The organism is Streptomyces sp. NPDC052701, assembly GCF_040678355.1.
Taxonomy (GTDB): domain Bacteria; phylum Actinomycetota; class Actinomycetes; order Streptomycetales; family Streptomycetaceae; genus Streptomyces.
Genome location: NZ_JBFATO010000002.1, coordinates 344,550 through 402,220 on the forward strand (window position 1 = coordinate 344,550; position 57,671 = coordinate 402,220).

A 57,671-nucleotide genomic window follows, 5' to 3' on the forward strand; every position below is an offset into this window, starting at 1 on the left:
AGCGCATCGTGAGGGACCACCGATGTCCGTAGTCGAGCAGTACACGCGAGCCCACATCGTCACGGACGCGGACGTCCCCCTGCTAGGGGAGCGCGGGGCCGTACCCGTGCTGCTCAGGTACGACCCCGGGGACGACCCCGGCTCGGTGCGCGTGAGGCTGCCGGGCGCCGGCGCCCGGGAGTGGACCTTCGCGCGGGCCCTGCTGGAGGAGGGCCTGCGCGCCCCCGCGGGGAGCGGCGCGGTGCGGGTGTGGCCGTGCGGCCGGGTGCAGGCCGTGGTGGAGTTGCACTCCGCGCAGGGGGTGTCGGTGGTGGAGTTCGAGACGAAGACGCTGCTCAGGTTCCTGCGGCGCACCTACATGGCGGAGCCAGTGGCCCACTGAGCCCCGGCCCGGCCGCCCGTCTCGGCCGCCCGGCCCGGCCGCCCGTCTCGGCCGCCCGTCTCGGCCGCCCGTCTCGGCCGCCCGTCTCAGCCGCCCGCCTTCAGCAGCGCCGCCACGATCGGCCCGGCCGTCTCGCCGCCGTGCCCGCCCGCCTGGACCACGCCCGCGGCCGCCAGGTCGCCCCGGTAGGCGGTGAACCAGCCGTTGGGCTTCTTCTGGCCGTCGACCTCGGCGGACCCGGTCTTCGCGCCGACGTCACCGGAGACCCCGGCCATCGCCTCCGCCGCCGTGCCGTACGCCGCCGTGTACGCCATCAGCTCCCGCAGCTGCGCCAGCGTGCCCGCGGACAGGGTGCGCGAGGCCTTCGCCAGCCGCCGCCCGTCCACCCGCGGGGACACCAGGTACGGCTGGCGGAAGACGCCGGACTTGACCGTCGCCGCCACCGAGGCCATGTTCAGCGGGCTCATCCGGACCCCGCCCTGGCCGATCAGCGAGGCCGCCATCGGCGCCGCCGACTGCACCGGCACCGAGCCGTCGAAGGTCGGGACGCCGACGGACCAGTTGTTCATCGACAGCCCGAAGACCTGCTGGGCCTGCTTGGTCAGGTCGTCGTTCCTCAGCTTCGGGGCCCGGCTGATGAAGGCCGTGTTGCAGGAGCGGGCGAAACTCGCCTTGAACGTGCCGTTCCTTATCTCGAACTTGTCGTCGTTCTGGAACTTCCAGCCGCCGTAGGAGAAGTACTTCGGGCACGGGTGCTTCTTGTCCGCCGACGCCAGGCCCTTCTCGATGAGCAGCGACGACGTGATGACCTTCATCGTCGAGCCGGGCGCGAGCGAGCCCTGGAGGGCGGTGTCGAAGCCGCGCGAGGAGTTCGCCACCGCCAGGATCTCGCCGGTCGACGGGCGCAGCACCACCACCGACGCCCGGGCCTTCCTGGCCACCTGCCGCTCGGCGGCGGCCTGCAGGGCCGGGTCCAGCGTGGTCTTCACGGTGCCGGGCGTGCCGTCGCTCAGCTCCAGCAGGGTCTTGTCGGAGAGCTTGGCGGCCCTGGCGGCCTTGCCGCGCACCACCCGCAGCTCGATCCCGGCCCGGCCGCCGGCCTTCTTGCCGTACCTCTCGCGCAGCCCGTCCAGCACCGAGCCCAGCGACGGGTACGCGGCGGTGGTCAGCTCGCCGCCGTCCCGGTCGAGCGCCTTGACCGGGGGCGTGCCCGCCTCGCCGGTGACCAGCCGGTCGCCGTCCTTCAGCGCGGGGTGGACGACGGAGGCGTGCCAGTCGACCCGCGGCTCGCCGTCGCCGGCCCGGCGCACGACGGTCAGCGCGCTGCCGTACGCGAGCGGCTTGCCGGTGCCCCGGTGGACCACCGTGCCCTTCACCGTGAACGGGACCTTGTCGCCGGTGCGGGCGCCCGGGGCGAGGGTGACGTCCCTGACGCGGGCGTCCTTGGCGTAGCCGGTGAGCAGGGCGGCGGCGGCCGACGGGTCGTCGGTGGCGGCCGCGGCCTCGGCCACCCTGCCCCGCTGCCACGCCGTCAGGAAGCGCTCGGCGGTGGCGGTGACCTCGGCCGCCGACAGCGGACCGGTCTTGACCCTCGGCTTCTGCTCGGCGGCCGCGGACGCCGACCGCGCCCCGTCCTCGGCGGCGGCCCCGCCGGCGAGCAGTGCGTACCCCGCGACTCCCGCGCCGCCGACGACCGCGGCGATCACCCCGCCGATCACGGCGGGTCTCTTCTTCCGTCGCTCGGCGACGCGCCCTCTGCTGCCCACTGCTGTTCGTTCCTCCGGAAATCCCCAGGGTCCCCGTTGCCCCCGCTGTCCCAACGACGGCCACCACCCTAGAGTCCCCTCCCGCGCGGGTGAGCTCAGCCACCCGCTCGTAGCACTGCTGCGACAATCGGACCGGCCGCGTCGCCGCCGTGGCCGCCCTGCTCGGCCATGGCCGCGGCCGCGACGTCGTCGCGGAAACCGGTGAACCAGCTGTCCGAAGTGGCCTTCCCGTCGACCTCGGCGGAGCCGGTCTTCGCGCCGATGTCGCCGTCGAGCCCGGCCATGGCCTCCTGGGCGGTGCCCCGGGTGGCGGTCAGCCGCATCATCTGCTTCAGCTGGGCGGCGGTGGCCGCGGGCAGGCCCTTGGCGGTGGCCGGCTCACGGCCGTCGAGCCCCGGCGGCACGAGGTGGGGCTGGCGGAAGGCGCCGGTGATCGCGGTGGCCGTCACCGAGGCCATGGTCAGCGGGTTCATCTGGACCTGGCCCTGGCCGATGGCGCCCGCCGCGCGGTCCGGTCCGCCGACGGCGGGCACGCTGCCGTCGAAGGAGTCGATGCCGGTCCTCCAGTCGTCGCGGCCCAGCCCGAACCGCTCCTGGGCCTCCCGCGTCAGGGAGGCGTCCGTGAGCGGCTCCTCGTCGACCAGCTTGACGAAGGCCGTGTTGCACGAGCGCAGGAAGCTGTCGGCGAGCGTGGCTCCCTCGTCGGGCCGCATGCCCGTGAGGTTCCTGAAGGTCTGTCCCTGCCACACCGCGGTGTCCGGGCAGGGCGCCGCGCCGTTCATCGAGGTCACGCCGTTGTCGATGAGCATGGCCGCGGTGATGATCTTCATGGTGGAGCCGGGGGCGACGCGCCCCAGGAACGCCGCGTTGAAACCGTCCGCGCGCTGGTTGGCGACCGCCAGCACCTCACCGGTGCTGGGCTTGACGGCGACCACCGACGACTCGGCGAACCGCCCGACCGCCTTCTCGGCCGCCGCCTGCACCTTTGCGCCGAGCGTGGTGCGCAGCTTGCCGGGCCGGCCCTCGACGAGGGTCAGCAGCGGGGTGTCGGCGGTGGCCTCGTCGGCGTGCCGGACCACCAGCTCGACACCGGGGGTGCCGCCGGCCCGGTCGCCGTACCTGGCGCGCAGGGTGTCCAGGATCGGCCCGAGGGACGGGTACTTCTCCTTGGTCAGGACGGTGCCGTCGCGGTCCACCGCCTCGATCGGCGGGCTGGCCGACCCCTCGGTGACGAGCGTGTCGCCGTCCCGCAGCCGCGGATGGACCACGGACGGCCGCCAGTCCACCAGCGCCCGCCCGGTGGTGACCCCGCGCACGACGGTCAGCTTGCTGCGGTAGGTCAGGGGCCTGGACTTCCCGTCGTGGGCCACCGTCGCCTTCACCGTGTACGGCACGGTGGTGCCGCTCGCCGCGCCGGGCGTGATCCGCACATCGGTGATGTGCGCCTCCTCGGCGTACCCGCCGAGCAGCCTGCCCGCCTCATCGGCGTTGTTCGTGTACGACGCCGCCGTCGCCGCCTGCCCCTTCTCCCAGGCCGCGAAGAACCTCCCGGTCGTCTCCTCCACCTCGGCACTGCTGGGCGGCCCGGACTGCCGCTCCGAGCCCGGCCCGCTGCCGCCCGCGCCGTTCAGCGCGTTCACGATGTTGTAGCCGCCGTACCCGGCGCCGCCGACCATCACCGCGAACACGCCGCCTATGACGGCGGCCTTGACCCCCTTGCCCATCAGGCAGTCCCCTCACCGTTTCCGTCCTCGCACTGTAAGGGGCGTGAGGGACATGTGTGAGAGGAGTTTCCGCCTGGTGTCCGAAACCGGCGAGGTGCGCACCCCACGGGCCCAGCGCCTCACCGGCCGGGACCGGCGGCCGTGCCCTCGTCTCCGGACGCGGCGGCGCAGGCGCTTCCCCGCACGGTGTTTCAGCGGGTCACCCGGCTCGGTCGGGCCGCTCCCGGACCGTCCCAGGCCGCCGGCAGCGGCCGCTGACGACCGATGACGACCACGGCGGCGCGGCAGCCCGCTGGGCCGCCGTGGTGCGTCTGCCCGGCTAGACCCAGGTGTCCAGCCACATTCGCGTCCGCCAGTCGTCGATGGGGACGGCCTGGCCGGTGTAGAGGGGCCAGAAGTAGATGAAGTTCCAGGCGATCAGCAGGACCAGGACGCCCGCGCCGGTCGCGCCCGCCACGCGGCGGGTGTCGCCGGAGCGGGGCGGGCCGACGGCCGCGCCGAGGAGCATGGCCACCGCCAGGCACAGGAACGGCAGGAAGACGACGGCGTAGAAGTAGAAGATCGTGCGCTCCTGGAAGAAGAACCAGGGCAGGTAGCCGGCCACGACGCCGCAGGCGATGGCGCCCGCCCGCCAGTCGCGGCGGAAGAACCAGCGCCACAGGACGTACAGGAGCGCGAAGCAGGCCACCCACCACAGCAGCGGCGTGCCGAGCGCCAGCACCTCGCGGGCGCACTTGCCGCCCGCGTCGACGGGGCAGCCGTCCCTGCCGGGGGCGGGGTCCTCGTAGAAGTACGACACCGGGCGGCCGGCGACGATCCAGCTCCACGGGTTGGACTGGTAGGTGTGCGGCGAGGTGAGGTGGGTGTGGAAGTCCAGCACCTGCGCCTCGTAGTGCCACAGGCTGCGCCACCAGTCCGGGAAGAGCCAGGACCAGTCGCTGTTCCTGCCGTCGGTCGCGGCCCAGTTGCGGTAGTAGCCGCCGGAGCCGTCGCTCGGGGAGAGGATCCAGCCGATCCAGGACGCGACGTAGGTGAGGACGGCCACCGGCACCGTCGCCAGGAACGCCCAGCCCAGGTCGTGCCTGAGGACGGCCAGGTACGGGCGGCGGGCGCCGGCGACCCGGCGGGAGGCGACGTCCCACAGGACGGTCATGATGCCGAAGGCGGCCAGCACGTACAGGCCGTTCCACTTGGTGCCGATGGCCAGGCCCAGCATCAGGCCCGCCGCCCAGCGCCACGGGCGCGGGCCCAGGCGGGTCGTCTCGGCGACGTGCGCGTCGGGGCGGACGCGGCCGTCGGCGTCGGCCGGGAGCGCGGCGGCGAGTCTCGCGCGCGCCCTGTCCCGGTCGACGAGCAGGCAGCCGAAGGCGGCGAGGACGAAGAACATCAGCACGCCGTCGAGCAGCGCGGTGCGGCTCATCACGAAGTGCAGTCCGTCCACCGCCATCAGCGCGCCCGCCAGGCAGCCGAGGAACGTGGAGCGGAACAGGCGGCGGCCGATGCGGCACAGCAGCAGGACGGAGAGGGTGCCGAGCAGCGCCGTCATGAAGCGCCAGCCGAACGGGGTGAACCCGAACATCAGCTCGCCCAGCCCGATGACGTACTTGCCGACCGGCGGGTGCACGACGTACGCCGCGTCCACCGGGACGGGGACGTCGCCGTTGGCCGAGAGGATCAGCTTGTTGGCGTTCTTGTCCCAGTTGACCTCGAAGCCGCGGTGCACGAGCGCCCAGGCGTCCTTGGCGTAGTACGTCTCGTCGAATATCACCGCCTTCGGGCTGCCCAGGTGCCAGAACCGCAGGACGCCCGCCAGCAGCGTGACCAGCAGCGGACCGCCCCAGGCCGACCAGCGCGCGAGACGGTCCGCGAGCGTGTGCGGGACGCCGAGCACCGCCCACAGGCGCGGGCCGGGCGCGGTGTACGGCGGCACCAGGCGGTCCCGGACGTCGCTGGTCGGGCCCGCCGTGTAGCCGAAACGGCGCAGCCGCTGCTGCCAGGTGGGCAGCCGGTCGTGCGGCGCCTGGTCCTGCCGGGTGTCCGTGGAGTCCATGGACGACGCTGTACTGGTCACCGCGCCATCGTAGGGAACCCGCCTGTGGGAGTCCCGCGGATGCGCCCTGCGAGGATGGAAACGTGACAGGAACCCTTGTTTTGGCAGGCACTCCCATCGGCGACGTCGCGGACGCCCCGCCCCGGCTCGCCGCGGAGCTGGCCGGCGCGGACGTCGTCGCCGCCGAGGACACCCGGCGGCTGCGGCGGCTGACGCAGGCGCTGGGCGTCACCCCCCAGGGGCGCGTGGTGTCGTACTTCGAGGGCAACGAGTCCGCCCGTACGCCGGAGCTGGTCGAGGAGCTCGTGGGCGGGGCCCGGGTGCTGCTCGTCACGGACGCCGGGATGCCGTCGGTGTCGGACCCCGGGTACCGGCTGGTCGCGGCGGCCGTGGAGCGGGGGGTGCGCGTCACCGCCGTGCCCGGGCCGTCCGCCGTGCTCACCGCGCTCGCCCTGTCCGGGCTGCCCGTGGACCGGTTCTGCTTCGAGGGCTTCCTGCCGCGCAAGGCGGGGGAGCGGCTGGGGCGGCTGCGGGAGGTGGCCGGGGAGCGGCGCACCCTGGTCTACTTCGAGGCCCCGCACCGGCTCGACGACACGCTCGCCGCGATGGCCGAGGTGTTCGGCGCACAGCGGCGGGCCGCGGTGTGCCGGGAGCTGACCAAGACCTACGAGGAGGTCAGGCGCGGTCCGCTGGGCGAGCTGGCCGCGTGGGCGGCCGAGGGCGTGCGCGGCGAGATCACCGTCGTCGTCGAGGGGGCGCCGGACAGGGGCCCCGAGGAGGTCGGCGCGGCGGAGCTGGTGCGCCGGGTGCGGGTGCGCGAGGAGGCGGGGGAGCGGCGCAAGGAGGCGATCGCGGCGGTCGCCGCGGAGGCGGGGCTTCCCAAGCGGGAGGTGTTCGACGCGGTCGTGGCGGCGAAGAACGCCGGGGTGTGAGGCGTCACGAGGACGCGGGCCCCCTGCGCGCGGCCCGTTCGCCGGACGAGCGCGCGCCCGTGCGCGGGCGCAGCCCCCGGGGCCCCGGGAGGGGGAAGGCCCGGGCGGCTTCGGTGCTCGACCGGTCCGCCGCCGGCCCCCGTCCGGTCCGCCGCGCCGGTTCTCGCGCAGGGCGCGCCGGGCGGGCCGAGCGGCCCACCGGGACGGGCGTGCCCCTTTCGTAGGATCGGGGACATGCCTTCGAACGCCCCCGACAAGAACACCCCTCCGCCGCTGCCGGAGCCGCTGCGGGTGCCGGTCGCCGACTCGCACACCCATCTCGACATGCAGTCCGGCACGGTCGAGGAAGGGCTCGCCCGGGCCGCGTCGGTGGGGGTGACGACGGTCGTCCAGGTCGGTTGCGACCTGAACGGCTCCCGGTGGGCGGCCGAGACGGCGGCGGCGCACGACGGCGTCCACGCGACGGTGGCCCTGCACCCGAACGAGGCCCCGCGCATCGTGCACGGGGACCCCGACGGCTGGTCCCGGCAGGGCGCCCGCGAACCGGGCGGCGACGCCGCGCTGGACGAGGCGCTCGCCGAGATCGACCGGCTGGCCGCACTGGAGCAGGTCAAGGGCGTCGGCGAGACGGGCCTGGACTACTTCCGCACCGGCCCCGAGGGCAAGGCGGCGCAGGAGCGCTCCTTCCGCGCCCACATCGAGATCGCCAAGCGGCACGGCAAGACCCTGGTCATCCACGACCGCGACGCCCACGCGGACGTGCTGCGCGTCCTCAAGGAGGAGGGCGCCCCCGAGCGGACGGTGTTCCACTGCTACTCGGGGGACGCCGAGATGGCGCGGATCTGCGCGAGCGCGGGCTACTTCATGTCCTTCGCCGGCAACGTCACCTTCAAGAACGCGCAGAACCTGCGCGACGCCCTCGCCGTGGCCCCGCTGGAACTGGTCCTGGTGGAGACCGACGCCCCGTTCCTGACCCCGGCGCCGTACCGCGGGCGGCCCAACGCCCCCTACCTCGTCCCGGTCACGGTGCGGGCGATGGCCGCCGTGCGCGGCATCGACGAGGACGCGATGGCCACGGCCCTCGCCGCGAACACGGCCCGCGCCTTCGACTACTGAGATCCCCCGCGCGCCGGGGGCGAGTGCCTGGCCGCACTGCGGGGGTCGGCCGCGGGGACGAGCCGCGGCCGACCCGGCCGCACCGGGGCCGTCCGGCGGCCCCGTACCCTTGAGGCCGTGACCAGCCCCACCTCCGACGCCCTGCTGGGCCCCGCCGACGTCCGCGAACTGGCGACAGCCCTCGGCGTCCGCCCCACCAAGCAACGCGGCCAGAACTTCGTCATCGACGCCAACACGGTCCGCCGTATCGTGCGCACCGCGGACGTCCGCCCCGACGACGTGGTCGTCGAGGTCGGCCCGGGGCTCGGCTCGCTCACCCTCGCGCTGCTGGAGGCCGCCGACCGCGTCACCGCCGTGGAGATCGACGACACCCTCGCCGCCGCCCTCCCGGCCACCATTGCGGCCCGCATGCCCGAGCGCGCCGGCCGTTTCGCGCTGGTCCACTCCGACGCGCTGCACGTCGCCGAGCTGCCGGGGCCCGCCCCGACCGCGCTGGTCGCCAACCTCCCCTACAACGTCGCCGTACCGGTCCTGCTGCACATGCTCGACACCTTCCCGAGCATCGAGCGCACCCTCGTCATGGTCCAGTCGGAGGTCGCCGACCGCCTCGCCGCGGCCCCCGGCTCCAAGGTGTACGGCGTGCCCTCGGTCAAGGCCAACTGGTACGCCGAGGTCAAGCGGGCCGGTGCCATCGGCCGCAACGTGTTCTGGCCGGCGCCCAACGTCGACAGCGGACTGGTGTCCCTCACCCGCCGCGCCGAGCCGATCCGGACCACCGCCTCCAAGAAGGAGGTCTTCGCCGTCGTCGACGCGGCCTTCGCCCAGCGCCGCAAGACGCTGCGGGCCGCGCTCGCCGGGTGGGCCGGGTCCGCGGCCGCCGCCGAGGCGGCCCTGGTGGCCGCCGGTGTCTCCCCGCAGGCACGCGGCGAGTCCCTCACGGTCGAGGAGTTCGCCCGCATCGCCGAGCACAAGGAGTCCGAGTAAGTGAACGCGAGCGTCACCGTCCGCGTCCCCGCCAAGGTCAACGTCCAGCTCGCGGTCGGCGCCGCCCGCCCCGACGGCTTCCACGACCTGGCCAACGTCTTCCTGGCGGTCGGCCTGTACGACGAGGTCACCGTGGCCCCGGCCGACGAGCTCCGCGTCACCTGCCAGGGCCCGGACGCCGGCCAGGTCCCCCTGGACCGTACGAACCTGGCGGCCCGGGCGGCCGTGGCACTCGCCGAGCGCCACGGCCGCAGCCCCGCCGTGCACATCCACATCGCCAAGGACATCCCCGTCGCCGGCGGCATGGCGGGCGGCAGCGCGGACGGCGCGGGCGCGCTGCTGGCCTGCGACGCGCTGTGGCGGACGGGCGCCTCCCGCGAGGAACTGCTCGACATCTGCGCCGAACTGGGCAGCGACGTGCCGTTCAGCCTGGTCGGCGGGGCGGCCCTGGGCACCGGCCGCGGTGAGAGGCTCACGCCCCTGGAGGTCGGCGGCACCTTCCACTGGGTGTTCGCGATGGCCGGGCGCGGGCTGTCGACCCCGGCCGTCTTCCGCGAGTTCGACCGGCTCGGCCGGGGCCGGGACATCCCCGAGCCCGTCGCCTCCCGGGAACTCCTCGACGCCCTCGCCAAGGGCGACCCCCAGGCACTCGCCGCCGCCGTCTCCAACGACCTCCAGCCCGCCGCCCTCTCCCTCTTCCCGGAACTGGCCGGCACCCTCGCCGCCGGCCGCGCCGCCGGTGCCCTCGCCGCCCTGGTCTCGGGCTCGGGCCCGACCACGGCCTTCCTCGCCCGGGACGAGGACGCGGCGGCCGGGGTGGCCGAGGCACTGCGGGCGTCCGGCACCTGCCGGACGGTGCGCACGGCACCGGGTCCGGCGCCGGGCGCGACGATCGTCGGCTGACGGCCGCGCGGGGCCCGCACGCCCGCGCGGGCCCGCACCGTCGTCGCGCCGCACACGGCGCCGGGCGGGGGCGGGAGGGCCGCGCGGTCCGGGCGGACGGGACGGCACCCGGCCCGCGGAACGGGCCGCCGCGCCCGACTACCCTGGAGGGTCGATCCATCCCCCTTGGCAGGAGAGAAATGGCCGTCAACCTGGTCAATGTCGAGAACGTCAGCAAGGTGTACGGCACCCGTGCCCTCCTCGACGGCGTCTCCCTCGGCGTCTCCGAAGGGGACCGCATCGGAGTGGTCGGCCGCAACGGCGACGGCAAGACCACGCTGATCCGGATGCTGGCCAGGCTGGAGGAGGCCGACACCGGACGCGTCACGCACTCCGGCGGGCTGCGCCTGGGCGTGCTCACCCAGCACGACTCGCTCGACCCCGGGGCGACCGTCCGGCACGAGGTCATCGGCGACATGGCCGACCACGAGTGGGCCGGCAACGCCAAGATCAGGGACGTCCTGACCGGACTGTTCGGCGGGCTCGACCTGCCGGGGTTCCCCAAGGGGCTCGACACCGTCATCGGCCCGCTCTCCGGCGGCGAGCGGCGCCGCATTGCGCTGGCCAAGCTGCTCATCGAGGAGCAGGACCTGATCGTCCTGGACGAGCCCACCAACCACCTCGACGTCGAGGGCATCGCCTGGCTCGCCCGGCACCTGCAGGAACGCCGCTCCGCCCTGGTCTGCGTCACCCACGACCGGTGGTTCCTCGACCAGGTCTGCACCCGCATGTGGGACGTCCAGCGCGGCACGGTCCACGAGTACGAGGGCGGCTACTCCGACTACGTCTTCGCCCGCGCCGAACGCGAGCGCATCGCCGCCACCGAGGAGGCCAAGCGGCAGAACCTGGTCCGCAAGGAACTGGCCTGGCTGCGGCGCGGCGCGCCCGCCCGCACCTCCAAGCCGCGCTTCCGCGTCGAGGCCGCCAACGAGCTGATCGCCGACGTCCCGCCGCCCCGGGACAGCAGCGAGCTGATGAAGTTCGCCTCCTCCCGGCTGGGCAAGACCGTCTTCGACCTGGAGGACGTCAGCATCCAGGCCGGCCCCAAGGTGCTGCTCAAGCACGTCACCTGGCAGCTCGGGCCCGGCGACCGCATCGGCCTGGTCGGCGTCAACGGCGCCGGGAAGACCTCCCTGCTGCGGGCGCTCGCCGACGCCGCGTACAGCGGCGGCGAGCGGCAGCCCGCGGGCGGGCACATCCGGGTCGGCAGGACCGTCAAGCTCGCCTACCTCTCCCAGGAGGTCGCCGAACTCGACCCCGCCTGGCGGGTGCTGGAGGCCGTGCAGCGGGTGCGGGAGCGGGTCGACCTCGGCAAGGGGCGCGAGATGACCGCCGGGCAGCTGTGCGAGACGTTCGGCTTCGGCAAGGAGAAGCAGTGGACGCCGGTCGGGGACCTGTCCGGCGGCGAGCGGCGCCGGCTCCAGCTGCTGCGGCTGCTGATGGACGAGCCCAACGTCCTCTTCCTCGACGAGCCCACCAACGACCTCGACATCGAGACCCTCACCCAGCTGGAGGACCTGCTCGACGGCTGGCCCGGCTCGATGATCGTCATCTCCCACGACCGGTTCTTCGTCGAGCGCACCACCGACCGGGTCTTCGCCCTGCTCGGCGACGGCACGCTGCGGATGCTGCCGCGCGGCATCGACGAGTACCTGGAACGGCGCCGGCGCATGGAGGAGGCCGCGGCGGCCACGGCACCGGCCGCGGCGGCCCCGAAGCCCGCTGCGGAGCGGAGCGCCGCCGACCAGCGCGCCGCCAAGAAGGAGCTCCAGAGGATCGAGCGGCAGCTGGACAAGGTCTCCGAGAAGGAGGCCAGGCTGCACGCCGCCATCGCCGAGAACGCCACCGACTTCGCGAAGGTGGCCGAACTCGACGCCGAGCTGCGGGAGTTGGCGAGTCAGCGCGAGGAGCTGGAGCTGCGCTGGCTGGAACTCGCCGAGGACGCGTGAGCCCCGTGAACGGGGCGTGAAGGACCGTAACGACGGCATCACGGGCCGGTTCTCCCTTGGGAACAGGGGAGGACACGGCCCGGTGCGCTGTCGGCGCCGGGTGATAGAAAGAGCCGTCCGAGAACGGTCCGAGAAGCAGGGGTGTGGCGGAAACGCAGCGCTGTCGGGCGCGGTGCCACATCAGCCACGAGGGGGAACCACCGATGAGCCAGCCGCCCAACCAGCCGCCGCAGGGCGGCTTCGGCGCGCCGCAGGACCAGCCGCCGCACGGCGGCGGTTTCGGCGCTCCCCAGCCGCCCGCCCAGCCCCCGCAGACCCCGCCGCCCCCGCAGACCCCGCCCGCCGGGCCCCCGCAGCCCGGGTACGGCTATCCCCAGCAGCCGGGCCCCTACGGGCAGCCGGGCCCCTACGGCCCCCCGCAGCAGCCGGGACCCTACGGGCAGCCCGGCCCCTACGGCCAGCCGCAGCAGCCGGGCCCCTACGGTCAGCAGCCCGGCTACGGCTACCCGCCCCAGCCGCAGTACCCCGGCGCGCCCGGCACCCCGCCCGGCTCCCGCAACCCCTTCAAGGGCCGGCCGGCCGTCGTCATCGGCGCGGCGGTCGCGGCGCTGCTCGTCGTCGGCGGCACCGTGTGGGCGGTCGGCGGCGGTGACGACGAGGGCGGGAAGAAGCCCGCCGCCCAGCGGAGCGACGACGCCAAGCCCGGCTCCTCCGGCTCCCCGGTCAACCCCGGCGACGGCAGCGGCGACGGCGGCGAGGACCCGGAGAACCTCAACGAGGGCCGCCGGCCCGGCGAGGCGAGGGTGCTCTGGTACAAGTCGGCGCCCGACGCGCCCGCTTCCGGCGCCGACGCCTCCGGCATGTGGATCACCGACAGGACGGCGGTGAAGGCGGCGTACAAGCAGCTCTTCGCCTACGACGTCGGCAACGGCGACCCCGCCTGGGACCCGATCACCTTCCCGCAGAAGATCTGCGCGACCACCCCGCAGAAGACGGCCGACGACAAGATCGTCGTCGCGTACATGAGCGGCAGCAGCGACCGCGCCGAGTGCAACCGGCTCCAGGAGATCGACCTCGACACCGGCGAGAAGGGCTGGAAGGGCGAGGTCGCGGACGGCGAACTGTTCGACTCCACGCTCTCCGTGGAGATGTCCATAGCCGGCAAGACGCTGATGGTGGGCCGCTCGCAGTCCGGCACGGCCTACGACGTCACCAGCGGCAAGAAGCTGTTCGACAAGAAGAAGTACGGCGACGCCTGCTTCCCGGCCGCCTTCGCGGGCGGCGAGAAGCTGATCCAGGTCGCCTCCTGCGGCGCCGGCGGCACCAACGAGCACGACGAGGTGCAGGAACTCGACCCGCGGACCGGCAAGGTCAGGTGGACGCAGAAGTTCGACAAGGGCTGGCGGGTCGCGCGCACCTACTCCGTCGACCCGCTGGTCGTCTACAGCACCAACCAGGACAAGAAGGCCTGGAACATCTCCACCTTCACCTCCGGCGGCAAGTTCCGCTCCCAGGTCGGCTTCGACGAGGACTTCGCCCCCGAGTGCGGCTGGGCCATCCTGGAGCGCGACCTGCAGGGCTGCCAGGGCGTCGCCGTCGACGCGGACACCCTCTACCTGCCGACCGAGGCGACCACCGGGGCCAATGAGATCGTCGCGGTCAACCTCGCCGACGGCAAGGAGAAGTGGCGCGTGAAGTCCCCGGTGGCCGAGACGATGCAGCCCGTCAGGGCCGAGGGCGGCAAGCTCATCGCCTACGTGGAGCCGTCGTACGACGCGGGCGGCCAGATCGTGTCCATCGCGACCGCCGGCGGCAGCCACAAGCCGGTCAGGCTGCTGCAGAACCCGCAGGGCGCCGCGGACATCGAGGGCAGCTTCTTCTCCAAGGACCTCGACTGGGTGGACGGACGCTTCTACCTGTCGACGACCCGGCTGACCGGTAACGACGACACCAAGGAGAAGCTGATGCTCGCCTACGGCAAGTGACCTTCCCCTTCCCGCCGTCCACCCCCGCCCCCGAGGTACTCACGTCATGACCCAGCCGCCCCCGCCACCCCACCAGCCCCCGCAGGGCGAAGGCTTCGGCCCGCCGCAGGACCAGCCGCCGCAGCAGGGCGGGTCCGGCACGCCGCAGCCTCCGCAGGGGCCCCCGCCCGCGGGCGGCCCGGACCTCGGCAAGGCGCCGCAGCCGGGGTACGGCTACCCGCAGGCGCCGGGGACGCCTCCGGCACCCCAGGCGCCCGCGGCCGCTCCCCAGACCCCGCCCCCGCCGCCCCCCGGCTACGGCTACCCGCAGACCCCGCCGGGCTACGGCTACCCGCAGACCCCGCCCGGTTACGGCTACCCCGCGCAGCAGCCCGGCCCGTACGGCGGGCCGCAGCAGCCCTACGGCCCGCCCGGCTACGGCTACCCGCAGCCGGCCCCGCCGCTGCAGCCGCAGCCGGGACAGCCGGGCGGCGGACGGCGGGTCAACGCGCAGCTGGCCATCATCGTCGCGGCGGTCGTGGCCATCGCGCTGATCGTCGGCGGCGGCGTCTGGTACGCCGCCGGCAAGGACGACGGCAGGAAGGACGACACGGCGAGCTCCGGCGGCGGCACCGGCGGCGACGACAAGGGCGGCACCGGCGGCTCGGCCTCCGGCGGCGCGGAGAAGGCGCCCGCCGACCCCGGCTCCAGGGTCCTCTTCCAGGTCCCGATGCCCGAGGTGAAGAAGGACACCAGCTCGGTCGTCGTCTCCGGCTCGTGGCTCACCGGCAAGGCGTACGTCAAGAGCGGCATCGCCGAGATCGTCGGCTACGACCTCGACAAGGGCACCAAGCTGTGGACGATCGAGCTGCCCGGCCCGGTGTGCCAGGCCAGCCGCCACGTCACCGCCGACCACAGGACGGCCGTCGTCTACCAGCCCGCGATGCCGACCAAGCTCAAGCCCTCGCACGGCTGCAGCCAGGTCGCGGCGATCGACCTCGACGCGGGCCGGAAGCTGTGGACGAAGACGGTCAAGGACGGTGACCGGCCGGCCAACTTCGACAACGTCACGGTCAGCGGGAACACCGTCGCCGTAGGCGGCACCGGCGGTGGCGCCGCCTTCGACATCACGTCGGCCAAGGTGCTGTGGAGCCCCAAGCCGAGCGACTCCTGCTACGACGCCGGCTACGGCGGCGGCGAGAAGCTGGTGGCGGTGCGCAAGTGCGGCTCGTACGACCAGCGGCAGCTGAACATCCAGACCATCGACCCGAAGTCCGGGAAGGTGATCTCGGAGTACAAGATGGCGCAGGGCATCGAGTACGCCAGCGTCGTGTCGACCGACCCGCTGGTGGTGGCCGCCGACGTCGGCGACAGCGCGGGTGACGGCAGCGGCATCTCGGACTTCTTCTCCGTCGACAACAGGACCGGCAAGTTGCGCGCCCGCATCTCGGCGCCCGGCGACCAGTTCGCCGCCCGCTGCGACGGCATCACCCGGATCGAGCACTGCACCCAGCTGGCCGTCGGCAACGACCGGCTGTACGTGCCGACCGAGCAGCAGGAGAGCAGCGGCCGGTACAGCAGGAGCAACGCGATCGTCGCCTTCGACCTGGCCACCGGCAAGCAGACCGGCCAGCGGGCGGACGCGGGCGACGGCTACATGATCACGCCGCTGCGCATGGACGGCGGGAACCTGCTGGCGTACAAGCGCCCGCCGTACGACAAGGGCGGCCAGGTCGTCAGCATCGACGGCGGCAGTTTCAAGGCCACCAAGCTGCTGGAGAACCCGGCCGCCAAGTCGGTGCGGGACGTGGAGACCAGGATGCTGCCGGAGTACTCCGAGATCCTCTTCGCGCAGGGGCACCTGTACATGTCGAAGGTGTTCGCCTCCAGCCTGTCCGCCGCGAACGAGAAGGAGTACCTGGCGGTCGCGTTCGGTACGGGCTGATACGAGGTGATCACGGCGGGCGGCCGAGGAGGTCCGCCGTTGTAGGGTTGCGGCCCCGTCCCTGTTCAGGGGCGGGGCCGTGCACGTACCGCTCATCACCTTCCCGTGGCTCTCGAATGCGAGGACTGCCGGCGGTCCTGGGCGATTCTCGCCGGTAGGGGGAGCGCAACCTCGAACAAGCGTGTAGCTTCCCGGGCATGAAGGGCGGGGGCGGGGAGGGGGTTCCCGTCCGCGTGGACCGGTGGGGAGGGTTGCGCGCCCGCGGGGGTCTGTGGACACCCGCGGGGGAGGATCCGTTGGGGGACTGGGGGGTGCTCGATGGGAGTGCGGCTCATGGTGGTCGACGACCACCGACTGCTGGCCGAGGCGCTGGCCTCGGCGTTGAAACTGCGCGGGCACCGCGTGCTGGCCGCGGCGGCGCCGGTCGCGGGGGCGGCGGACCTGGTGATCAGCCGGGCGCCGGAGGTGTGCCTGCTGGGGACGGCGGCGCCGGCGGAGCCGGGGGTCTTCGACCCGGTGGTGAAGATCAAGCGGGAGCGGCCGCAGGTGGCGGTGCTGGTGCTGGGGCCGGTGCCGAGCCCGCGGGGGATCGCGGCGGCGTTCGCCGCCGGGGCGTCGGGGTACGTGCGGCACGACGAGCGCATCGAGGGCGTCGAGCGGGCGATCATGAAGGCGCGGGCGGGGGAGGCGGCGGTGGCGCCGCAGTTGCTGCAGGGCGCGTTCGGTGAGCTGCTGAACCCGGCGGCGCAGCCCGACGACGAGGGGCAGCGGCTGCTGCAGATGCTCACTCCCCGGGAGGTCGAGGTGCTGGTGCGGGTCGCGGACGGGGAGGACACCCGGGTGATCGCCGCGGGCATGGGCATCGCCCCGTCCACGGCTCGCACGCACGTGCAGCGCGTGCTGATGAAGCTGGGGGTCGGCTCCCGGCTGGAGGCCGCGGCGCTGGCGGCCCGGACGGGGCTGCTGGACCGGGCCGGGGACGTGCGCGAGCGGTAGCCGCCGGCGGCGGCGGGGCGGCTGTGGTGCCTTGCTCGTCCCGGGTGGTGGGTCGGGGCGGCTGTGGCGCCTGTCGCCGGGTGGTGGGTCGGGGTCGGGGTCGTGCCGGGACGGCTGTGGCGCCTCGCCTGTCCCGGGGGTGTGCCGGAGTTGTGCCGGGGCGGCTGTGGCGCCGGGTGGTGAGCCGGGGTCGTGCCGGGGCGGCTGTGGCGCCTCGTCTGTCCCGGGTGGTGGGCCGGGGCGCCTCGCCTGTCGCCGGGTGGTGGGCCGGGGCCGCGCCGGGGGGTGTCCGTCCTCGGTCTGCCGGACCGGTTCCGAGCGGGGTGCCCGGCGTTTCCGGCAGCCGCTGCGGGCGGGCCCCCCGGCACGTCCCCTTCCCGCCGTGGGCGGGTGCGGGTCCGCGCGGCCGTGGACGGCACCCCGCGGCTGACCGGTCCTCGGCTTTGCCGCCGGGGGCGGGGAAGCCGAGGACCGGTCAGCCGTGGTCGCCTACTCGTCCCGCGCCTCGTCCGCGGTCACCGGTGGCGGAGCCACGGGCCTCAGCTTCAGCCAGACCAGGAAGAACAGGCCGAGGGCCAGCATCCCCAGCCCCGTCCAGAGGTTGATGTTGACGCCCTCGGCCTTGTCGATGTCCGCGTCGGACGCCGTGAGCCCCGCGATCGTGACGATCACGCCGTAGACCACGAACAGCCCGCCGATGAGGCGCCGGATGTCGAACAGCCGCGCCGCCGTGGCCGACTTGGTCTCCAGCTCGGTGACTTCCCGCTGGACGTCCTTCTCGGAGTAGAACTCGGACATGGTCTCTCCATCCTCCCGCGGTCAGAACGAGAACGGGATGTAGCAGGCGGCGGCCAGGACGATCGCGCCCCAGCCCAACAGGGCCGGCTTGCGGTACCACGCGTCGTCGCCGACGGCGGGCGGTTCGGTCATGCCCGGGGAACGGGTGCCGTAGACCAGGCCCTGGAGCTCTTCGGCCGGCTTGGGCTTGGTGAACAGGGAGACGGCCACCATGACCACCGCGCCCGCGACGAAGCCCGCGATCGCGGAGACGAAGTTGGCGCCCTGGTCGGAGGGGATGTCGACCATGCCCTCCTTGTAGACGACGAAGTAGTTGACCATCGCGGCCGTGGTGCCGGCGATCAGGCCCCAGAAGCCCGACTTCATCGAGGCCCGCTTCCAGAACATGCCGATGATGAAGACCACGAACATCGGCACGTTGAAGAAGGAGAACAGCGTCTGGAGGTAGCTCATGATGTTGGAGAAGGACGAGGCCAGGAACGCCGTGCCGATCGACACGAGCACACCGATCGCGGTGATGAGGCGGCCGAAGCGCACGTAGTACGCGTCCTCGCGGTGCTTCACCACGTACCTCGCCCAGATGTCGGTGGTGAAGACCGTGTTGAAGGAGGAGACGTTGGCCGCCATGCCCGCCATGAAGGCGGCCAGCAGGCCCGTCACCGCGATGCCGAGGACGCCGTTGGGCAGCAGCTGCTCCATGAGGTACGGGATGGCGTCGTTGTACTGCAGGTCCGAGTCGGCGGTGCCGATCTGCGGGACCAGGACGGCGGCGACCAGGCCCGGGATCATCACCAGGAAGACGATGAAGATCTTCGGGAACGCGGCGATGAGCGGGGTGCGCTGGGCCGCCGAGAGGTTCTTCGCGGACAGGGCGCGCTGGACCTCGGCGAAGTTGGTCGTCCAGTAGCCGAAGGAGAGGACGAAGCCGAGGCCGAGGACGATCGTCAGCCAGTTGGCGCCCAGCGGGTTGGGGCTGCCGATGCCGGTGCCGCCCCAGGAGGTCATGAAGTCGGCTCCGCGGCTCTGGGTCAGGGAGTCCGACAGGCCGTCCCAGCCGCCGACGCTCCTCAGGCCGAGCACCGTGATGGGGATGAGCGCGGCGAGGATCACGAAGAACTGCAGGACCTCGTTGTAGATCGCCGAGGACAGGCCGCCGAGGGTGATGTAGGCCAGGACGAAGAAGCCGGCGACGACGATCGCCACCCACTGCGGCCAGCCGAGCAGCGCCTCGACGACGATCGCGAGGGCGTACAGGTTCACGCCGGCGATGAGGATCGCGGCGAAGGCGAACAGGATCGAGCTGAGCAGGTGTGCCGCCCTGTCGAAGCGCAGCAGCAGGAACTCGGGGACCGAGCGGACCTTGGAGCCGTAGTAGAAGGGCATCATCACCAGGCCGAGGAAGACCATGGCCGGGATGGCGCCGATCCAGTACCAGTGCGTGGTGTAGACGCCGTACTGGGCGCTGTTGGCGGCCATGCCGAGGATCTCGGTGGCGCCCAGGTTGGCCGCGATGAACGCCAGGCCGGTGACCCAGGCCGGCAGCGAGCGGCCCGAGAGGAAGAAGTCGAGGCTGGTCTTGACCGAGCGGCGGGCGGCGAAGCCGATGCCCAGGACGACGACGAAGTAGATGCCGAGGATCGTGTAGTCGAGCCAGTTGGTGGGGAGCCGTAGCTCTGCGGCCAGCTGAAGGGGGACCCGGTGTGTGGGGGTCTGCATAAGCCCTCGCTTCGTTGCGTGAACTGATCCGTAGCGGAACTTACGCCTCCGCGTTCAGTAATTGAACACTTTTGTTGATGCTCTTTGTTGGATTGTGATGTTGACGATTGAGGTGAGTTGTGTTTTGGTATGTTTGGTTTTGTTTGAAGGCTGAGTGCCCAGACAGTGAGCGGCTCGAACAGGGAGTCCGGCGTGAAGAAGACCTCGACCCGACTGGCCGACGGTCGTGAGCTCATCTACTACGACCTGCGTGACGACACCGTGCGGGACGCGGCCGACCGCCGCCCGCTGGACCGCACCGTCACCACGTCCGAGATCCGCCGCGACCCCCTGCTCGGCGACGGCGTCGCCATCGCCTCGCACCGCCAGGGCCGCACCTACCACCCGCCGGCCGACGAGTGCCCCCTGTGCCCCTCCCGGGGCGACCGGCTGAGCGAGATCCCGGACTCGTCGTACGACGTGGTCGTCTTCGAGAATCGTTTCCCCTCGCTGGCCGGCGACTCCGGACGCTGCGAGGTCGTCTGCTTCACCTCCGACCACGAGGCGTCCTTCGCCGACCTGACCGAGGAGCAGGCGCGCCTGGTGCTGGAGGCGTGGACCGACCGGACGGCGGAACTGTCGCATCTGCCCTCCGTGAAGCAGGTGTTCTGTTTCGAGAACCGCGGTGCGGAGATCGGCGTGACCCTCCAGCACCCGCACGGGCAGATCTACGCCTACCCCTTCACCACCCCGCGCACCGCCCTGATGCTGCGCCGGCTGGCCGCCCACAAGGAGGCGACCGGCGGCGGGAACCTCTTCGACGCCGTCCTGGAGCGTGAGCTCGCCGACGAGCGGGTCGTCCTGGCGGGTGAGCACTGGGTGGCCTTCGTGCCGTACGCCGCGCACTGGCCCTACGAGGTGCACCTGTACCCCCGGCGCCGCGTCCCCGACCTGCTCGCCCTCGACGAGGCGGCCCGCGCGGAGTTCCCCCGGGTCTACCTGGAACTCCTGAAGCGCTTCGACCGGATCTTCGGCGAGCGGGACGGCGGGGAGGGTGCCGCGGGCGAGCCTCCGACGCCGTACATCGCGGCCTGGCACCAGGCCCCGTTCGGCGCGCTGGAGGAGTTCGGCGGGGTCGTGCGCGAGGACTTCGCGCTCCACCTCGAGCTTTTCACCATCCGCCGTACTTCCGGCAAGCTGAAGTTCCTCGCGGGTTCCGAGTCCGGCATGAACGTGTTCATCAACGACGTGCCGCCGGAACGTGCGGCCGAGCGACTGCGAGAGGTAGCGAGTTCATGAGCGGCAAGTACCTGGTGACGGGCGGCGCGGGTTACGTCGGCAGCGTGGTCGCCCAGCACCTGCTGGAGGCGGGGCACGAGGTCGTCGTCCTCGACAACCTCTCCACGGGCTTCCGCGAGGGCGTCCCGGCCGGCGCCGCCTTCGTCGAGGGCGACATCCGCGACGCCGCCCGCTGGCTGGACGCCTCGTACGACGGCGTCCTGCACTTCGCCGCGTTCTCGCAGGTCGGTGAGTCGGTCGTGAGGCCGGAGAAGTACTGGGACAACAACGTCGGCGGCACGATGGCCCTGCTGGAGGCGATGCGCGCGGCGGGCGTGCGCAAGCTCGTCTTCTCCTCCACCGCGGCCACGTACGGCGAGCCGGAGCAGGTCCCGATCGTCGAGTCGGCACCGACCTCCCCGACCAACCCCTACGGCGCCTCCAAGCTCGCCGTCGACCACATGATCACGGGCGAGGCGGCGGCCCACGGCCTCGGCGCGGTCTCCCTGCGCTACTTCAACGTGGCCGGTGCCTACGGCGCGTACGGCGAGCGCCACGACCCCGAATCGCACCTCATCCCGCTGGTCCTCCAGGTCGCCCAGGGCAGGCGCGAGGCGATCTCGGTGTACGGCGACGACTACCCGACCCCGGACGGCACCTGCGTCCGCGACTACATCCACGTCGCGGACCTGGCGCAGGCGCACCTGCTGGCACTGGGGGCCGCCGCGCCCGGCGAGCACCTGATCTGCAACCTCGGCAACGGCAACGGCTTCTCGGTCCGCGAGGTCGTCGAGACGGCCCGCCGGGTCACCGGCCACCCGATCCCCGAGGTGGTGGCCCCCCGCCGGGGCGGCGATCCGGCGGTGCTGGTGGCGTCGGCCGCCACGGCCCGCGAGAAGCTGGGCTGGCACCCGTCCCGCACGGACCTCGCGGACATCGTCGCGGACGCGTGGGACTTCGCGCAGAAGCACGGCATCTAGGACGTACGGAAGGGTCAGGGGTCAGGGCATGAGCGAGGCTGTTGCCGAGACGGTCGCCGAGCGGTTCGAGGAACTGTACGGGGCCGGGCCGGACGGTGTGTGGGCGGCGCCGGGCCGGGTCAACCTCATCGGTGAGCACACCGACTACAACGACGGCTTCGTCATGCCGTTCGCCCTGCCGCACACCGCGGTGGCGGCGGTGTCGCGGCGCGAGGACGGCGTCCTGCGCCTGCACTCGGCGGACGTCGAAGACGGCGCCGGCGGTGTGGTCGAGCTCCGCCTGGACGACCTGGCCCCCGGCTCGGACCGGAGCTGGACGGCGTACCCGGCGGGCGTGGTGTGGGCGCTGCGCGAGGCCGGCCACCCGGTGACCGGCGCGGACGTCCACCTGGCCTCGACGGTCCCGGCGGGCGCGGGCCTGTCCTCGTCGGCCGCGCTGGAGGTGGTGATCGCCCTCGCGCTCAACGAGCTTTACTCCCTGGGCCTGCGCGGCTGGCAGCTGGCGCGCCTGTGCCAGCGCGCGGAGAACGTCTACGTCGGCGCCCCGGTCGGCATCATGGACCAGACGGCGTCGGCGTGCTGCGAGGCCGGGCACGCCCTCTTCCTCGACACCCGCGACCTGTCCCAGCGGCAGATCCCCTTCGACCTGGCCGCCGAGGGCATGCGCCTGCTCGTCGTCGACACCCGGGTCAAGCACTCCCACAGCGAGGGCGAGTACGGCAAGCGCCGCGCCGGCTGCGAGAAGGGCGCGGCCCTGCTGGGCGTCGACGCGCTGCGGGACGTGCCGTACGCCGGCCTGGACGCGGCACTGGAGCGCCTGGGCGAGGACGAGGAGGTCCGCCGCCTGGTCCGCCACGTCGTCACGGAGGACGAGCGCGTGGAGCGGGTGGTCTCCCTCCTGGAGTCGGGCGACACCCGCGCGATCGGCCCGGTCCTGGTCGAGGGTCACGTCTCCCTGCGCGACGACTTCCGCATCTCCTGCCCCGAGCTCGACCTGGTCGTCGACACGGCCCTGTCCGCCGGTGCCCTGGGCGCCCGCATGACCGGCGGCGGCTTCGGCGGCTCGGCGATCGTGCTCGCGGAGGAGTCCGACGTCCCGGCGATCACCAAGGCGGTGGAGGAGGCCTTCGCCGCCGCGGGCTTCACGGCCCCGCGCGTGTTCGAGGCGGTGCCCTCGGCGGGGGCGCGGCGGATCAGCTGAGCCGCTTCACCAACGTGAACTCCGTGATCCCCGGCGGATAGTCGGGGACCACGCCCACCACCTCGTAGCCCTGCTTGGTGTAGAACCCCGGGGCCTGGAAGTCCCACGTCTCCACGCGTGCCGCGCGGCAGCCCCGTTCGCCCGAGGCGATGCGCTCGGCCCGTGCGAGGAGCCGGGCGCCCAGCCCGGCGCCCCGGTGGCGTCCGTCCACCCACAGGTACGTCACGTGCAGCCAGGCCGCCCAGGTGTGGCCGACCAGGCCGCCGGCGAGGTCGCCGGACGCGTCGAGGGCCCACACGTGCACCGGGTCCTGCCGTTCGGCCGGCGTTCCGCGCAGGGCGCGCAGCACGGGGGAGGCGGCCGTGTTCGTGTCCCGCAGCCGGGCGCGGAGCAGATCACGTCGGGCCTTGTCGACTTCTGTCTCGAGACGAAACATGCGGCACACCATAAACGTGCCGGACGGCCAGTTCTGCAAATAACCTTCCGCTCCCGCCCCCCGGCCGTACCCTGATGAACAGCACCGGTGGGGGCCGGTGCCGATCAGGGGGCGAGACAGCCGGGTGCGGCGCCCGGGGTGGGGGCAGCGGTTCCCGCACGGCGGCGGCCGTGCGGCTGCGGCGGCCCGGCCAGGTGGCGGCGAGGACGGACGGACACCGCGGACCTGGACACCCGGGCGGCGTACCCGCGCCGGTGTCGCCTTCCGACGATGGGGTATCCCCGGCTCCTCGGGAGCGTGGGGAAGGGGGTTTCGTGGTGCGCATCCGAGTCCTGGTCGTCGACGACCATCGCATCTTCGCCGAGTCGCTGGCCGCGGCCCTGGCCGCCGAGCCCGACGTGGAGGTCTTTGCGGCGGGCAGCGGTCCGGCCGCGCTGCGCTGTCTGGAGCGGGCGGCGGCCGAGGGGCGGCGGTTCGACGTGCTGCTCGTCGACGCCGATCTGGGGGGCGACCTGCCGGGCGCCGGACCCGCCGTGCCGGTGCAGGACGGCGACACCGATGGACTGGTCGACGGGATCTCCCTGGTCACCGGGGTGCGCTCGGCGCAGCCGCAGGTACGGATCGTCGTGCTCGCCGAGAAGGACGACCCGCGCCGGGCCGCGCTCGCCCTGCAGGCCGGCGCGTCCGGGTGGGTGGCCAAGGACTGTTCGCTGTCCCGGCTGCTCAGCGTCGTCCGGGGCGTGCTGCGCGACGAGACCCATCTGCCGCCCGCCCTGCTGACGGGCGTGCTGCGCGAGCTCACCGCCGCCCGCAGGCACCGCACCGAGAGCGAGCGGCTGGTGGAGTCGCTGACGCCCCGGGAGCGGGAGGTGCTGCGGTGCATGGTCGCCGGACTGGGCAGGAAGGCCGTCGCGGAGCGGCTGTACCTGTCCCCGCACACCGTGCGGACGCACATGCAGAACGTGCTGGGCAAACTGGGCGTGCACTCCACCCTCGCCGCCGTCGCGCTCGCCCGCCGGGCCGGTGTCGGACCGGTCGACCTAACCGGGGATGTTGTCGAACGGGGCGGTCAACTGGCGTAGCAGCGCGGCCAGTTCGCTGCGCTGGGCGTGGGAGAGCTCGGCGAGGATCGCGCGCTCCTGGTCCAGCAGGCCGGCCAGGGCCTGATCCGCGCGGTCCCGGCCGCCGTCCGTCAGCCGCACGAGGACGCCGCGCCGGTCGCTGGGGTCGGGCAGGCGCTCCACCAGGCCCTTCTTCGCCAGGCGGTCGATGCGGTTGGTCATCGTGCCCGAGGTGACCAGGGTCTGGGTCAGCAATTGCCCGGGCGAGAGCTGGTAGGGGGTGCCGGCGCGGCGCAGCGCGGTCAGGACGTCGAACTCCCACGGCTCCAGGCCGTGCTCGGAGAAGGCCAGCCGGCGTGCGCGGTCCAGGTGCCGGGCCAGCCTGCTCACCCGGCTGAGGACCTCGAGCGGTTCCACGTCGAGGTCCGGGCGCTCCCGGCGCCACGCTGCGACCAGCCGATCGACCTCGTCCTCCATGGCGATCAGTGTAGTGGTTGTGTCGATGTGAAGTCTCTTGACATTCATTCTCTTGACATCAAGATATCCGTGTGGTGACGCTGGACACGACGCCGGACGCACCGCCGGGCACGTCGCCGGCCGCCCGTCGGCCCGGCCCACCGGTCACCACAGGAGGCCCCCCTTGTCCGCAGCCGCCCCCCTCTGGGACCCCGCCCAGTACCTGCGCCACGCCGGCCACCGCGCCCGCCCCTTCACCGACCTCCTCGCCCGCGTCCCCGGCCTCCCGGGCGACCCGCCCCGCATCGCCGACCTCGGATGCGGCCCCGGCAACGCCACCGCCCTGCTCGCCGACCGCTGGCCCACCGCCCGCGTCACCGGCTACGACAACTCGCCCCGGATGCTCGACAGGGCCCGCGCCCACCACCAGGGCCCCACCCCCGGCGGCGGACGCCTCGACTTCGTCCACGCCGACGTCCGCACCTGGACCCCCGGGCCCGCCGAGCCCCACGACCTGATCATCAGCAACGCCGCCCTGCAATGGGTCCCCGGGCACGCCGACCGCTTCCCCGACTGGATCGCCAAACTCGCCCCCGGCGGCGTCCTCGCCTTCCAGGTCCCCGGCAACTTCGACGCCCCCAGCCACCGGCTCCTGCGCGACCTCGCCCACGCCCCGCGCCGGCGCGACCGGCTCGCCGGCACCCTGCGCCACGACGACGCCGTCCTGACCCCCGAGGCCTACCTGGAGCGCCTCACCGCCCTCGGCTGCACCGCCGACGTGTGGGAGACGACGTACGTCCACCTGCTGCCCGGTGAGGACCCGGTGCTCGACTGGATGGAGGGGACCGGGCTGCGGCCCGTCCTGACCGCGCTCGCCGACGAGCCCGGGGAGAGGGAGGAGTTCGTGGCCGAGTACCGGACCGCCCTGCGCCGGGCCTACCCGGCCGGCCCGCACGGCACCGCGTTCCCCTTCCGCCGCGTCTTCGCGGTGGCCCGCAGGCGGGACGGAGGGGACGGGGACGCGGACGACAGGCCTTAGGCCTTGCGGTGCCCTATCAGCCGCGGCTTCTGTTCCAGTCCGTCCAGCCCGTGCCACGCCAGGTTCACCAGGTGCGCGGCCACCTCGGCCTTCTTCGGCTTGCGGACGTCCAGCCACCACTGGCCGGTCAGGGCGACCATGCCGACCAGGGCCTGCGCGTACAGCGGGGCCAGCTTGGGGTCAAAGCCGCGCGACTTGAACTCGCGGCCCAGGATGTCCTCCACCTGGGTGGCGATGTCCGAGATGAGCGAGGCGAAGGACCCCGTCGACTGGGGGATGGGGGAGTCGCGGACCAGGATGCGGAACCCGTCCGTGTACTCCTCGATGTAGTCCAGCAGCGCGAACGCCGCCTGCTCGCACAGTTCGCGGGGGTGGCCGGCGGTCAGGGAGCTGGTCACCATGTCCAGCAGGCGCCGCATCTCGCGGTCCACCACCACCGCGTACAGCCCCTCCTTGCCGCCGAAGTGCTCGTAGACCACCGGCTTGGAGACCCCGGCCTTCGCCGCGATCTCCTCCACCGACGTGCCCTCGAAACCTTTCGCCGCGAAGAGGGTGCGACCGATCTCCAGCAGCTGCTGGCGGCGCTCGGCACCGGTCATCCGGGTACGGCGCGCTCGCCGCGGCCTGTCGTTGCTGGGGGTGCTGCTCGAGTCGGTCGCCACGGCGACCATCATGCCGCCTTCACGGGCTCCTTCCCCCGCCGGGAGCCGCCTTCCGCGTCGTTGCGGCGCGAATCGATACGCGAGCGTGACGGCCAGCGCACGTCGTAGGCCCAGCCGAGCTGCTCGAACCAGCGGATCAGCCGGGCCGAGGAGTCCAGCTGGCCGCGCTCCACACCGTGCCGCGCGGAGGTCGGGTCGGCGTGGTGCAGGTTGTGCCAGGACTCGCCGCAGGACAGGATCGCCAGCCACCACACGTTGCCCGAGCGGTCACGCGACTTGAAGGGGCGCTTGCCGACCGCGTGGCAGATCGAGTTGATCGACCAGGTGACGTGGTGCAGCAGCGCCACCCGGACGAGCGAACCCCAGAAGAACGCCGTGAACGCGCCCCACCAGGACATCGTCACCAGACCGCCGATCAGCGCCGGCAGCCCCAGCGACAGGATCGTCCACAGCACGAACTGGCGGGAGATCGCACGCAGCGTGCTGTCCTTGATCAGATCCGGGGCGTACTTGTCCTGCGGGGTCTGCTCCTCGTCGAACATCCAGCCGATGTGCGCCCACCACAGGCCCTTGAGCAGGGCCGGGACCGTCTCGCCGTACCGCCACGGGGAGTGCGGGTCGCCCTCGGCGTCGGAGAACCTGTGGTGCTTGCGGTGGTCGGCCACCCAGCGGACCAGGGGCCCCTCGACCGCCATCGAACCCGCGACGGCCAGCGCGATCTTCAGGGGCCGCTTGGCCTTGAACGAACCGTGGGTGAAGTGGCGGTGGAAGCCGATCGTGATGCCGTGGCAGCCCAGGAAGTAGAAGAAGACCAGCAGACCGAGGTCGAGCCAGCTCACCCCCCAGCCCCACGCCAGCGGCACCGCCGCCACCAGTGCCAGGAACGGAACGACGATGAAGAGGAGGAGGGTGATCTGCTCGATGGAGCGCTTCCGCTCGCCGCCCAGCGTGGCGGAGGGCGCGGCGGAGCCGACGGGCCGGCCGGGCGTGTTCGGCGCTTCTTCGATCACATCGGAACTACTGGTCATACGCATCCCCTGGGGGGTTTGTGGACTGAGACGGTGCCGGGGCCGGAACCGCACGACACTTCCTACGGTTCCGTAACCTACGGCTTCGTAAGTTATGGCGGCGTCTCGCCCGTCGGCAAGAGCCCGCGAGCCCACGAGCCCCGGCCGACACCTATCCTGTTGTTCGGTCGGACAGCGCGGTCCGCTCTGAGTTTTTCCCGGACGTCCGGCCCGTGAGCGGCACCGCCGCGCGAGACGCCGTCCGGGTTCCCCTCCCAGACGAGCTTCAACACTGCAAGGAGCCGCACCTGTGAGCAGTGCCGACGACCAGACCACCACGACCAGCAGCGAGCTGCGCGCCGACATCCGCCGACTGGGTGACCTGCTCGGTGAGACGCTCGTCCGCCAGGAGGGCCCCGAGCTGCTCGACCTCGTCGAGAAGGTGCGCCGCCTCACCCGCGAGGACGGCGAGGCCGCCGCCGAGCTGCTGCGCGGCACGGAACTGCAGACCGCGGCCAAGCTGGTCCGCGCCTTCTCCACCTACTTCCACCTGGCCAACGTCACCGAGCAGGTCCACCGCGGCCGCGAACTGCGCGCCCGGCGCGCCGCCGAGGGCGGCCTGCTCGCCCGCACCGCCGACCGGCTCAAGGACGCCGACCCCGAGCACCTGCGCGAGACCGTCCGGAACCTCAACGTCCGCCCCGTCTTCACGGCCCACCCCACCGAGGCCGCACGGCGGTCGGTCCTGAACAAGCTCCGGCGCATCGCCGCGCTCCTGGAGACCCCGGTCATCGAGTCCGACCGCCGCCGCCTGGACACCCGCCTGGCCGAGAACATCGACCTCGTCTGGCAGACCGACGAGCTGCGCGTCGTACGCCCGGAGCCGGCCGACGAGGCCCGCAACGCCATCTACTACCTGGACGAACTGCACGCCGGCGCGGTCGGCGACGTCCTGGAGGACCTCACCGCCGAGCTGGAGCGCGTCGGCGTCAAGCTCCCCGACGACACCCGCCCCCTCACCTTCGGCACCTGGATCGGCGGCGACCGCGACGGCAACCCCAACGTCACCCCCCAGGTCACCTGGGACGTCCTGATCCTCCAGCACGAGCACGGCATCAACGACGCCCTGGAGACCATCGACGAGCTGCGCGGCTTCCTGTCCAACTCCATCCGCTACGCCGGCGCCACCGAGGAACTGCTGACCTCCCTCCAGGCCGACCTGGACAACCTCCCCGAGATCAGCCCCCGCTACAAGCGCCTCAACGCCGAGGAGCCCTACCGGCTCAAGGCCACCTGCATCCGGCAGAAGCTGGAGAACACCAAGCAGCGGCTCGCCAAGGGCACCCCCCACCAGCCCGGCCGCGACTACCTCGGCACCTCCCAGCTCCTCGCCGACCTGCGCATCATCCAGACCTCGCTGCGCGAACACCGCGGCGGCCTGTTCGCCGACGGCCGCCTGGCCCGCACCATCCGCACCCTGGCCGCCTTCGGCCTCCAGCTCGCCACCATGGACGTCCGCGAGCACGCCGACGCCCACCACCACGCCCTCGGCCAGCTGTTCGACCGGCTCGGCGAGGAGTCCTGGCGCTACGCCGACATGCCCCGCGACTACCGCGCCAAGCTGCTCGCCAAGGAACTGCGCTCCCGGCGCCCGCTCGCACCCACCCCCGCCCCCGTCGACGCGGCCGGCGAGAAGACCCTCGGCGTCTTCCAGACCGTCAAGCGGGCCCTGGAGGTCTTCGGACCCGAGGTCATCGAGTCGTACATCATCTCCATGTGCCAGGGCGCCGACGACGTCTTCGCCGCCGCCGTCCTCGCCCGCGAGGCCGGCCTGATCGACCTGCACGCCGGCTGGGCGAAGATCGGCATCGTGCCGCTGCTGGAGACCACCGACGAGCTCAGGGCCGCCGACACCATCCTGGAGGACATGCTCTCCGACCCCTCCTACCGGCGCCTGGTCGCGCTGCGCGGAGACGTCCAGGAGGTCATGCTCGGCTACTCCGACTCCTCCAAGTTCGGCGGCATCACCACCAGCCAGTGGGAGATCCACCGCGCCCAGCGCCGCCTGCGCGACGTGGCGCACCGCTACGGCGTGCGGCTGCGGCTCTTCCACGGCCGCGGCGGCACCGTCGGCCGCGGCGGCGGCCCCACCCACGACGCCATCCTCGCCCAGCCCTGGGGCACCCTGGAGGGCGAGATCAAGGTGACCGAGCAGGGCGAGGTCATCTCCGACAAGTACCTCATCCCCTCCCTGGCCCGCGAGAACCTGGAACTCACGCTCGCCGCCACCCTCCAGGCCTCCGCCCTGCACACCGCCCCCCGCCAGTCGGTCGAGGCCCTCGCCCGCTGGGACGCCGCCATGGACGTCGTCTCCGACGCCGCCCACGCCGCCTACCGCCGCCTGGTCGAGGACCCCGACCTGCCGGCGTACTTCTTCGCCTCCACCCCCGTCGACCAGCTCGCCGACCTCCACCTGGGCTCCCGGCCGTCCCGCAGGCCCGACAGCGGCGCCGGACTGGACGGCCTGCGCGCCATCCCGTGGGTGTTCGGCTGGACCCAGTCCCGCCAGATCGTGCCCGGCTGGTTCGGCGTCGGCTCCGGCCTGAAGGCGCTGCGCGAGGCCGGCCTGGACACCGTGCTCGACGAGATGCACCAGCAGTGGCACTTCTTCCGCAACTTCATCTCCAACGTCGAGATGACCTTGGCCAAGACCGACCTGCGGATCGCCCAGCACTACGTCGACACCCTCGTCCCCGACCACCTCAAGCACGTCTTCGACACCATCAAGGCCGAACACGAGCTGACCGTCGCCGAGGTCCTGCGGGTGACCGGCGAGGACGAACTGCTGGACGCCCAGCCCGTCCTGAAGCAGACCTTCGCCATCCGCGACGCCTACCTCGACCCGATCTCCTACCTCCAGGTCGCCCTGCTCAAGCGCCAGCGCGACGCGGCCGCCGCCGGCGAGCAGCCCGACCCGCTGCTCTCCCGCGCCCTGCTGCTGACCGTCAACGGCGTGGCCGCGGGCCTGCGCAACACCGGCTGACCCGCCCACCGGACACGACCGTGCCCCCGGGTCCCGCACGGACCCGGGGGCACGGCCCTTCGCGTACGCCGGTCCCGCACGGACCCGCGGCGACGCGCGCCCCGGCGCGAGGAACGCACGGAACGCGCGGCGAGGAAGGGGACACGTGGCGCGGCGCGCGCGAACCCCTCAGAGAGTCACGAAAGCGGCCGTGAGCAGCGCCCACCCCGCCCCCGCCAGCACCCACGCGGCCCGCGTCCGCCGCAGACCCCCCGCCACCACCACCGACGCCAGCAACAGCGCCCCGCCCAGCGGAACCCACGCGTACAGCACCCCGGCCGGACCCGAACGGACCACCTGCTCACCGTCCGGCTTCACCACGACCGGGTACGCGCGCCCCTGCGACACCGCCACCGTGTCCTCGATGACGACCCTCCCCCGGGGCTGGGACCCCGCCGACACCGGCGTGTACGGCCCGAAGCAGGTGCCCCCGCCGCACCGGCTCACCTCGACCGTGCCCCGCTCCCGCCCCTTGGTGAGCATCACGTACTGCGCCGTCCCCCACGACCCCCACACACCCGCGACCAGGATCAGCGCCGTGACCGCGCCCATCACCACCAGCCGCCCGAAGCGCAGCGCGGTGTACGAGGCCTGACGAAGGGTGGGGACAGAGGCAGGCATGGCCGGGATCATTGGCCATACCTGCACGGCCGGTCAACTCCGCCGGGCGGCACGTCAGGAGTTGTACGTCCCCTGCGCCCGCTCCAGCCCGTCGATCACCAGACACTCCACCGCGTCCGCCGCACGGTCCACGAAGTAGTCCAGCTCCTTGCGCTCCGCCGACGAGAAGTCCTTCAGCACGAAGTCCGCCACCGGCATCCGCCCCGGCGGCCGGCCGATCCCGAACCGCACCCGGTGATAATCCGGCCCCATGGCCTTCGTGATCGACTTCAGCCCGTTGTGACCGTTGTCCCCGCCCCCCAGCTTCAGCCGCAGGGCCCCGTAGTCGATGTCCAACTCGTCGTGCACCGCCACCACATGCGCCACCGGCACCTTGTAGAAGTCCCGCAACGCGTTCACCGGACCGCCCGACAGGTTCATGTACGACATCGGCTTCGCCAGCACCACCCGCCGGCTCCCCGGACCCGGCGGCCCGATCCGCCCCTCGACCACCTGCGCCTGCGCCTTCCCGGCCCGCTTGAACCTCCCCCCGATCCGCTCCGCCAGCAGCTCGGCCACCATGAAACCCACGTTGTGCCGGTTCATCGCGTACTCGGGCCCCGGATTGCCCAGACCCACGATCAGCCAAGGGGCACCGGCCTCGGTCGTCACGTCCATGTCTCCTTCATACGCGTCGGCCGCTGCCCCGCACGGGAACAGCGGCCGACGAAACGACGACGGTGAGGATCAGGCCTCGGCGGCCTCTTCGCCCTCGGCACCCTCCGCGGCCTCCTCGACCTGCGCGGCCAGCACCTGCAGCACGACGGTGTCCTCCTCGACGGCCAGCGTGACGCCCTTGGGCAGCGCGATGTCCTTGGCGAGGACCGAGGCACCCGCCGCCAGACCCTCCACCGACACCGTCACGGCCTCCGGGATGTGCGTGGCCTCGGCCTCGACCGGCAGCGCGTTCAGCACGTGCTCCAGCAGGTTGCCGCCCGGGGCCAGCTCGCCCTCGGTCTGCACCGGGATCTCCACGGTGACCTGCTCGCCACGCTGCACCAGCTGCAGGTCCACGTGCTCCAGGAAGCCCTTCAGCGGGTCACGCTGCACGGACTTCGGAATCGCCAGCTCGCTCGTCTTGCCGTCGATGTCCAGCGAGATCAGCACGTTCGGCGTACGCAGGGCCAGCAGCAGGTCGTGACCCGGGAAGGTCAGGTGCAGCGGGTCCGAGCCGTGGCCGTACAGCACACCCGGAACCTTGTTGTCACGACGGATACGACGCGCGGCACCCTTGCCGAACTCGGTGCGCGTCTCGGCGGTGAGCTTCACCTCGGACATGATCACTCCTCGAAGTCAGAAACGGACGTGGTCACCCGGCCACGAACGGCCTGCTACGAAGAGCGCGTCGATTACGGACCGCCGTACGAGCCTCTTCCGAAGCGGTACGGCCTCCCTCGCCGAGCAACTGCAGCAGTTTACTCGGAGAGGGAGGCCGCACCCAAAACGATCTACGACAGGGCCTGGCGGCGGGACCTCACTGCTCGTCGAACAGGCTCGTCACCGAACCGTCTTCGAACACCTCGCGCACCGCGCTCGCGATCGTCGGCGCGATCGACAGCACCTTGATCTTGTCCAGATCCCGGCCCAGCTCGTTCGGCGTCGGCAGCGTGTTCGTGAACACGAACTCGCTCACCCGCGAGTTCTTCAGCCGGTCCGCCGCCGGGCCCGACAGCACACCGTGCGTCGCCGTCACGATCACGTCCTCCGCACCGTGCGCGAACAGCGCGTCCGCCGCGGCACAGATCGTCCCACCGGTGTCGATCATGTCGTCCACCAGCACGCACACACGGCCCTTGACCTCACCCACGACCTCGTGGACGGTCACCTGGTTCGCCACGTCCTTGTCCCGACGCTTGTGCACGATCGCCAGCGGCGCGCCCAACCGGTCGCACCAGCGGTCCGCCACCCGCACACGGCCGGCGTCCGGCGACACCACCGTCAGCTTCTCCCGGTCCACCTTCCCGCCCACGTAGTCCGCCAGCAGCGGCAGCGCGAACAGGTGGTCCACCGGACCGTCGAAGAAGCCCTGGATCTGGTCCGTGTGCAGATCGACGGTCAGGAGCCGGTCCGCCCCCGCCGCCTTCATCATGTCCGCGATCAGACGCGCCGAGATCGGTTCACGCCCGCGGTGCTTCTTGTCCTGCCGCGCGTAACCGTAGAACGGCACGATCACCGTGATCGACCGCGCCGACGCACGCTTCAGCGCGTCGATCATGATCAACTGCTCCATGATCCACTTGTTGATCGGAGCCGTGTGGCTCTGGATCAGGAAGCAGTCGGCACCACGCGCCGACTCCTGGTAACGCACGTAGATCTCGCCGTTGGCGAAGTCGAAGGCCTTCGTCGGGACGACCCCGACACCCAGCTCGTGGGCGACCTCCTCGGCAAGCTCGGGGTGGGCGCGGCCGGAGAAGAACATCATCTTCTTCTCGCCGGTCGTCTTGATCCCGGTCACAGCACTTTCTCCTCAGAGGTGTCGCAGCTGGATGTCGAGAGACCTCTCAGCTGGATTGAGAGAGGCCGTCTCAGCTGGTGGGGGTGCGGATGTGCACCTATCACGGTACGCCGTGTCCGGCGCGCCGGTTTCCGGTCAGCCCTCGCCGCCGCCCTCCCGGGAAGCCGCCTCGGCCGCCCTCGCGGCCGCACTCCCCGGACGCTTGCGGGCCACCCAACCCTCGATATTCCGCTGCTGGCCACGGGCCACGGCCAGCGAACCGGGCGGCACGTCCTTGGTGATCACGGACCCGGCGGCGGTGTACGCACCGTCCCCGACCGTGACAGGAGCCACAAACATGTTGTCCGAACCGGTACGGCAGTGCGACCCCACAGTGGTGTGGTGTTTGTCCTGTCCGTCATAGTTCACGAACACGCTCGCGGCACCGATGTTCGTGTACTCACCGATCGTCGCATCACCGACATAGGACAGGTGCGGCACCTTCGTGCCCTCACCGATCGTCGCGTTCTTCGTCTCGACGTACGTACCGATCTTGCCCTTGGGCCCCAGACGCGTCCCCGGACGCAGATACGCGTACGGACCCACACTCGCCCCCGGCCCGATCTCCGCCCCCAGGGACACCGTGTTGTCCACCCGCGCCCCCGCACCTACCCGCGTATCGGTCAGCCGCGAGTTCGGCCCCACCTCCGACCCCTCGGCCAGATGGGTGGAACCGTGCAGCTGGGTACCCGGATGAACGGTCACGTCCTGCTCGAACGTGACCGTCACGTCCACCCACGTCGTGGCCGGATCGACGACCGTCACCCCGGACAGCATCGCCCGCGTCAGAAGCCGGTCGTTGAGGATCCGCCGCGCCTCGGCCAACTGCACACGGTTGTTGATCCCCGCGATCTCACGGTGGTCACCGGCCACGGACGCGCCCACCCGGTGACCCGCCTCGCGCAGGATCCCCAACACGTCCGTCAGGTACTCCTCGCCCTGACTGTTGTCCGTACGGACCTGCTTCAACGCCTCCGCCAGCAACTGCCCGTCGAACGCGAACACCCCCGAGTTGATCTCCCGGATCGCCCGCTGGGCCTCGGTCGCGTCCTTGTGCTCCACGATCGCCGTCACCGCACCCGTCGCCCCGTCGCGCACGATACGGCCGTACCCCGTGGCGTCCGGCACCTCGGCGGTCAGCACGGTGACCGCGTTGCCGTCGGAGGCGTGCGCGGCGGCGAGGGCCCGCAGCGTCCCACCGGTCAGCAGGGGAGTGTCACCGCACACGACGACGACCGTCCCGTCGACCGAGCCGCCCAGCTCCTCCAGCGCCATGCGGACGGCGTGCCCGGTGCCGTTCTGCCGCTCCTGCACGGCGGTGCGGACCTCGGGGGCGATCCCGGCGAGGTGGGCGGTCACCTTCTCGCGGGCGTGCCCGACCACCACGACCAGGTTCTCGGGCTCCAGCTCGCCGGCGGCGGCGAGCACATGACCCACGAGACTGCGGCCGCAGAGCTCGTGCAGGACCTTGGGTGTGGCCGATTTCATACGGGTGCCCTCACCCGCTGCGAGAACGACGACGGCTGCCGGGCGGTTGGCGCTCACGGGATGCCCTTCGGCTGTGGATGGGGTGGGGTGGACATCCGCAGGATACCGGGGGGTTTTGTGGGGGGTACGGGTGCGGGCCCCGACGTGACCGTCAGGGCCCGGATGCGACAGGCTCCCCCATCAGGATTTGAACCTGAACTTAAGGGACCAAAACCCTCAGTGCTGCCTGATTACACCATGGGGGATGAAACTCGACTAAACCGGACATTCGGTTAGGTGGTCGAGTCGGCTCCCAACACTATGCCGTACCAAGAGCCTTCGATGCGACGGTACAACTCGGCACTCCGCAGGACTTTGATCACCAGGCACCCCCGGTAGGAGTCGCCGACGTTCTTGCGCACCGTCTTCGGATTGTGCCTCTTGAGGATCGTCTTGTTGAACGCGGAGCGGTCCGCGCCGACGAGGTCCGCCCAGTACCGCTCGGCGCTCGCCACGTCCGCGGACTCGTGGATCATCACCGTGAAGCGAAGGCGCTCGCGCTCCACACCCAGCAGGTCGAGAAAGGCCAGGAAGACCCTGATCATGCTCGGGTCGCTGTTGACGAACGTGACGTTCTCGCGGCGGTCGTACGGCTTGTCCTTGGCGCCCTCGGCCCAGTACAGGCCGACGCCCAGCAGGAACAGCTCCCGCGACGACAGCTCGCCGACGGCCCGCCTGGCGGTCTCCTTGGTACGTCGGCGCTCCTCGTCACGGATCCGCAGCTTCTCCTCCCGGCCCCGCCGGGCGATCGCCGCCGCCTCCGACGGGTCGCGTCGCTCCGGCTTCGGCAGGTCCCGGACCCACAGCGACACGGAGCTTCTGGAACACCCCAGTTCCGCCTCGATCCGGTCGTAGGTCCAGCCCTGGAGGCGCAGCTCCCGGGCCTTCTGGCGCAGGTCGTCCTTGGCGCGCGGGCGCTTGGTCCATTCCGGCGGCGGTTCCCCCTTCACCAGCCGGTTGAGGAGGTCGTTGTTGAAGATCTTCAGTTCGTCGCGGATCTGGCGGAGGCTCAGGCCCGCCCGCCGCAGTGCCACGGCCCGCTCCCGCAGTGCTTCGAAGTCGGCGTATGTGCCGGTTGCATGTGCCATGTGCATACCGTCCGGATGGAATGCCTGCTTCCGGGGTCGAACGGTGAGCGATTCAGCAGTTCGAGGGATTTCGGGGCGTATCGCTTCCGTCCGGTCACCCACTGTGGTGCGGGCCGGTCCCGGAAACTCGCCGGAAAAGGCCCGGCCGCCGCCCGTAGGCTGGAGGGCATGACCACGACGGGGGAGAAGCACGTGACGGCCCGGGGAGGGCCGTGGTGGTGGGCCAGACGGCGCAGTGCCGTGCTCGATGTCGGCTCGGGTGTGGTGTCCGCGCTGGAGTGCGGACTGGAGGGGATCCCGTTCGCGCGGGACGCCGGGATCCCGGTGGCCGCCGGTGTCCTCTTCGGGGTGCTGGCCGGTTCCGTGCTGGTGGTGCGGCGGCGGTGGCCGATCGCCGTCGTGCTCGTGACGATCGCCGTCACGCCGGCCCAGATGGCCTTCCTGATGGGCATCGTCGGCCTGTACACGCTGGCCGCGTCGGAGCTGCCCCGCCGGATCATCGGCTTGCTGGCGGGGATGTCGCTGGTGGGGACGCTCATCGTGACGTTCGTGCGGGTGCGCCAGAGCATGGGGCGGGGGGATGTGGACCTGGGGGACTGGTTCGTCCCGTTCGCCGCCATCACCACCTCGCTGGGCCTGACCGCGCCTCCCGTGCTCCTCGGGCTGTACATCGGGGCGCGCCGGCGGCTGATGGAGAGTCTGCGGGAGCGGGCGGACAGCCTGGAGCGGGAGCTCCAGCTGCTGGCGGAGCGGGCCGAGGAGCGGGCCGAGTGGGCCAGGAACGAGGAGCGGACCCGGATCGCGCGGGAGATGCACGACGTCGTCGCGCACCGGGTGAGTCTGATGGTGGTGCACGCGGCCGCCCTGCAGGCGGTGGCGCGGAAGGATCCCGAGAAGGCGGTGCGGAACGCCGCGCTCGTGGGGGACATGGGGCGGCAGGCCCTGACGGAGCTGCGGGAGATGCTCGGGGTGCTGCGCGCCGGCGGGGAGGCGACGCGGCGGGAGCCGGAGGTGCCGCTGGCCGCCGTGGGGGTGGCCGCCGCCGCGGCGGCTTCGCGGGCCGTGGACGAGGAGGGTCCGTGTCTGTCGGACCTCGACGAGTTGATCGGGCAGTCGGCGGCCGCGGGGATGGTGGTCGACCTGTCGGTGGAGGGGGAGGCGCGGTCGTACCCGCCGGAGGTGGAGCAGACGGCGTACCGGGTGGTGCAGGAGGCGCTGACGAACGTCCACAAGCATGCGGCGGGGGCGAAGACGCATGTGCGGGTGGCGCACCGGGTGTCGGAGATCGCGATGCAGGTGGAGAACGAGCCGCCCGAGGCGGCGGCGTCGTCGGCGCGGTTGCCGTCCGGCGGGAACGGGCTGGTCGGTATGAAGGAGCGGGTCTCGGCGCTGGGCGGGGTGTTCGTGTCGGGGCCGACGGAGTCGGGGGGTTTCCGGGTGTCGGCGGTGATTCCGGCGGCGTAGGCCCTTCCGTGGGTCCGTGGGTCCGTGGGTCCGTGGGTCCGTGGGTCCGTGGGGCCGTGGTGAGGGGCGCGCTCGGCCGGGGTGGGGTCAGCCCGTTGTGAGGCGGGTGGGTCCGATGCCGGAGACGAGGGTCGCGAGGGCCTGGTCGATGTCGGGGCCGAGGTACCAGTCGCCGGTGTGGTCGAGGGCGTAGACGCGGCTTTCGGCGTCGATGGCGAGGAGGGCGTGGGTGTCGGTTTCGGCGCCGAGGGGGCAGACCTCGGTGCCGAGGGCGCGGCCGAGGTCGCCGAGGGTGCGGGCCATGTGGAGGCCGTGCAGGGGGTCGAGGTGGAGGGCGGCGGGGGCGACCTGGCGGCCGGGCCCGGTGGGGGCGATGTGGAGGCCGCCGAACTCGGCCCAGGCCTCGACGGCGGCGGGGAAGACGGTGTGGCGGTGTCCGGCGGGGGAGACGTGGTCGCGCAGGGTGTCGGCCCAGATCTCGGCCTGTTTGATGTCCCAGCGTCCGGGTTGCCAGCCGGCGGCGCGCAGGGCGGCGTCGACGGGGACGGGGAAGCGGGTGGTGGAGTGGCGGTCGGTGTGCATCTGCCCTTCGTCCGTGGAGATCGCTGAGGTCGTGGCCCGGCGCCCGGGTGGGCGTCGTGGTGGGGTGGTGTCCGGTGGTGGCGCGGTGGGCGCGGTGGACGGGGTGTCAGCCGTTCCGCGCGGCCGGGTCGACTATGCGGACGCCGAAGTGGGCGCTGAGCGCGGTGCAGGCGCGGCAGGGGGCGGCGAAGCCGCCGTGCAGGGGGTCGCCGTCCTCGCGGATGTGGCGGGCGGTGAGCTTGGCGTGTTTGAGGGCTTTGCGGGCTTCGCCGTTGGTCATGGGTCTGCGGGCGGCGCGTTTGCTGCGGGCGGCGTCGGCGGCGGCGATGTGCCGGGAGATGAGGATGGTCTCGGCGCAGCGGCCGGTGAAGCGGTCGCGTTGGCCGCTGGTGAGGGTGTCGAGGAAGTCCTGGACGAGGGGGTGCAGGGCGGGGGGTGTGTCGCCGCGGGCGGCGGTGCCGGTGAGGGTGGCGCCGCGGACGGAGAGGGCGGCGGCGACGGTGGGCAGGATGCCGTCACGACGGTGGCGCAGGACGGGGGTGTGCGGGGTGTCGGCGGTGCTCCAGCCGACGCGCGGGTCGCCGGACCGGGGGTCGCCGGAGCGGCTCGTGTGGGGTCCTGTCTGCGTCGCACTCATGATCGTCTTCCCCTCCTGTGCATCCCCCGGGAGGTCACAGAGTGCCAAATGGCGTGGCTGGTGTGGAAGCTGGGGCGGGGCGACACGCCCGGGTCCGGGCAGGCTGTCACGGCGGGGTGACGGCTGGTCACGGAGGCGGAGGGGCTGGTGACCGGTGCCGGTGACCGGTGTCGGCGTACCGCATAGGCTGTCGGCACCGCGATCCATGCGGTCGACGCGTGTCGTCGTGTGGAGCAGTTGAGACAGACGTGACAGTCGATACGGACCGTAAGGGACCACGGATGGTCGGTACGGCCGTACAGAGTGCCGCAGGGGGCAACCGCCATGACGACAGGTCGGCTCGGGCTGGGGGGACCTCCCGGCCGCCAGGCCGGGGGAGAAGCCGCGCCGCCGAACGCGGCCTATGCCGGGCAGGTCGTGCACTTCCCGGATCCGGTGCGGGCGGCCCGTCACCCCAGGGGGGTGCGGGTGGACGAGCGTGGTTACCCCGACTTCTCGCCCTACGCGCGTGCGGCGGCGGAGATCGCGGAGCCGCCGGAGGGGTTCGGGGTCGACGAGTTGCGGCTGACGGACTACGTGTCGGCGAACGCGGCGCTGGCGGCGTCCGGGCACGAGTTGTGGGACACGGTGCCGGCGGTGGCGACGCCGCACGGCTGGACGTGGCATCACGTGGTGGGCACGCGGCGGCTGGAGCTGGTGCCGGTCGAGGTGAAGGCGCTGCTGCGGCATCACGGTGGTGTCGCGACCGCGGACGTCGACCGGGACAAGCGGGGCACGCGGCCGCTGCAGGAGACCCGTCCGGCGCACTTCGGGCTGCCGAAGTCGGGTGTGGCGGTGACGGAGGCGCAGGTGCAGCAGGTCGAGGAGGACCTGGGGTACCGGCTGCCCGGCGCGTACCGGTCGTTCCTGAAGGCGGCGGGCGGGTGCGCCCCCGTCGGCACCGCGCTGGACGCGGGGCTGGGGCTGCTGGTCGACCAGCCGTTCTTCACGGTGCGGGACGAGGCCGCCGTCAACGACCTCGTGTACGTCAACAAATGCCTGCGGGACCACCTGACGAAGGACTACCTCGGGGTCGCCTTCGTCCAGGGCGGTCTGCTGGCGGTGAAGGTCAAGGGCGAGCGGATCGGTTCGGTGTGGTTCTGCGCGTACGACGACGTGCGGGACGTGGATCCCTCGTGGTCGCCGGCGGAGCGGGTGGAACGGCTGCTGCTGCCGTGCGGGGACGATTTCGACGCCTTCCTGTCCCGGCTGGCGGGCAGTCCTCCGGAGCTGGAGACGGTGGCGAACCTGATGGTCGACGGCGGGTTCGCGCGGGCGGTGCCGGTGGCGTCGGCGTCTTCGGCGTCTTCGGTGGGGGAGTGAACTGGCGATGGTGACGTTCGCGCAGGCGCAGGAGCGCGCCGAGGAGTGGATCAACGGCGACGTGCCGTCGTACCAGCACCGTGAGGTGCGGGTGCGGGAGTTCGAGCTCGGGTTCGTGGTGTGGGCGGAGGACCGTGCGGACGGGCCGCGTTCGGACGGTGGCGGGCAGCGGCTGGTGATCGCGCGGGACAGCGGTGAGGCGACGCTGTGGCCGGCGCTGCCGGTGGGTGAGGTGATCCGCCGGTACGAGGAGGAGTACGGCCGTCCGGACGCGGTGGACGAACCGGCGGCGGCGCCGGCCGCGCGGGTGGACCTGAACCAGACGTCCTTCCTGCTGACGCCGCCGGAGTGGTTGCAGGAGGCGGCCGACAGGCTGGGGATTCCGGACCGGCGGGGCGGTGACGGCGACGGTGACGGCGGGGAGGAGGCCGGGCCGGGGCCCGACTCGGCGTCCGCGCCTGGTCCCGAGCCGGTTCCCGCTCCTTCGCCGGCTGCTTCCCGGCCGGCTGCCGTGTCCGGGGGCGGGGCGCCGGGTGCGCCCGGGAGCGGTGCGGCGTGGCCGGCGGCTCCCGCGCAGACACCGGCCGGGGCCACGCCGTGGGCCGGTACGGACATCACCGCGGACGCCGGTGACGACCGGTCCGTGCCGCTGCCCGAGACCGTGTTCGCGCCGCCGCTGGGCGGGGCCGAGGACGCGTCGCCGCCCGCGGTGACGCCGGACGCGAAGACGGCCCTGATGTCGGGCGGCAGCCAGTTGCCTCCCACGGCGCTCGTGCCGGCGGCCGAGGACCCCGGCGCGCCGGGCCCGGTGGGTGGTTCGCACGGCGCGGGGCCTGCGGGCACGCCCCCCGCGGGGGTTTCGCACACGCCTCCTCCGGGGGTGCCGGGCGGTCCCGGCGGTCCTGGTGCGCCGCCTCCCACCCAGGGCGGGGTGCCGTACGGGCATCCGCAGGGCCCGGGCGGGGCGGTGCCGGGTACGCCTTCGCCTTCGCCGGGGGTGCCGGGGACGCCGCCTGCCGGGGTGCCGCGGGGGAGCACGCCGCCGCCCGCGCAGGGCGGGGCGCCGGCCGCTCCGGGCGGCACGCCGCAGCGGCCGCTTCCGCCGAACGCCGGGGACATCGCCGACGCCGCGACCAGCAAGGCGGCTCCGCCGCCGCGCCGCGGCGCGGGTCCGGTGACGCCGCCTCCGCCGGGTGCCCCGGGGGCGCCGGGTGCCGCGGCGGGCGGTTACGTACCGACGCAGTTCGTGTCGGCGCCCGGTCCCGAGGGACGCGAGGGCGGCGCCGGGGCGGGGCAGGGGGGCGCGCAGCCTCCGCATGCTCCCGGCGCCCCGCAGCCGCCCGGTGCGCCGAGCGCGCCCGGTGCGCCGAACGCGCCCGGTGGTACGCCTCCGGGCGGTGTGCACCATGCCACCACGATGTTCGCCGACCCCGCTCGGGTGGGGCCCGGTGCCCCGGGCGTGCCGCAGCCGCCGGGCCCTCCGGGTGCCCCGGGCATGCCGGGTGCGCCCGGCGCGCAGGGCACGCCGGGGGGCGCGCGTGGGCCGGTGCACCACGCGGAGACCGTGCTCTCCGCGCCTCCCGTCGGCCCTCCTGCCGGCCCTCCCGGCACGCCTCTGCCGCCGCAGGCCCCCGGTGTGCCCGGGATGCCCGGTGCCGCCCCGCCCACGCCGCCGGGCGCGGTGCCGCCGCCCGGTCAGCCCGTGCCGGGCCGGCCTCTGCCGGGTCAGCCCGTGCCTGGTCAGCCTCTGCCGGGTCAGCCGCCGGCGTACGGCCATCCGCAGCAGCCCGCCGGGCTGCCGACCGTCGGTCCCGGCTACCAGGCCGTGCTGCGCTACCGCGCGCAGGACGGTTCCGAGCAGCAGCTGATCCGGCGTTCGGCGCCGGGCACGCCGCACCCGGAGTGGCAGATCTTCCACGAGCTGCGGGCCATGAACGTGCCCCCGGACCAGGTGCTGGAGCTGCACACGGAGCTGGAGTCGTGCGAGCTGCCGGGGGCCTACTGCGCGCGGATGATCCGGGAGCAGTGGCCGCAGGCGCGCATCACGTCCATCGCGCCGTACGGCACGGACCACGCGAGCCGGCAGCAGGGCATGCGGGAACTGCTGGCCCACCAGGGCGAGTTGCACCAGGTGGCCGACGGGCCGGCGCGTCCGGCCCCGGTGCGTGCGCCGCTGCCGCCGGTGCATCCCGCGCCGCCGATTCCGCCGGAGGGCATCGCGCAGGAGCTGGGCGCCGCGTTCGGGCCGGGGATCTTCCGGTTCGAGCAGGCCGCGGTGTCCCGGCAGGGCGTGCCGCCCATCGTGGCGCACACCCTGGTGGTGGCCGGCCTGCCGGTGGACATGGGCCCGTTCTTCTGGGCGCAGGCCCAGCCGGGGCGCCCGGTGCCGACGCTGGCGGAGCTGGCGGCCGAGCGCGGGGTGCAGCCGGCGCCGGACGCGGGCTCCTACCTCGTGGTGGGCAGCGACTTCGGCAAGGCGCTGTGCGTGCAGTACGGCACGGCGAACATCGTCGCCGTGCCGGTGGAGGCGGGCCCGGGCGGGGCGCCGGTGCCGCCGCAGTTCGTGAACACCGGGCTGCCGGAGTTCGCGCGCTGCCTGGCGCTGCTGGGGCGGATGTGGCGGCTGCGGTTCGGGCTGAACCAGGAGCAGGCGGGCCGCTGGACCGTCGACTTCCAGGCGCAGCTGGCCGCGCTCGACCCGGCGGCGCTCGGGTCGCCGGAGAGCTGGTGGTCGGTGCTGCTGGAGCAGATGTGGGACGGGCTGCTGTGACGGCCTGACGCGCTGCGCGGGGAAGCCGGGCCCGGCCGCCTTCACGGCCGGCCGGGCCCGGCTTCCCCGCGTGCCCGCGGCCGGGCGGCGGAGCCGGATCGCGTACGCCGCCGTCCGCGCGCCGCCGCCCGGCCGGGCCCGTCACCTTTCCTTCCTCGCCGCCCCAGCCCTCGCCGTCCCCGCCCTCGCCGTCCCCGCCCGGATCCACCCCTGCACCGCCTCGTACCGCCGTCGCCGTCGCTCCGCCCGTGCCCGGCCGGCGGCCACCGTGCCGAGCCGGCCGCACGGGAAGCCGAAGGGGAGGGAGGGCGGGTCCGCCGTGGTGGACGGGAACCAGTCGAAGCCGGCGGCGGGGAGCCGTGGACCGGGCCGGGGCCCGGCACCAGGAGGAGGCGGCCAGGGAGCCGCCGGTTCCCCGGCCCCGACGGCCGGTTCCCGCCCTGCCGGCGCCCGGGTCGCCGGCGCGGGCAGGGGTCGCCGCGGCCGGCGGCACGGCTACTGCTCGAGCACCGGGAACCTCCGCGGCGCCAGCACCAGCAGCACGAGGAACGCCAGGGCCGCCGCGCAGGAAGCCCCCAGGTACACCGCGTGCACCGCGTCCGCGATCGCCCGCCGGGTCGCCTCGGGGGCGGCGCCCGTGTCCAGGGCGCGGGTCACCGGATCCAGGTCGCCCGCGCCGCCGAGCCGCGCGGCCAGCATCCCGTTGGCGACCGCGCCGAAGAGCGCCGCCCCGGCCGTCTGGCCCGTCTGGCGGCAGAACAGCACGGAGGCCGTCGCCGTACCGCGTTCCCGCCACTCCACCGTCGACTGCACGCCGACGATGAGCGGGAGTTGGAACAGGCCCAGGGCCGCGCCCAGCAGCAGCATCAGCAGCGCCGGCTGCCACGCCTCGCCCGGGTACGGCAGGAAGGGGAAGGCGAACAGGACCAGCGCCGCCGCGCCGATGCCCAGCAGGGCGGTGTCGCGGAAGCCGATCCTGCGGTACACGTGCTGGCTCAGCGCCGCCGACACCGGCCAGCTCAACGTCCAGACGGACAGCACGAATCCGGCCGCCACGGGGGCCAGGCCCAGGACCGACTGGGCGTAGGTGGGCAGGAAGACCGTGGGGGCGACCATCAGCAGGCCCAGCGCGCCCAGTGCCAGGTTCACCGCGGCGATCGTACGGCGGCGCCACACCCATCCGGGGATGATCGGGTCCGCCGCCCGGCGTTCCACCACGACCACGACCACCAGCAGGACAAGTCCCGTACCGAACAGGGCCAGTGAGGGCGCCGACAGCCACTTCCAGGCCACCCCGCCCTGCACCACGGCCGTCAGCAGCGCCCCGGCGCACGCGAACACCGCGAGCGCGCCCGGCCAGTCCACGCGCGCGCGTGCCGTGGTCCCGCGCTGCGGCTCGTGCAGGTGACGGACGATCAGCCACAGGGCCACCGCGCCGATCGGCAGGTTGACCAGGAAGATCCAGCGCCAGTCGGCGTACGCGGCCAGGACGCCTCCGATGCCGGGGCCGGCGACCGCGGACACCGCCCACACCGTGGACAGCCTGGACTGGATCCTGGGGCGGTCCTTCAGGGGGTACAGGTCGGCGGCCAGCGTCTGCACCGTGCCCTGCAGGGCGCCGCCGCCCAGGCCCTGCACGACGCGGAAGGCGATGAGCGCGCCCATGTTCCAGGCCAGCGCGCACAGCAGCGAGCCCAGCAGGAAGAGGGCCGCGCCCGCGACCAGGACCGGTTTGCGGCCGAAGGTGTCCGACAGCTTGCCGTAGACGGGCAGGGTGACGGTCACGGCCAGCAGGTAGCCGGAGAAGAGCCAGGAGAAGACCGAGAAGCCGCCGAGGTCGCCGACGATCTGCGGGACCGCGGTGGAGACGATGGTGGAGTCGAGTGCCGCCAGCGCCATCGTGAGCATCAGGGCGGCGACGACGGCGCCGCGCCGGCCGGTCGCCGCGGGCCGTGCGGTGCCGTGCGCCGCGGATCTGGTGCCGCCCACCCGGAATCCTTCCCTCACGCCTGCCTGCCCCTTGCACCTGTCTGCCGCCGGACAGCTTCCCACTTGACCCTGACGCCGCGGGAGGGTGGAGCCTGGGTGAGCCTTCAGGGGGAGCCGACCCCGAGACGGGCTCCACCTGTGGGCGGACTGCCCCTAGGGGTATCTCCGTACCAGGACTCGGGGCGGACTGGTACCGGCGGAGGACGAGACGGGTACGGGGCTCTCCTTAACCTGGCTTTACGCCGCTGGGGGGCGGTGAACCGCAGCGGTGGGGGTGGGGTTTTCCCCAGGACGAGAGGGTGCCGGGCACCAGCGCGCCGGACCCCTCCCCACCGGAAGACTGATCCGCGTGACCGGACGAGCGTGACGCGGCCGACGGCCGCCGACCGCCTTCTCGCACGCACCTGTTGACGACATAGGAGACATACCGTGACATCGGCTGTGACCATTCCCAGGCACGGGGGTACTGGAGGGCGTACGGCCGTTGCCGCGCGGGCGCGGCAGGTCGTGAAGGCGTACGGGTCCGGGGAGACCCGGGTCGTCGCCCTCGACCACGTCGACGTGGACATCGCCCGCGGTCAGTTCACCGCGATCATGGGCCCCTCGGGGTCCGGCAAGTCCACGCTGATGCACTGCCTGGCCGGGCTCGACACCGTGACCTCCGGGAAGATCTACCTCGACGAGACCGAGATCACCGGCCTGAAGGACAAGAAGCTCACGCAGCTGCGCCGGGACCGGATCGGCTTCATATTCCAGGCGTTCAACCTGCTGCCGACGCTGAACGCGCTCGAGAACATCACGCTGCCCATGGACATCGCCGGCCGCAAGCCGGACAAGCAGTGGCTGGCGCGGGTCGTGGAGACCGTCGGGCTCGCCGACCGCCTCAAGCACCGGCCCACCCAGCTGTCCGGCGGCCAGCAGCAGCGCGTCGCCGTGGCCCGGGCGCTGGCCGCCCGGCCCGAGATCATCTTCGGCGACGAGCCGACCGGGAACCTCGACTCGCGCGCGGGCGCCGAGGTGCTCGGCTTCCTGCGCCGCTCGGTGGACGAACTCGGCCAGACCATCGTGATGGTCACGCACGACCCGGTCGCGGCCTCGTACGCGGACCGGGTGCTGTACCTCGCCGACGGCCGCATCGTCGACGAGATGCACCAGCCGACCGCCGAGCAGGTCCTGGACCGCATGAAGGACTTCGACGCCCGGGGGCGCACGTCATGACCGTGCTGAAGACCTCCATGCGCAACTTCCTCGCGCACAAGGGCCGCATGGCGCTGTCGGCGGTGGCGGTGCTGCTGTCGGTGGCGTTCGTGTGCGGCACGTTGGTGTTCACCGACACGATGAACACGACGTTCGACAAGCTCTTCGCCGCCACCTCCTCGGACGTGACGGTGAGCGCCAAGAGCGCCTCCGACACCGGTGAGACCACCGCCGACAACGGCAAGCCGCCGGTGATGCCGGCCTCCGTGCTCACCGAGGTGCGCAGGGCGGACGGCGTGAAGTCCGCCGAGGGCACGGTGTCCTCCACCTCGGTGACCGTCGTCGACGCCGACAAGGACAAGCTGTCCCCGTCCAGCGGCGCCCCGACCATCGTCGGCAGCTGGGACGGCAACGACGCCCGCACCATGAAGATCACCTCCGGTGCCGCGCCCAAGGGCCCCGAGCAGGTGATGGTCGACGCCGACACCGCCGACAAGCACCACCTGGAGCTCGGCGACGAGATCGGCGTGATCACCGCGGTCGGCACCCACACCGCGAAGATCTCCGGCATCGCCGACTTCACCGTCACCAACCCCGGCGCCGCGATCTTCTACCTGGACACCCCGACCGCCCAGCGGGCCCTGATCGGCGAGACGGGCGTCTACACCGACGTCAACGTCACCGCCGCCCCCGGCGTCAGCGACGCGCAGCTGAAGAAGAACGTCCTGGCCGAGCTCGGCGGCGACTACCGGGTGCAGACCGCGAAGGAGACCGCAGACGCCAACCAGAAGGACGTCCAGGGCTTCATGAACGTCATGAAGTACGCGATGCTCGGCTTCGCCGGGATCGCCTTCCTCGTCGGCATCTTCCTGATCATCAACACCTTCTCCATGCTGGTCGCCCAGCGGACCCGGGAGATCGGCCTGATGCGGGCCATCGGGTCCAGCCGCCGGCAGGTCAACCGGTCGGTGCTGGTCGAGGCGCTGCTGCTCGGCTTCGTCGGGTCCGTGCTCGGCGTCGGCGCCGGCGTGGGCCTCGCGGTCGGCCTGATGAAGCTCATGGGCCGGATGGGCATGGAACTGTCCACCGACGACCTGACCGTGGCCTGGACGACCCCGGTGGCCGGACTGGTCCTGGGCGTGATCGTCACCGTCCTGGCCGCCTACCTGCCCGCCCGCCGGGCCGGCAGGATCTCCCCGATGGCCGCCCTGCGCGACGCGGGCGCCCCGGCGGACGCCAGGGCCGGCTGGGTCCGGGGCGTGATCGGCACGGTCCTCACCGGCGCCGGCGTCTTCGCCCTGTTCCTGACGGCCGGTGCCGACAAGGCCACCGAGGGCTCCCTGTGGCTCGGCCTGGGCGTGGTGCTGTCCCTGATCGGCTTCGTCGTCATCGGCCCGCTGCTGGCGAGCGGCGTGGTCCGCGTCCTCGGTGCGGTCCTGCTGCGGGTCTTCGGCCCCGTCGGCCGCATGGCCGAGCGCAACGCCCTGCGCAACCCGCGCCGCACCGGCGCGACCGGCGCCGCGCTGATGATCGGCCTCGCCCTGGTGGCGTGCCTGTCGGTGGTCGGCTCCTCCATGGTCGCCTCCGCCACCGACCAGCTCGACAAGACCGTCGGCACGGACTTCATCGTCCAGGACGACAACGGCCAGCTGATCACCCCGCAGGCGGTCCGGGCCATCAAGGCCACGCCGGGACTGGAGCGGGTCACCGAGTACAAGTGGACCCAGGCCGACTTCACCACCCCCGACGGCAAGACGCTCAAGGACACGGCGATCACCGCGGCCGACCCCTCCTACGCCACCGACCTGCGCACCGAGACGGTCGCCGGCAACCTCGCGGACGCCTACGAGCCGGACTCGATGTCCGTCCACGAGAAGTTCGCGAAGGACCACGGCATCCGCCTCGGCTCCGAGATCGCCGTCGCCTTCCGGGACGGCTCCACCGCCCGCCTGACGGTCCGGGCCATCACCAGCAGCGACGTCGTCATCGACGCCGGCGCGATGTACACGTCCATCGCCACGATGGCCAAGTACGTCCCGGCCGACAGGATGCCGCTGGACACGCTGGTCTTCGCCACGGCGAAGGACGGCCGGCAGGACGCCGCCTACAAGGCCCTGAAGTCGGCGCTGCACGACTACCCGCAGTACACCGTGCGCGACCAGACCGACTACAAGGAGGCCCTGAAGGACCAGATCGGCCAGCTGCTGAACATGATCTACGGCCTGCTGGCCCTGGCGATCATCGTCGCGATCCTGGGCGTGGTGAACACCCTGGCCCTGTCGGTGGTCGAGCGGACCCGGGAGATCGGCCTGATGCGGGCCATCGGCCTCTCGCGCCGCCAGCTGCGCCGCATGATCCGCATGGAGTCCGTGGTCATCGCCCTCTTCGGCGCCTTGCTGGGCCTCGGACTGGGCATGGGCTGGGGCGCCACCGCCCAGCAGCTGCTCGCCCTGGAGGGCCTGATGGTCCTCGACATCCCCTGGCCGACGATCATCGGCGTCTTCGTGGCCTCTGCGTTCGTGGGCCTGTTCGCCGCGCTGATCCCGGCGTTCCGCGCGGGCCGCATGAACGTGCTCAACGCGATCGCGACCGAGTAGCCGCCCCGGACCACCGCGCACGGGGGCGCGGGGGAGGGCCCGGCGCCGGAAGTCCTGGGAGGGACTTTCGGCGCCGGGCTCGTCACGGTCCGCCGGGCCCGGCGGTGCCCTGGCCGACCGCCGGCTCCCCCGGCCCCGTCCGACCGCCGGGGCCGGGGGTCCGGGAGGCGGAGCCCCGGAGGGCGTGCGGGCGGCGCCGGGCACGGGCGGGCACGGGCGGGTGGGCGTCGCGTGAGGGCGCGCCGCGACGCTGGGTACGGGCGGGCGGGCGGTCATCCACAGGCCCGGCGTCCGCGAGCGCGGCGTCGTACGCTGGAGACCCCCGGCCCGTGACACGCGTCGGGCCCGTCGTGTTGCCCACCCCCCGGACGGAAGCGCCCCCCGAATGAGCCTGCACGGTCTGCTCGACGCCGTCGTCAAGGACACCGCCCTCGCGGAAGCGATCAAGGCGGCCGCAGACGGCAACCGCATGCACGTCGACCTGGTCGGCCCCCCCGCCGCCCGCCCCTTCGCGGTCGCCGCCCTGGCCCGCGAGGCCGGCCGCCCCGTGCTGGCGGTCACCGCGACGGGACGCGAGGCGGAGGACCTGGCCGCCGCCCTGCGCTCCCTGCTCCCGCCCGAGGGGGTCGTGGAGTACCCGTCCTGGGAGACCCTCCCGCACGAGCGGCTCAGCCCCCGCAGCGACACCGTCGGCCGCCGCCTGGCCGTGCTGCGCCGCCTGGCCCACCCCCGCTCCGACGACGCCGGGACCGGCCCGGTCTCCGTCGTCGTCGCACCCGTCCGCTCCGTGCTCCAGCCGCAGGTCAAGGGCCTGGGCGACCTGGAGCCGGTGTCCTTGAGGACCGGTCAGAGCGCCGACCTGAACGAGGTCGTCGAAGCCCTGGCCGCCGCCGCGTACGCGCGCGTGGAACTGGTGGAGAAGCGCGGCGAGTTCGCCGTGCGCGGCGGCATCCTCGACGTGTTCCCGCCCACCGAGGAACACCCCCTGCGCGTCGAGTTCTGGGGCGACGACGTCGAGGAGATCCGCTACTTCAAGGTCGCCGACCAGCGCTCCCTGGAGGTCGCCGAGCACGGCCTGTGGGCCCCGCCGTGCCGCGAGCTGCTGCTCACCGAGGACGTGCGGACCCGTGCGCGCGCCCTCGCCGAACAGCACCCCGAACTCGGCGAACTGCTCGGCAAGATCGCCGAGGGCATCGCGGTCGAGGGTATGGAGTCCCTCGCGCCGGTCCTGGTCGACGACATGGAACTACTGCTCGACGTGCTGCCCGAGGGCTCCATGGCCGTCGTGTGCGACCCGGAGCGGGTCCGTACGCGCGCCGCCGACCTGGTGGCCACCAGCCAGGAGTTCCTGCAGGCCTCCTGGGCGGCCACCGCCGGCGGCGGCGAGGCCCCCATCGACGTCGGCGCGGCCTCCCTGTGGTCCCTCGCGGACGTGCGGGAGCGGGCGCGCGAGCTGGACATGATGTGGTGGTCGGTGTCGCCGTTCGCCGCCGACGAAGAGCTCGACGCCGACACCCTCAAGCTCGGCATGCACGCGCCCGAGAGCTACCGCGGCGACACCGCCAAGGCCCTCGCCGACACCAAGGGCTGGCTCGCCGACGGCTGGCGCACGGTCTTCGTCACCGAGGGCCACGGCCCCGCGGCCCGCACGGTGGAGGTGCTGGGCGGCGAGGGCGTCGCCGCCCGCATGGAGGCGGACCTCGGGGAGATCTCCCCGTCCGTCGTCCACGTGGCGTGCGGGTCCATCGACCACGGCTTCGTCGACCCGGCCCTCAAGCTCGCCGTCCTCACCGAGACCGACCTGTCCGGCCAGAAGGCCGCCGGCCGCGACGGCGCGCGCATGCCGGCCCGGCGCCGCAAGACCATCGACCCGCTCACCCTGGAGGCGGGCGACTACATCGTCCACGAGCAGCACGGCGTCGGCCGCTACATCGAGATGGTGCAGCGCACCGTGCAGGGCGCGACCCGCGAGTACCTGGTGGTGGAGTACGCCCCCGCCAAGCGCGGCCAGCCCGGCGACCGCCTCTACATCCCCACCGACCAGCTGGAGCAGATCACCAAGTACGTCGGCGGCGAGGCCCCCACGCTGCACCGCCTGGGCGGCGCCGACTGGACCAAGACCAAGGCCCGAGCGAAGAAGGCCGTCAAGGAGATCGCGGCCGACCTGATCAAGCTGTACAGCGCCCGCATGGCGGCCCCCGGCCACGCCTTCGCACCCGACACGCCCTGGCAGCGCGAACTGGAGGACGCCTTCCCCTACGCGGAGACGCCCGACCAGCTCACCACCATCGCCGAGGTCAAGGAGGACATGGAGAAGACGGTCCCCATGGACCGCCTGATCTGCGGCGACGTCGGCTACGGCAAGACCGAGATCGCCGTGCGGGCCGCCTTCAAGGCCGTCCAGGACGGCAAGCAGGTGGCGGTGCTGGTGCCCACCACGCTGCTGGTGCAGCAGCACTTCGGGACGTTCTCGGAGCGCTACTCGCAGTTCCCGGTCAACGTGAAGGCGCTCTCCCGCTTCCAGACCGACACCGAGGCCAAGGCCGTGCTGGAGGGCCTTCGGGACGGCTCGGTGGACGTCGTCATCGGCACCCACCGCCTGTTCTCCTCGGAGACCAAGTTCAAGGACCTCGGCCTGGTCATCGTCGACGAGGAGCAGCGCTTCGGCGTCGAGCACAAGGAGCAGCTGAAGAAGCTGCGCGCCAACGTCGACGTACTGACCATGTCGGCCACCCCCATCCCGCGCACCCTGGAGATGGCGGTGACCGGCATCCGCGAGATGTCGACCATCACCACCCCGCCGGAGGAGCGCCACCCGGTGCTGACCTTCGTCGGCCCGTACGACGAGCGGCAGATCGGCGCGGCCGTCCGCCGCGAACTGCTGCGCGAGGGCCAGGTCTTCTACATCCACAACCGGGTCGAGTCCATCGACCGCGCCGCGGCCCGGCTGCGCGAGATCGTCCCCGAGGCGCGCATCGCCACCGCCCACGGCCAGATGTCGGAGGCCGCGCTGGAGCAGGTCGTCGTCGACTTCTGGGAGAAGAAGTTCGACGTGCTCGTCTCCACGACGATCGTCGAGTCCGGCATCGACATCTCCAACGCCAACACCCTCATCGTGGAGCGCGGCGACACCTTCGGCCTGTCCCAGCTGCACCAGCTGCGCGGCCGGGTGGGCCGCGGACGCGAGCGCGGCTACGCGTACTTCCTGTACCCGCCGGAGAAGCCGCTGACCGAGACCGCGCACGAACGCCTCGCCACCATCGCCCAGCACACCGAGATGGGCGCGGGCATGTACGTGGCGATGAAGGACCTGGAGATCCGCGGCGCGGGCAACCTGCTCGGCGGCGAGCAGTCCGGCCACATCGCGGGCGTCGGCTTCGACCTGTACGTGCGGATGGTCGGCGAGGCCGTCGCCGACTACCGGCGGCAGCTGGAGACCGGCGGGATCGAGGAGGAGCAGCCGCTCGAGGTCAAGATCGAGCTGCCCGTCGACGCGCACGTCCCGCACGACTACGCGCCCGGCGAGCGCCTGCGCCTGCAGGCCTACCGCTCCATCGCCTCCGCGAACAGCGAGGAGGACATCAGGGCCGTCCGCGAGGAACTCGTCGACCGCTACGGCAAACTGCCCGAACCCGTGGAGAACCTGCTGCTGGTCGCCGGTCTGCGCATGCTCGCGCGCGCGTGCGGCGTCGGCGAGATCGTGCTGCAGGGCGCCAACGTCCGCTTCGCGCCGGTGGACCTGCGCGAGTCGCAGGAGCTGCGGGTCAAGCGGCTGTACCCCGGGACCGTCGTCAAGCCCGCGGCGCACCAGGTGCTCGTACCGCGCCCGAAGACCGCGAAGGTGGGCGGGAAGCCGCTGGTCGGGCGGGAACTGCTGGCCTGGGTCGGGGAGTTCCTCACGTCGGTCCTCGGCTCGTAGGCGGCCCCCCGCGGCCTTCCGCGGTGGCCCGCCATGGGACGGACCGGGCCACCGCGCCGGCCGCGCGCCTCCGCGGCCTTCCGCAGGGCCGCCGCGGGCCGGTCACGGGCCCACGGCCCGCGCGGCGTACGCGCGCCCTCACCGCGGTGAGGCGTCCGGCACCGTCCGCACGGCCCGGCCGCCGGACGCCCGGAGCCCGGACCCGCCGTCTCCCCGGACGCGCGAAGCCGCCCGCGGGGTCGGGTCTCCGCGGACGGCCTGTGTGCGGAGTGGTTCGGGGTGACCGCGCCGGACGGCACTCGCCGACGGGTGCCGTCCGGCGGGCCTGGCGTTCCTCGGGCCCGGTGTTCATCGGACCCTGGTGTTCCTCCGGCCTGATGTTCCTCCGTGAGTCTCCTGCCGGACGGCCGGCCGAGGCCCTACGGCCGCTCGGGCCGGTCGCGGTCCACGCCGAACTGCTCCTCCGCGCGCCGCTGGCCGGTGTCGACCTGGTCCTCGTACTTGCCGCCGGTCCTCTCGTTGATCTTCCGTTCCGCGGTGTCCGAGGGCTCCTTGCCCCTCTTCTGTGCCTGTTGCTTGAGCTTGTCGAAGATGCCCATGCGGAACTCCTTCCGGAGGTGACTCAGACACGACGATACGCGCGGCTCACGAGGAATGCCTGTTTGAGCCCGCTTTGGACTGGACCTTTCGCTCGTTACCGTGGGACGAGGGACAACCCGCCCGTGCGGGGGCGGGACAGGCTAGCCAGGGGAAGGACGTACCGTGACGCGTCTGAGGAGTGGGGCGGCACTGGCCTTGATCGCGGCGCTCGCCATGACGGGGTGCACGGAACCGGCCCCGGAGGCGGCGCGGCCGGAGGGCACCGGCGGCGGCGCCGCCCTGGCGGCCGCCGAGTCGCTGACCGTCAAGGGGCGCGCGCCCAGGACGGGCTACGACCGGGACAAGTTCGGCACTCCCTGGGCGGACACGGACTCCAACAGCTGCGGCACCCGGGACGACATCCTCAAACGCGACCTCGTCCGGGTCGAGTTCGGCGACGACCGCTGCGAGGTGGCCTCCGGCACGCTGGACCCGGACCCGTACACCGGCAAGGACGTCCGGTTCGTGCGCGGCCGCAGCCAGGTGGACATCGACCACGTCGTCGCCCTCTCGGACGCCTGGCAGAAGGGCGCCCGGCAGTGGGACGCCAGCAAGCGCATAGCGCTGGCCAACGACCCCCTCAACCTCCTCGCCGTCGACGCGAGCACCAACCGCTCCAAGGGCGACGGCGACACGGCGACCTGGCTGCCGCCCAACAAGGCGTACCGGTGTACGTACGTCGCCGCCCAGGTCGCCGTGAAGAAGAAGTACGGGCTGTGGGTCACCGCCGCCGAGAAGGCCGCGATGCGGAGCGTCCTGTCCCGCTGCCCGGACCAGGAACTGCCGTCGGGCGGCAACCCGACCAAGGCGCCGGCACGGTTCGGCGCGGACTGAGGCGGACGCGGACGCGCCCGTCGGCGGGCGGGGCGGGCGTGCTTCCCCATGGGCCGGGGCTCCGGTGGACCGGGGTGGGCGGGTGTGGGGACCGGGATGCGGGAACCGCGCCCGGCGCCTCGGCTTTCGCGAGGTCGTCGTCCCGGTCCGCCCCAACGCCAAGCACCTCGAACCGCGCACCCCCATCGAGGAGTACGCCCTTCGCGTCCGTTCCGACGGCCTGCCCCACGACCCGTGGCTGCGCGTCCACGCCCGGGCCGGCGCCGTCATCGACTCCACCGCGCCGGCGTCGATGACGATCACCGGCTCGCTGGAGCAGTGGCGCCGCTGGACGGGGCTGCCCTTCGACACCGAGGGCGACGTCGAGGTGCCGGGTGCCCTGGTGCCCGTGCGGTGCGAGCCGGAGTGCGGGTACGCGGTGTACGTCGAGCCCGACGTCTGGATGCGGCACCCGCTGTGAACGCCCCTCCCGCACAGCCCTGACGAGCGCCCCGGTGACCGCCCCGGCGACCACCCCGGCGGGAGAGAGCCCGGGGCCGGCGCGTGGCCCGGCCCCTCCCTCGCCGGTCAGGCGCCCAGCGCGTCCAGGTCCACGACCTCTCCGCCGGGCTTCCGTGCCGGGACCGGCTCGTCGTAGTCGCTGAAGGTGAGCGAACCGGGGTCCTTGTCGGACCGGCTGTCGATGCGCAGCAGATACGGCTCGCCCTCGGTGGCGACGTAGGCCGTGTAGGTGTCCTTGCCGTCCCTCTCGTGCAGAACGATCGCAGGCCTGCCGTCGACGGAGGTCGTCTCGCCGCGGGTCGCGTCCGAACGGCCGTCCTCGGCGCCGCCGAGCACCGTGTCGAGGTCGCAGAAGCCCGTGATGTCCTCGGCGTCGGCGCCCTTGGCGGACATCTTGGTCCACTTCCCGGCCAGCAGGGCCACGGCCGCGTCGGTGTCCTCCTTCGGCTCGCCCTCGCCCTGGGCGCGCAGGAACTCCTCGTCGTACTTCATGTAAAGGGTGTCCCCGGTCTTGATCAACTCGGCCTCGCCCTCACCGTCCACCCTCATCGTGCCGGCGCAGTCGCCCTTCTTGTTCAGGGCCAGGTCGAGACGGATGGTGCCACCGCCCTCCTCGTCGGGGATGTCGCCCTTCATGCGCAGCGACGAGGCGCCGGTGGTGGCCCGCATGGCCCGGTCGGCGATCTCCTCGCCGGACAGCCCGGCGAACGGCTCCTCCTTCCCGTCCTTCCCCTTCTTCTCGCTCTTCTCCTTCTTCTCCTTCTGGCCCTTCGACGTGCTCGCGGTGCCCGACGGGTCGGCCCGGCGGGACTCGCTGGACGTGCCGTCCGCCTTGTTCTCACCGGGCAGGCAGCCGGTGAGACCCGCGGTGGCCGCGGCGGCGAGACAGAGGGCGGCAAGTGCGGTACGACGCATGGGAGTTCCTTGGTGTGAGTCCGGTGAGTCCGGTGAATCTGATGAGTCCGGTGAATCAGGTGAGTCCGAGAAGCCCGGTGGATCAGGGGAGTCTGGTCAATCCGGTGGGCCGGGCGAGTTCGGTAAGTCCGGTGAGCCCGTCGGGTGTGGTGAGCCCGGCGGCTCCGTGAGGCGGTCCGGGTCGAAGGCGGGTCCCGGCTGGAGGCGGGCCGGGCCCGTGGGGTGGCCCGCGCGCGGGGGCGGATGCCGCGGATGCCGGTGCGGATGCCGCGGCCGGTGCGGGCACGGCGTGTGCCGGTCGGCGGTGGGAGCCGGACGGCTCAGGCGCTCCACTTCCGGCCCCGGCGGCCGGCCGTCCCGAAGCGGCCGCCCGGGGTGCTGATGGCGACGGCGCCCGGTGCGGCCTTGCCCTTCATGCTCATGACTGTGTCCCCCTCCCCAGGGCGGCAGCGCGCCCCTGTGTCACGACGACCACCCATCGGTGGCCTCCCGTTCGCTGCGTCAATAAGAGCAGAGCATGTGAACCGAGTCAACACGATTCACAACGTGGAGCGTGTGCACAACCGTGAATCCCTCGGTTCCGCTTGCGTCGGTATGCTCGGCGGCACACATGGACGAGGGGAGCGGGGCGGGTGCAGGACAACGCGACAGAAGTGACCGCCGCCGGGATCGCGCGGCTGGCCGGCGTCGGCCGTGCCGCCGTCAGCAACTGGCGCCGCCGACATGCCGACTTCCCCAAACCGGTGGGGGGTACGGAGACCAGCCCCTCCTTCGCCCTCGCGGAGGTGGAGGCCTGGCTGCGCCGGCACCGCAAACTCGCCGAGGTCCCCTTGCGGGAGCGCGTCTGGCAGCAACTCGCCGGCCACCCCGAGGGCCCCGTCACCGCCCTCACCCACGCCGGCTGCGTCCTGCTGCTGATCCACGACCGCCCCACCGTCTGGCTGGACGTGAGCGCGGGCTCCGACGAACGGCTCGCCGCGATGCTGCCCGAGGCGCTGGAGCGGGTGCTCACACCGCGCTTCGGGGCACCGCGCGATGACCGGGGACACGGTGTTCACAAGAGCCCCGGCAGTCAGGCGGCGGCTGGTGTGAACGGCGTCCCCGCTGTGAACGGACCGGACTCCGTGAACGGGTCGAGCTCCGCTGATACGCCGGACTCCGTCGCCGGACCGGGCTCTGCGAACGCAACGGGTCACGTCCAGGACTCCGTGAATGGGCCGGCGGCCGTGCACAGCCCCGCCACCGTGAACAGCCCCCCTCCGGTGAACCCCCGCCCCGCCGTTCACCCCCCGACCGGCCCGGCCCTGCTCCCCTCCGCCCCCCTCCTGCGCGGCGTCGCCGAACTCTCCGCCGAGCTGGGCGCCCGCCAGACCTTCGAGTTCCTGCTCGGCCGGCACCTGGACGCCAACCCGCGCCAGTACACGCTCACCCCCGCCGATCTCGCCGGGCTCATGGCCGACCTCGCCGGACCCGCCCGTACCGTCCTCGACCCGGCCTGCGGCACCGGCGCCCTGCTGCGCGCCGTCGCCGCCCGCCCCGGCCAGGAGTTCCACGCCCAGGACAGCGCCCCCGAGCTGGCCGCGCTCACCGCGCTCCGGCTCGCCCTGCACACCCGGGCCCCCGTGCGCGCCGCCGTGGGCGACACCCTGCGCGCCGACGCCCACCCCGGGCTGCGCGCGGACGCCGTCCTGTGCCACCCGCCGTTCAACGAGCGCAACTGGGGCCACGACGAACTCGCCTACGACCCGCGCTGGGAGTACGGCTTCCCGGCCCGCGCGGAGTCCGAGCTGGCCTGGGTGCAGCACGCGCTCGCCCGCCTCCGCGACGGCGGCACCGCCGTCCTGCTCATGCCGCCCGCCGCCGCCTCCCGCCGCTCCGGCCGGCGCATCCGCGCCGACCTGCTGCGCCGGGGTGCGCTGCGGGCCGTCATCGCGCTGCCGGCCGGCGCGGCACCCCCGTACAACATCCCGCTCCACCTGTGGGTGCTGCGCCGGCCCGGACAGACGCCCCCGCAGGCCCTTGCGCAGGCCTCCGCGCAGCCCGAGGTGCTG

The 57,671-nt window shown here is 72.9% G+C and carries 43 protein-coding genes and 1 pseudogene (1 of these 44 only partly in view); 24 read left to right on the forward strand and 20 right to left on the reverse strand.

The window, feature by feature from the left end:
• Window positions 1-22: 22 nt before the first annotated feature.
• Window positions 23-382, forward strand: a complete 360-nt coding sequence (locus tag AB0L29_RS04690) for an SsgA family sporulation/cell division regulator (protein ID WP_365823280.1) — start codon at window positions 23-25, stop codon at window positions 380-382.
• 86 nt (window positions 383-468) lie between these two features.
• Here the strand turns inward: AB0L29_RS04690 and AB0L29_RS04695 are convergent, their stop codons facing one another.
• The 3 genes from AB0L29_RS04695 to AB0L29_RS04705 all read right to left on the reverse strand — a co-directional run bounded on the left by AB0L29_RS04695 (window position 469) and on the right by AB0L29_RS04705 (window position 5,943).
• The gene (locus AB0L29_RS04695) at window positions 469-2,148 is read right to left on the reverse strand and encodes a penicillin-binding transpeptidase domain-containing protein (RefSeq protein ID WP_365823282.1); all 1,680 of its coding nucleotides are present in this window, start codon (window positions 2,146-2,148) and stop codon (window positions 469-471) included.
• Between the two features lie 95 nt (window positions 2,149-2,243).
• Window positions 2,244-3,872 carry a penicillin-binding transpeptidase domain-containing protein gene (locus AB0L29_RS04700; RefSeq protein WP_365823284.1) on the reverse strand — a complete coding sequence of 543 codons (1,629 nt, stop codon included), beginning with the start codon at window positions 3,870-3,872 and terminating at the stop codon, window positions 2,244-2,246.
• A gap of 319 nt (window positions 3,873-4,191) precedes the next feature.
• Window positions 4,192-5,943 carry a phospholipid carrier-dependent glycosyltransferase gene (locus tag AB0L29_RS04705; protein WP_365823286.1) on the reverse strand — a complete coding sequence of 584 codons (1,752 nt, stop codon included), beginning with the start codon at window positions 5,941-5,943 and terminating at the stop codon, window positions 4,192-4,194.
• A gap of 62 nt (window positions 5,944-6,005) precedes the next feature.
• Here AB0L29_RS04705 and rsmI point away from each other — a divergent pair, with 62 nt between their 5' ends.
• The 8 genes from rsmI to AB0L29_RS04745 all read left to right on the forward strand — a co-directional run bounded on the left by rsmI (window position 6,006) and on the right by AB0L29_RS04745 (window position 16,750).
• Complete coding sequence (gene rsmI / locus AB0L29_RS04710; protein WP_365823288.1) at window positions 6,006-6,854, forward strand: 16S rRNA (cytidine(1402)-2'-O)-methyltransferase; 849 nt, start codon at window positions 6,006-6,008, stop codon at window positions 6,852-6,854.
• 234 nt (window positions 6,855-7,088) lie between these two features.
• A complete protein-coding gene (locus tag AB0L29_RS04715; protein ID WP_365823290.1) occupies window positions 7,089-7,970 on the forward strand; it encodes a TatD family hydrolase in 882 nt (293 codons plus the stop codon).
• A gap of 117 nt (window positions 7,971-8,087) precedes the next feature.
• Window positions 8,088-8,954 carry a 16S rRNA (adenine(1518)-N(6)/adenine(1519)-N(6))-dimethyltransferase RsmA gene (gene rsmA / locus AB0L29_RS04720; RefSeq protein WP_365823292.1) on the forward strand — a complete coding sequence of 289 codons (867 nt, stop codon included), beginning with the start codon at window positions 8,088-8,090 and terminating at the stop codon, window positions 8,952-8,954.
• Window positions 8,955-9,857, forward strand: coding sequence for a 4-(cytidine 5'-diphospho)-2-C-methyl-D-erythritol kinase (locus AB0L29_RS04725; RefSeq protein WP_365823294.1), 903 nt, complete (start codon window positions 8,955-8,957; stop codon window positions 9,855-9,857).
• Window positions 9,858-10,036: 179 nt separating this feature from the next.
• Window positions 10,037-11,845 (forward strand): ABC-F family ATP-binding cassette domain-containing protein, encoded by a 1,809-nt coding sequence (locus AB0L29_RS04730; RefSeq protein ID WP_365823296.1) that lies wholly within the window; start codon window positions 10,037-10,039, stop codon window positions 11,843-11,845.
• Between the two features lie 203 nt (window positions 11,846-12,048).
• Window positions 12,049-13,830, forward strand: coding sequence for a PQQ-binding-like beta-propeller repeat protein (locus AB0L29_RS04735; RefSeq protein ID WP_365823298.1), 1,782 nt, complete (start codon window positions 12,049-12,051; stop codon window positions 13,828-13,830).
• A gap of 46 nt (window positions 13,831-13,876) precedes the next feature.
• Window positions 13,877-15,754 carry a PQQ-binding-like beta-propeller repeat protein gene (locus tag AB0L29_RS04740; protein ID WP_365823300.1) on the forward strand — a complete coding sequence of 626 codons (1,878 nt, stop codon included), beginning with the start codon at window positions 13,877-13,879 and terminating at the stop codon, window positions 15,752-15,754.
• 318 nt (window positions 15,755-16,072) lie between these two features.
• Window positions 16,073-16,750, forward strand: a complete 678-nt coding sequence (locus AB0L29_RS04745) for a response regulator transcription factor (RefSeq protein ID WP_365823302.1) — start codon at window positions 16,073-16,075, stop codon at window positions 16,748-16,750.
• Between the two features lie 489 nt (window positions 16,751-17,239).
• Here AB0L29_RS04745 and AB0L29_RS04750 read toward each other — a convergent pair whose 3' ends face one another.
• Window positions 17,240-17,548: a hypothetical protein gene (locus tag AB0L29_RS04750; RefSeq protein WP_365823304.1), complete on the reverse strand. Its 309-nt coding sequence runs from the start codon at window positions 17,546-17,548 to the stop codon at window positions 17,240-17,242.
• A 21-nt stretch (window positions 17,549-17,569) separates the two neighbouring features.
• Window positions 17,570-19,264 (reverse strand): sodium:solute symporter family protein, encoded by a 1,695-nt coding sequence (locus tag AB0L29_RS04755; RefSeq protein WP_365823306.1) that lies wholly within the window; start codon window positions 19,262-19,264, stop codon window positions 17,570-17,572.
• A gap of 192 nt (window positions 19,265-19,456) precedes the next feature.
• Between AB0L29_RS04755 and galT the strand changes: the two genes are divergently transcribed.
• Genes galT through galK form a run of 3 tightly spaced genes read left to right on the forward strand, consistent with a single transcriptional unit; the run spans window position 19,457 to window position 22,702 of the window.
• The gene (gene galT, locus AB0L29_RS04760; protein ID WP_365823308.1) at window positions 19,457-20,542 is read left to right on the forward strand and encodes a galactose-1-phosphate uridylyltransferase; all 1,086 of its coding nucleotides are present in this window, start codon (window positions 19,457-19,459) and stop codon (window positions 20,540-20,542) included.
• Window positions 20,539-21,501, forward strand: coding sequence for a UDP-glucose 4-epimerase GalE (gene galE / locus AB0L29_RS04765; protein ID WP_365823309.1), 963 nt, complete (start codon window positions 20,539-20,541; stop codon window positions 21,499-21,501). The genes galT and galE overlap by 4 nt, the downstream gene beginning before the upstream one ends.
• Before the next feature lie 28 nt (window positions 21,502-21,529).
• Window positions 21,530-22,702 (forward strand): galactokinase, encoded by a 1,173-nt coding sequence (galK, locus tag AB0L29_RS04770; RefSeq protein WP_365823311.1) that lies wholly within the window; start codon window positions 21,530-21,532, stop codon window positions 22,700-22,702.
• Here the strand turns inward: galK and AB0L29_RS04775 are convergent.
• Window positions 22,695-23,150 (reverse strand): GNAT family N-acetyltransferase, encoded by a 456-nt coding sequence (locus AB0L29_RS04775; protein ID WP_365823443.1) that lies wholly within the window; start codon window positions 23,148-23,150, stop codon window positions 22,695-22,697. The genes galK and AB0L29_RS04775 overlap by 8 nt on opposite strands.
• A gap of 302 nt (window positions 23,151-23,452) precedes the next feature.
• On the opposite strand from AB0L29_RS04775, the gene AB0L29_RS04780 reads away from it, so the two are divergent.
• The gene (locus AB0L29_RS04780; protein WP_365823313.1) at window positions 23,453-24,220 is read left to right on the forward strand and encodes a response regulator transcription factor; all 768 of its coding nucleotides are present in this window, start codon (window positions 23,453-23,455) and stop codon (window positions 24,218-24,220) included.
• On the opposite strand, the gene tamR is transcribed toward AB0L29_RS04780, so the two are convergent.
• Window positions 24,179-24,676 carry a MarR family transcriptional regulator TamR gene (gene tamR, locus AB0L29_RS04785; RefSeq protein WP_365823315.1) on the reverse strand — a complete coding sequence of 166 codons (498 nt, stop codon included), beginning with the start codon at window positions 24,674-24,676 and terminating at the stop codon, window positions 24,179-24,181. The genes AB0L29_RS04780 and tamR overlap by 42 nt on opposite strands.
• 163 nt (window positions 24,677-24,839) lie before the next feature.
• On the opposite strand from tamR, the gene AB0L29_RS04790 reads away from it, so the two are divergent.
• Window positions 24,840-25,694, forward strand: coding sequence for a trans-aconitate 2-methyltransferase (locus tag AB0L29_RS04790; protein WP_365823317.1), 855 nt, complete (start codon window positions 24,840-24,842; stop codon window positions 25,692-25,694).
• Here the strand turns inward: AB0L29_RS04790 and AB0L29_RS04795 are convergent.
• Window positions 25,691-26,368 (reverse strand): TetR/AcrR family transcriptional regulator, encoded by a 678-nt coding sequence (locus tag AB0L29_RS04795; protein WP_365823319.1) that lies wholly within the window; start codon window positions 26,366-26,368, stop codon window positions 25,691-25,693. The genes AB0L29_RS04790 and AB0L29_RS04795 overlap by 4 nt on opposite strands.
• A complete protein-coding gene (locus tag AB0L29_RS04800) occupies window positions 26,365-27,384 on the reverse strand; it encodes a fatty acid desaturase (protein WP_365823321.1) in 1,020 nt (339 codons plus the stop codon). Before AB0L29_RS04800 ends, AB0L29_RS04795 begins: the two co-directional genes overlap by 4 nt.
• Window positions 27,385-27,673: 289 nt before the next feature.
• Here AB0L29_RS04800 and ppc point away from each other — a divergent pair, with 289 nt between their 5' ends.
• Entirely contained in the window at window positions 27,674-30,406 is a 2,733-nt protein-coding gene (gene ppc, locus AB0L29_RS04805; protein WP_365823323.1) for a phosphoenolpyruvate carboxylase, read from the forward strand.
• 168 nt (window positions 30,407-30,574) lie between these two features.
• On the opposite strand, the gene AB0L29_RS04810 is transcribed toward ppc, so the two are convergent.
• From AB0L29_RS04810 to AB0L29_RS04835, 6 genes are all read right to left on the reverse strand, one after another.
• On the reverse strand, window positions 30,575-31,078 hold the full coding sequence (locus AB0L29_RS04810; protein WP_365823445.1) for a hypothetical protein: 504 nt from the start codon (window positions 31,076-31,078) through the stop codon (window positions 30,575-30,577).
• A 42-nt stretch (window positions 31,079-31,120) separates the two neighbouring features.
• Window positions 31,121-31,723, reverse strand: a complete 603-nt coding sequence (pth, locus tag AB0L29_RS04815; protein ID WP_365823325.1) for an aminoacyl-tRNA hydrolase — start codon at window positions 31,721-31,723, stop codon at window positions 31,121-31,123.
• 69 nt (window positions 31,724-31,792) lie between these two features.
• Window positions 31,793-32,383, reverse strand: coding sequence for a 50S ribosomal protein L25/general stress protein Ctc (locus AB0L29_RS04820; protein WP_365823327.1), 591 nt, complete (start codon window positions 32,381-32,383; stop codon window positions 31,793-31,795).
• A gap of 196 nt (window positions 32,384-32,579) precedes the next feature.
• A complete protein-coding gene (locus AB0L29_RS04825; protein ID WP_365823329.1) occupies window positions 32,580-33,560 on the reverse strand; it encodes a ribose-phosphate diphosphokinase in 981 nt (326 codons plus the stop codon).
• Window positions 33,561-33,695: 135 nt separating this feature from the next.
• Window positions 33,696-35,144 carry a bifunctional UDP-N-acetylglucosamine diphosphorylase/glucosamine-1-phosphate N-acetyltransferase GlmU gene (gene glmU, locus AB0L29_RS04830; protein WP_365823331.1) on the reverse strand — a complete coding sequence of 483 codons (1,449 nt, stop codon included), beginning with the start codon at window positions 35,142-35,144 and terminating at the stop codon, window positions 33,696-33,698.
• Window positions 35,145-35,359: 215 nt separating this feature from the next.
• Entirely contained in the window at window positions 35,360-36,214 is an 855-nt protein-coding gene (locus AB0L29_RS04835; protein ID WP_365823333.1) for a hypothetical protein, read from the reverse strand.
• Window positions 36,215-36,382: 168 nt separating this feature from the next.
• Here AB0L29_RS04835 and AB0L29_RS04840 point away from each other — a divergent pair, with 168 nt between their 5' ends.
• Window positions 36,383-37,678, forward strand: coding sequence for a histidine kinase (locus AB0L29_RS04840; protein WP_365823334.1), 1,296 nt, complete (start codon window positions 36,383-36,385; stop codon window positions 37,676-37,678).
• An 87-nt stretch (window positions 37,679-37,765) separates the two neighbouring features.
• Here AB0L29_RS04840 and AB0L29_RS04845 read toward each other — a convergent pair whose 3' ends face one another.
• Both AB0L29_RS04845 and AB0L29_RS04850 read right to left on the reverse strand, forming a co-directional pair.
• Window positions 37,766-38,260, reverse strand: a complete 495-nt coding sequence (locus AB0L29_RS04845; RefSeq protein ID WP_365823336.1) for an SUKH-3 domain-containing protein — start codon at window positions 38,258-38,260, stop codon at window positions 37,766-37,768.
• 106 nt (window positions 38,261-38,366) lie between these two features.
• Window positions 38,367-38,897, reverse strand: a complete 531-nt coding sequence (locus AB0L29_RS04850) for a YwqJ-related putative deaminase (protein WP_365823338.1) — start codon at window positions 38,895-38,897, stop codon at window positions 38,367-38,369.
• Window positions 38,898-39,221: 324 nt separating this feature from the next.
• Here AB0L29_RS04850 and AB0L29_RS04855 point away from each other — a divergent pair, with 324 nt between their 5' ends.
• The gene (locus tag AB0L29_RS04855) at window positions 39,222-40,259 is read left to right on the forward strand and encodes an SMI1/KNR4 family protein (RefSeq protein WP_365823340.1); all 1,038 of its coding nucleotides are present in this window, start codon (window positions 39,222-39,224) and stop codon (window positions 40,257-40,259) included.
• A 7-nt stretch (window positions 40,260-40,266) separates the two neighbouring features.
• Window positions 40,267-43,029: an SUKH-4 family immunity protein gene (locus AB0L29_RS04860; RefSeq protein WP_365823342.1), complete on the forward strand. Its 2,763-nt coding sequence runs from the start codon at window positions 40,267-40,269 to the stop codon at window positions 43,027-43,029.
• A gap of 495 nt (window positions 43,030-43,524) precedes the next feature.
• Here the strand turns inward: AB0L29_RS04860 and AB0L29_RS04865 are convergent, their stop codons facing one another.
• Window positions 43,525-45,018: an MFS transporter gene (locus tag AB0L29_RS04865; protein ID WP_365823344.1), complete on the reverse strand. Its 1,494-nt coding sequence runs from the start codon at window positions 45,016-45,018 to the stop codon at window positions 43,525-43,527.
• 429 nt (window positions 45,019-45,447) lie between these two features.
• On the opposite strand from AB0L29_RS04865, the gene AB0L29_RS04870 reads away from it, so the two are divergent.
• The 3 genes from AB0L29_RS04870 to mfd all read left to right on the forward strand — a co-directional run bounded on the left by AB0L29_RS04870 (window position 45,448) and on the right by mfd (window position 52,731).
• Window positions 45,448-46,236, forward strand: a complete 789-nt coding sequence (locus AB0L29_RS04870; RefSeq protein WP_365823346.1) for an ABC transporter ATP-binding protein — start codon at window positions 45,448-45,450, stop codon at window positions 46,234-46,236.
• Window positions 46,233-48,812, forward strand: coding sequence for an FtsX-like permease family protein (locus AB0L29_RS04875; protein ID WP_365823347.1), 2,580 nt, complete (start codon window positions 46,233-46,235; stop codon window positions 48,810-48,812). The genes AB0L29_RS04870 and AB0L29_RS04875 overlap by 4 nt, the downstream gene beginning before the upstream one ends.
• Window positions 48,813-49,197: 385 nt before the next feature.
• Entirely contained in the window at window positions 49,198-52,731 is a 3,534-nt protein-coding gene (gene mfd / locus AB0L29_RS04880; protein WP_365823349.1) for a transcription-repair coupling factor, read from the forward strand.
• A gap of 419 nt (window positions 52,732-53,150) precedes the next feature.
• On the opposite strand, the gene AB0L29_RS04885 is transcribed toward mfd, so the two are convergent.
• Complete coding sequence (locus AB0L29_RS04885; RefSeq protein ID WP_365823351.1) at window positions 53,151-53,330, reverse strand: antitoxin; 180 nt, start codon at window positions 53,328-53,330, stop codon at window positions 53,151-53,153.
• Window positions 53,331-53,493: 163 nt separating this feature from the next.
• Here AB0L29_RS04885 and AB0L29_RS04890 point away from each other — a divergent pair, with 163 nt between their 5' ends.
• Both AB0L29_RS04890 and AB0L29_RS04895 read left to right on the forward strand, forming a co-directional pair.
• On the forward strand, window positions 53,494-54,204 hold the full coding sequence (locus tag AB0L29_RS04890) for an HNH endonuclease family protein (protein WP_365823353.1): 711 nt from the start codon (window positions 53,494-53,496) through the stop codon (window positions 54,202-54,204).
• A gap of 109 nt (window positions 54,205-54,313) precedes the next feature.
• Window positions 54,314-54,664, forward strand: a pseudogene (locus AB0L29_RS04895) (N-acetyltransferase); the annotation flags it as partial.
• A gap of 107 nt (window positions 54,665-54,771) precedes the next feature.
• Here AB0L29_RS04895 and AB0L29_RS04900 read toward each other — a convergent pair.
• Window positions 54,772-55,620: a hypothetical protein gene (locus tag AB0L29_RS04900; protein ID WP_365823355.1), complete on the reverse strand. Its 849-nt coding sequence runs from the start codon at window positions 55,618-55,620 to the stop codon at window positions 54,772-54,774.
• A 632-nt stretch (window positions 55,621-56,252) separates the two neighbouring features.
• Here AB0L29_RS04900 and AB0L29_RS04905 point away from each other — a divergent pair.
• Window positions 56,253-57,671: the 5' portion of an N-6 DNA methylase gene (locus AB0L29_RS04905; protein WP_365823357.1), read on the forward strand. The gene runs 876 nt beyond the window's last position; only the first 1,419 of its 2,295 coding nucleotides appear in the window; its start codon is at window positions 56,253-56,255; the stop codon falls past the right edge of the window.

What these genes read in the sequence shown, in the direction of transcription:
- pth (WP_365823325.1), bottom strand. Translation starts at nt 31,723, where the DNA reads ATGGACGTGACGACCGAGGCCGGTGCCCCTTGGCTGATCGTGGGTCTG.
- galK (WP_365823311.1), top strand. Translation starts at nt 21,530, where the DNA reads ATGAGCGAGGCTGTTGCCGAGACGGTCGCCGAGCGGTTCGAGGAACTG.
- AB0L29_RS04740 (WP_365823300.1), top strand. Translation starts at nt 13,877, where the DNA reads ATGACCCAGCCGCCCCCGCCACCCCACCAGCCCCCGCAGGGCGAAGGC.
- AB0L29_RS04715 (WP_365823290.1), top strand. Translation starts at nt 7,089, where the DNA reads ATGCCTTCGAACGCCCCCGACAAGAACACCCCTCCGCCGCTGCCGGAG.
- AB0L29_RS04875 (WP_365823347.1), top strand. Translation starts at nt 46,233, where the DNA reads ATGACCGTGCTGAAGACCTCCATGCGCAACTTCCTCGCGCACAAGGGC.
- AB0L29_RS04900 (WP_365823355.1), bottom strand. Translation starts at nt 55,620, where the DNA reads ATGCGTCGTACCGCACTTGCCGCCCTCTGTCTCGCCGCCGCGGCCACC.
- AB0L29_RS04845 (WP_365823336.1), bottom strand. Translation starts at nt 38,260, where the DNA reads ATGCACACCGACCGCCACTCCACCACCCGCTTCCCCGTCCCCGTCGAC.
- AB0L29_RS04735 (WP_365823298.1), top strand. Translation starts at nt 12,049, where the DNA reads ATGAGCCAGCCGCCCAACCAGCCGCCGCAGGGCGGCTTCGGCGCGCCG.
- AB0L29_RS04810 (WP_365823445.1), bottom strand. Translation starts at nt 31,078, where the DNA reads ATGATCCCGGCCATGCCTGCCTCTGTCCCCACCCTTCGTCAGGCCTCG.
- AB0L29_RS04750 (WP_365823304.1), bottom strand. Translation starts at nt 17,548, where the DNA reads ATGTCCGAGTTCTACTCCGAGAAGGACGTCCAGCGGGAAGTCACCGAG.
- AB0L29_RS04840 (WP_365823334.1), top strand. Translation starts at nt 36,383, where the DNA reads ATGACCACGACGGGGGAGAAGCACGTGACGGCCCGGGGAGGGCCGTGG.
- AB0L29_RS04800 (WP_365823321.1), bottom strand. Translation starts at nt 27,384, where the DNA reads ATGACCAGTAGTTCCGATGTGATCGAAGAAGCGCCGAACACGCCCGGC.
- AB0L29_RS04730 (WP_365823296.1), top strand. Translation starts at nt 10,037, where the DNA reads ATGGCCGTCAACCTGGTCAATGTCGAGAACGTCAGCAAGGTGTACGGC.
- AB0L29_RS04690 (WP_365823280.1), top strand. Translation starts at nt 23, where the DNA reads ATGTCCGTAGTCGAGCAGTACACGCGAGCCCACATCGTCACGGACGCG.
- AB0L29_RS04775 (WP_365823443.1), bottom strand. Translation starts at nt 23,150, where the DNA reads ATGGTGTGCCGCATGTTTCGTCTCGAGACAGAAGTCGACAAGGCCCGA.
- AB0L29_RS04885 (WP_365823351.1), bottom strand. Translation starts at nt 53,330, where the DNA reads ATGGGCATCTTCGACAAGCTCAAGCAACAGGCACAGAAGAGGGGCAAG.
- AB0L29_RS04820 (WP_365823327.1), bottom strand. Translation starts at nt 32,383, where the DNA reads ATGTCCGAGGTGAAGCTCACCGCCGAGACGCGCACCGAGTTCGGCAAG.
- tamR (WP_365823315.1), bottom strand. Translation starts at nt 24,676, where the DNA reads ATGGAGGACGAGGTCGATCGGCTGGTCGCAGCGTGGCGCCGGGAGCGC.
- AB0L29_RS04850 (WP_365823338.1), bottom strand. Translation starts at nt 38,897, where the DNA reads ATGAGTGCGACGCAGACAGGACCCCACACGAGCCGCTCCGGCGACCCC.
- AB0L29_RS04755 (WP_365823306.1), bottom strand. Translation starts at nt 19,264, where the DNA reads ATGCAGACCCCCACACACCGGGTCCCCCTTCAGCTGGCCGCAGAGCTA.
- mfd (WP_365823349.1), top strand. Translation starts at nt 49,198, where the DNA reads ATGAGCCTGCACGGTCTGCTCGACGCCGTCGTCAAGGACACCGCCCTC.
- galE (WP_365823309.1), top strand. Translation starts at nt 20,539, where the DNA reads ATGAGCGGCAAGTACCTGGTGACGGGCGGCGCGGGTTACGTCGGCAGC.
- AB0L29_RS04855 (WP_365823340.1), top strand. Translation starts at nt 39,222, where the DNA reads ATGACGACAGGTCGGCTCGGGCTGGGGGGACCTCCCGGCCGCCAGGCC.
- AB0L29_RS04745 (WP_365823302.1), top strand. Translation starts at nt 16,073, where the DNA reads ATGGGAGTGCGGCTCATGGTGGTCGACGACCACCGACTGCTGGCCGAG.
- AB0L29_RS04860 (WP_365823342.1), top strand. Translation starts at nt 40,267, where the DNA reads ATGGTGACGTTCGCGCAGGCGCAGGAGCGCGCCGAGGAGTGGATCAAC.
- AB0L29_RS04700 (WP_365823284.1), bottom strand. Translation starts at nt 3,872, where the DNA reads ATGGGCAAGGGGGTCAAGGCCGCCGTCATAGGCGGCGTGTTCGCGGTG.
- AB0L29_RS04835 (WP_365823333.1), bottom strand. Translation starts at nt 36,214, where the DNA reads ATGGCACATGCAACCGGCACATACGCCGACTTCGAAGCACTGCGGGAG.
- AB0L29_RS04795 (WP_365823319.1), bottom strand. Translation starts at nt 26,368, where the DNA reads ATGATGGTCGCCGTGGCGACCGACTCGAGCAGCACCCCCAGCAACGAC.